Annotated in this window: 54 protein-coding genes and 4 pseudogenes (2 of these 58 cut by a window edge); 27 read left to right on the top strand and 31 right to left on the bottom strand. The window is 57.1% G+C overall.

Annotated features, from left to right (window positions below; all coding sequences use genetic code 11):
• Positions 1 to 221 carry the 5' end (the start) of a GMC family oxidoreductase gene (locus tag FHX10_RS12985; protein ID WP_127429980.1) on the bottom strand. 1,402 nt of this gene lie to the left of the window's left edge, so only the first 221 of its 1,623 coding nucleotides appear in the window; the start codon lies at positions 219 to 221; its stop codon lies off the left edge, out of view.
• 183 nt (positions 222 to 404) lie between these two features.
• Positions 405 to 1,199: an alpha/beta fold hydrolase gene (locus FHX10_RS12980; RefSeq protein WP_127429979.1), complete on the bottom strand. Its 795-nt coding sequence runs from the start codon at positions 1,197 to 1,199 to the stop codon at positions 405 to 407.
• Between the two features lie 142 nt (positions 1,200 to 1,341).
• Here FHX10_RS12980 and FHX10_RS12975 point away from each other — a divergent pair, with 142 nt between their 5' ends.
• Positions 1,342 to 1,809, top strand: coding sequence for a MarR family winged helix-turn-helix transcriptional regulator (locus FHX10_RS12975; RefSeq protein WP_097623340.1), 468 nt, complete (start codon positions 1,342 to 1,344; stop codon positions 1,807 to 1,809).
• A gap of 20 nt (positions 1,810 to 1,829) precedes the next feature.
• Here FHX10_RS12975 and FHX10_RS12970 read toward each other — a convergent pair whose 3' ends face one another.
• Both FHX10_RS12970 and FHX10_RS12965 read right to left on the bottom strand, forming a co-directional pair.
• Positions 1,830 to 2,609 (bottom strand): SDR family oxidoreductase, encoded by a 780-nt coding sequence (locus FHX10_RS12970; RefSeq protein ID WP_097623339.1) that lies wholly within the window; start codon positions 2,607 to 2,609, stop codon positions 1,830 to 1,832.
• Positions 2,606 to 2,929 carry a nuclear transport factor 2 family protein gene (locus FHX10_RS12965; protein ID WP_127429978.1) on the bottom strand — a complete coding sequence of 108 codons (324 nt, stop codon included), beginning with the start codon at positions 2,927 to 2,929 and terminating at the stop codon, positions 2,606 to 2,608. The genes FHX10_RS12970 and FHX10_RS12965 overlap by 4 nt, the downstream gene beginning before the upstream one ends.
• A 96-nt stretch (positions 2,930 to 3,025) precedes the next feature.
• Between FHX10_RS12965 and FHX10_RS12960 the strand changes: the two genes are divergently transcribed.
• The gene (locus tag FHX10_RS12960) at positions 3,026 to 3,931 is read left to right on the top strand and encodes a LysR family transcriptional regulator (RefSeq protein WP_127429977.1); all 906 of its coding nucleotides are present in this window, start codon (positions 3,026 to 3,028) and stop codon (positions 3,929 to 3,931) included.
• A 393-nt stretch (positions 3,932 to 4,324) separates the two neighbouring features.
• Here the strand turns inward: FHX10_RS12960 and FHX10_RS12955 are convergent, their stop codons facing one another.
• The 3 genes from FHX10_RS12955 to FHX10_RS12945 form a co-directional block, all read right to left on the bottom strand.
• Entirely contained in the window at positions 4,325 to 4,603 is a 279-nt protein-coding gene (locus FHX10_RS12955) for a hypothetical protein (protein WP_097623337.1), read from the bottom strand.
• A 9-nt stretch (positions 4,604 to 4,612) separates the two neighbouring features.
• Positions 4,613 to 4,912, bottom strand: a complete 300-nt coding sequence (locus FHX10_RS12950; RefSeq protein ID WP_184389472.1) for a DUF982 domain-containing protein — start codon at positions 4,910 to 4,912, stop codon at positions 4,613 to 4,615.
• A 75-nt stretch (positions 4,913 to 4,987) separates the two neighbouring features.
• Positions 4,988 to 5,464: an Hsp20 family protein gene (locus FHX10_RS12945; RefSeq protein ID WP_097623335.1), complete on the bottom strand. Its 477-nt coding sequence runs from the start codon at positions 5,462 to 5,464 to the stop codon at positions 4,988 to 4,990.
• Positions 5,465 to 5,477: 13 nt separating this feature from the next.
• On the opposite strand from FHX10_RS12945, the gene FHX10_RS35685 reads away from it, so the two are divergent.
• Entirely contained in the window at positions 5,478 to 6,161 is a 684-nt protein-coding gene (locus tag FHX10_RS35685) for a hypothetical protein (RefSeq protein WP_184389470.1), read from the top strand.
• 113 nt (positions 6,162 to 6,274) lie between these two features.
• Here the strand turns inward: FHX10_RS35685 and FHX10_RS12935 are convergent, their stop codons facing one another.
• Positions 6,275 to 7,348 carry a PAS domain S-box protein gene (locus tag FHX10_RS12935; RefSeq protein ID WP_127429976.1) on the bottom strand — a complete coding sequence of 358 codons (1,074 nt, stop codon included), beginning with the start codon at positions 7,346 to 7,348 and terminating at the stop codon, positions 6,275 to 6,277.
• A 338-nt stretch (positions 7,349 to 7,686) separates the two neighbouring features.
• Between FHX10_RS12935 and FHX10_RS35090 the strand changes: the two are divergent.
• The 4 genes and pseudogenes from FHX10_RS35090 to FHX10_RS12920 all read left to right on the top strand — a co-directional run.
• Positions 7,687 to 7,809 (top strand): annotated as a pseudogene (locus tag FHX10_RS35090) (type II toxin-antitoxin system VapC family toxin); the annotation flags it as partial.
• Between the two features lie 302 nt (positions 7,810 to 8,111).
• Positions 8,112 to 8,447, top strand: coding sequence for a helix-turn-helix domain-containing protein (locus tag FHX10_RS12930; RefSeq protein ID WP_127429975.1), 336 nt, complete (start codon positions 8,112 to 8,114; stop codon positions 8,445 to 8,447).
• Positions 8,440 to 9,687 carry a type II toxin-antitoxin system HipA family toxin gene (locus FHX10_RS12925; protein ID WP_127429974.1) on the top strand — a complete coding sequence of 416 codons (1,248 nt, stop codon included), beginning with the start codon at positions 8,440 to 8,442 and terminating at the stop codon, positions 9,685 to 9,687. The genes FHX10_RS12930 and FHX10_RS12925 overlap by 8 nt, the downstream gene beginning before the upstream one ends.
• Before the next feature lie 13 nt (positions 9,688 to 9,700).
• A complete protein-coding gene (locus tag FHX10_RS12920) occupies positions 9,701 to 9,907 on the top strand; it encodes a hypothetical protein (RefSeq protein WP_097596206.1) in 207 nt (68 codons plus the stop codon).
• Positions 9,908 to 10,158: 251 nt separating this feature from the next.
• On the opposite strand, the pseudogene FHX10_RS12915 reads toward FHX10_RS12920, so the two are convergent.
• The 8 genes and pseudogenes from FHX10_RS12915 to FHX10_RS12890 form a co-directional block, all read right to left on the bottom strand.
• Positions 10,159 to 11,076: pseudogene (locus FHX10_RS12915) on the bottom strand (KUP/HAK/KT family potassium transporter); the annotation flags it as partial.
• Positions 11,077 to 11,086: 10 nt separating this feature from the next.
• The gene (locus tag FHX10_RS12910; protein ID WP_127429973.1) at positions 11,087 to 11,395 is read right to left on the bottom strand and encodes a type II toxin-antitoxin system RelB/DinJ family antitoxin; all 309 of its coding nucleotides are present in this window, start codon (positions 11,393 to 11,395) and stop codon (positions 11,087 to 11,089) included.
• A gap of 348 nt (positions 11,396 to 11,743) precedes the next feature.
• Positions 11,744 to 11,965, bottom strand: a pseudogene (locus tag FHX10_RS35085) (IS110 family transposase); the annotation flags it as partial.
• A gap of 151 nt (positions 11,966 to 12,116) precedes the next feature.
• Positions 12,117 to 12,707, bottom strand: coding sequence for a DUF416 family protein (locus FHX10_RS12905; protein WP_184389467.1), 591 nt, complete (start codon positions 12,705 to 12,707; stop codon positions 12,117 to 12,119).
• Positions 12,691 to 13,203, bottom strand: a complete 513-nt coding sequence (locus FHX10_RS35455) for an NAD(P)-dependent oxidoreductase (protein WP_280178050.1) — start codon at positions 13,201 to 13,203, stop codon at positions 12,691 to 12,693. The genes FHX10_RS12905 and FHX10_RS35455 overlap by 17 nt, the downstream gene beginning before the upstream one ends.
• On the bottom strand, positions 13,188 to 13,607 hold the full coding sequence (locus FHX10_RS35450) for an NAD(P)-dependent oxidoreductase (RefSeq protein WP_281413908.1): 420 nt from the start codon (positions 13,605 to 13,607) through the stop codon (positions 13,188 to 13,190). Before FHX10_RS35450 ends, FHX10_RS35455 begins: the two co-directional genes overlap by 16 nt.
• A 199-nt stretch (positions 13,608 to 13,806) precedes the next feature.
• Positions 13,807 to 14,334 carry a GNAT family N-acetyltransferase gene (locus FHX10_RS12895; RefSeq protein ID WP_097596161.1) on the bottom strand — a complete coding sequence of 176 codons (528 nt, stop codon included), beginning with the start codon at positions 14,332 to 14,334 and terminating at the stop codon, positions 13,807 to 13,809.
• The gene (locus FHX10_RS12890; RefSeq protein WP_097596198.1) at positions 14,331 to 14,609 is read right to left on the bottom strand and encodes a DUF1778 domain-containing protein; all 279 of its coding nucleotides are present in this window, start codon (positions 14,607 to 14,609) and stop codon (positions 14,331 to 14,333) included. The genes FHX10_RS12895 and FHX10_RS12890 overlap by 4 nt, the downstream gene beginning before the upstream one ends.
• Before the next feature lie 698 nt (positions 14,610 to 15,307).
• On the opposite strand from FHX10_RS12890, the pseudogene FHX10_RS12885 reads away from it, so the two are divergent.
• Positions 15,308 to 15,975: pseudogene (locus tag FHX10_RS12885) on the top strand (transposase); the annotation flags it as partial.
• Between the two features lie 318 nt (positions 15,976 to 16,293).
• Here the strand turns inward: FHX10_RS12885 and FHX10_RS12880 are convergent.
• Positions 16,294 to 16,626, bottom strand: a complete 333-nt coding sequence (locus FHX10_RS12880) for a DUF6572 domain-containing protein (protein WP_127429971.1) — start codon at positions 16,624 to 16,626, stop codon at positions 16,294 to 16,296.
• A 275-nt stretch (positions 16,627 to 16,901) separates the two neighbouring features.
• Between FHX10_RS12880 and FHX10_RS35080 the strand changes: the two genes are divergently transcribed.
• The 6 genes from FHX10_RS35080 to FHX10_RS35065 all read left to right on the top strand — a co-directional run bounded on the left by FHX10_RS35080 (position 16,902) and on the right by FHX10_RS35065 (position 20,087).
• A complete protein-coding gene (locus tag FHX10_RS35080; protein WP_244653197.1) occupies positions 16,902 to 17,120 on the top strand; it encodes a hypothetical protein in 219 nt (72 codons plus the stop codon).
• A 34-nt stretch (positions 17,121 to 17,154) separates the two neighbouring features.
• On the top strand, positions 17,155 to 17,535 hold the full coding sequence (locus tag FHX10_RS35075) for an ATP-binding protein (protein ID WP_246781224.1): 381 nt from the start codon (positions 17,155 to 17,157) through the stop codon (positions 17,533 to 17,535).
• A 373-nt stretch (positions 17,536 to 17,908) separates the two neighbouring features.
• Complete coding sequence (locus FHX10_RS12870; RefSeq protein WP_132576134.1) at positions 17,909 to 18,634, top strand: DUF2726 domain-containing protein; 726 nt, start codon at positions 17,909 to 17,911, stop codon at positions 18,632 to 18,634.
• Between the two features lie 79 nt (positions 18,635 to 18,713).
• Complete coding sequence (locus tag FHX10_RS12865) at positions 18,714 to 19,586, top strand: PGN_0703 family putative restriction endonuclease (RefSeq protein WP_132576132.1); 873 nt, start codon at positions 18,714 to 18,716, stop codon at positions 19,584 to 19,586.
• 1 nt (position 19,587) lies between these two features.
• A complete protein-coding gene (locus FHX10_RS35070; RefSeq protein ID WP_246781223.1) occupies positions 19,588 to 19,833 on the top strand; it encodes a hypothetical protein in 246 nt (81 codons plus the stop codon).
• 53 nt (positions 19,834 to 19,886) lie between these two features.
• Positions 19,887 to 20,087, top strand: a complete 201-nt coding sequence (locus tag FHX10_RS35065; RefSeq protein ID WP_246781222.1) for a hypothetical protein — start codon at positions 19,887 to 19,889, stop codon at positions 20,085 to 20,087.
• Positions 20,088 to 20,984: 897 nt separating this feature from the next.
• Here FHX10_RS35065 and FHX10_RS12855 read toward each other — a convergent pair.
• From FHX10_RS12855 to FHX10_RS12845, 3 genes are all read right to left on the bottom strand, one after another.
• The gene (locus FHX10_RS12855) at positions 20,985 to 21,620 is read right to left on the bottom strand and encodes a hypothetical protein (RefSeq protein ID WP_184389466.1); all 636 of its coding nucleotides are present in this window, start codon (positions 21,618 to 21,620) and stop codon (positions 20,985 to 20,987) included.
• 246 nt (positions 21,621 to 21,866) lie between these two features.
• The gene (locus FHX10_RS12850) at positions 21,867 to 22,184 is read right to left on the bottom strand and encodes a toxin-activating lysine-acyltransferase (RefSeq protein WP_312862851.1); all 318 of its coding nucleotides are present in this window, start codon (positions 22,182 to 22,184) and stop codon (positions 21,867 to 21,869) included.
• A gap of 172 nt (positions 22,185 to 22,356) precedes the next feature.
• Complete coding sequence (locus tag FHX10_RS12845) at positions 22,357 to 23,085, bottom strand: hypothetical protein (protein ID WP_132576126.1); 729 nt, start codon at positions 23,083 to 23,085, stop codon at positions 22,357 to 22,359.
• Positions 23,086 to 23,408: 323 nt separating this feature from the next.
• On the opposite strand from FHX10_RS12845, the gene FHX10_RS12840 reads away from it, so the two are divergent.
• A complete protein-coding gene (locus FHX10_RS12840) occupies positions 23,409 to 24,620 on the top strand; it encodes an IS110 family transposase (protein WP_246781221.1) in 1,212 nt (403 codons plus the stop codon).
• 439 nt (positions 24,621 to 25,059) lie between these two features.
• Positions 25,060 to 25,542 (top strand): GNAT family N-acetyltransferase, encoded by a 483-nt coding sequence (locus FHX10_RS12835; protein WP_184389464.1) that lies wholly within the window; start codon positions 25,060 to 25,062, stop codon positions 25,540 to 25,542.
• Between the two features lie 7 nt (positions 25,543 to 25,549).
• Here FHX10_RS12835 and FHX10_RS12830 read toward each other — a convergent pair whose 3' ends face one another.
• Together FHX10_RS12830 and FHX10_RS12825 are read right to left on the bottom strand one after the other, a co-directional pair.
• Positions 25,550 to 25,981, bottom strand: a complete 432-nt coding sequence (locus FHX10_RS12830) for a hypothetical protein (RefSeq protein WP_184389462.1) — start codon at positions 25,979 to 25,981, stop codon at positions 25,550 to 25,552.
• A complete protein-coding gene (locus tag FHX10_RS12825; RefSeq protein WP_184389460.1) occupies positions 25,981 to 32,166 on the bottom strand; it encodes an RHS repeat-associated core domain-containing protein in 6,186 nt (2,061 codons plus the stop codon). The genes FHX10_RS12830 and FHX10_RS12825 overlap by 1 nt, the downstream gene beginning before the upstream one ends.
• A 314-nt stretch (positions 32,167 to 32,480) precedes the next feature.
• On the opposite strand from FHX10_RS12825, the gene FHX10_RS12820 reads away from it, so the two are divergent.
• Genes FHX10_RS12820 through FHX10_RS12780 form a run of 9 tightly spaced genes read left to right on the top strand, consistent with a single transcriptional unit; the run spans position 32,481 to position 39,808 of the window.
• Entirely contained in the window at positions 32,481 to 33,482 is a 1,002-nt protein-coding gene (locus tag FHX10_RS12820; protein WP_184389458.1) for a PilN domain-containing protein, read from the top strand.
• Positions 33,479 to 34,093, top strand: coding sequence for a type II secretion system protein GspM (gspM, locus tag FHX10_RS12815; RefSeq protein ID WP_184389456.1), 615 nt, complete (start codon positions 33,479 to 33,481; stop codon positions 34,091 to 34,093). The genes FHX10_RS12820 and gspM overlap by 4 nt, the downstream gene beginning before the upstream one ends.
• 35 nt (positions 34,094 to 34,128) lie before the next feature.
• Positions 34,129 to 34,632: a hypothetical protein gene (locus FHX10_RS12810; protein ID WP_184389454.1), complete on the top strand. Its 504-nt coding sequence runs from the start codon at positions 34,129 to 34,131 to the stop codon at positions 34,630 to 34,632.
• Complete coding sequence (locus tag FHX10_RS12805; protein ID WP_184389452.1) at positions 34,616 to 35,506, top strand: hypothetical protein; 891 nt, start codon at positions 34,616 to 34,618, stop codon at positions 35,504 to 35,506. The genes FHX10_RS12810 and FHX10_RS12805 overlap by 17 nt, the downstream gene beginning before the upstream one ends.
• A complete protein-coding gene (locus FHX10_RS12800) occupies positions 35,503 to 37,119 on the top strand; it encodes a GspE/PulE family protein (protein ID WP_184389450.1) in 1,617 nt (538 codons plus the stop codon). The genes FHX10_RS12805 and FHX10_RS12800 overlap by 4 nt, the downstream gene beginning before the upstream one ends.
• A 5-nt stretch (positions 37,120 to 37,124) precedes the next feature.
• Positions 37,125 to 38,330 (top strand): type II secretion system F family protein, encoded by a 1,206-nt coding sequence (locus tag FHX10_RS12795; RefSeq protein WP_184389448.1) that lies wholly within the window; start codon positions 37,125 to 37,127, stop codon positions 38,328 to 38,330.
• A complete protein-coding gene (locus FHX10_RS12790; RefSeq protein ID WP_184389477.1) occupies positions 38,327 to 38,797 on the top strand; it encodes a GspH/FimT family pseudopilin in 471 nt (156 codons plus the stop codon). Before FHX10_RS12795 ends, FHX10_RS12790 begins: the two co-directional genes overlap by 4 nt.
• The gene (locus tag FHX10_RS12785) at positions 38,790 to 39,179 is read left to right on the top strand and encodes a Tfp pilus assembly protein FimT/FimU (RefSeq protein WP_184389447.1); all 390 of its coding nucleotides are present in this window, start codon (positions 38,790 to 38,792) and stop codon (positions 39,177 to 39,179) included. Before FHX10_RS12790 ends, FHX10_RS12785 begins: the two co-directional genes overlap by 8 nt.
• 5 nt (positions 39,180 to 39,184) lie before the next feature.
• Positions 39,185 to 39,808 (top strand): prepilin-type N-terminal cleavage/methylation domain-containing protein, encoded by a 624-nt coding sequence (locus FHX10_RS12780; RefSeq protein WP_184389445.1) that lies wholly within the window; start codon positions 39,185 to 39,187, stop codon positions 39,806 to 39,808.
• 1 nt (position 39,809) lies between these two features.
• On the opposite strand, the gene gspG is transcribed toward FHX10_RS12780, so the two are convergent.
• The 7 genes from gspG to FHX10_RS12745 all read right to left on the bottom strand — a co-directional run bounded on the left by gspG (position 39,810) and on the right by FHX10_RS12745 (position 51,264).
• Positions 39,810 to 40,265 (bottom strand): type II secretion system major pseudopilin GspG, encoded by a 456-nt coding sequence (gene gspG, locus FHX10_RS12775; RefSeq protein ID WP_184389443.1) that lies wholly within the window; start codon positions 40,263 to 40,265, stop codon positions 39,810 to 39,812.
• On the bottom strand, positions 40,265 to 40,732 hold the full coding sequence (locus tag FHX10_RS12770) for a prepilin peptidase (RefSeq protein ID WP_281413907.1): 468 nt from the start codon (positions 40,730 to 40,732) through the stop codon (positions 40,265 to 40,267). The genes gspG and FHX10_RS12770 overlap by 1 nt, the downstream gene beginning before the upstream one ends.
• Positions 40,732 to 42,876: a type II secretion system secretin GspD gene (gspD, locus tag FHX10_RS12765; protein WP_184389439.1), complete on the bottom strand. Its 2,145-nt coding sequence runs from the start codon at positions 42,874 to 42,876 to the stop codon at positions 40,732 to 40,734. Before gspD ends, FHX10_RS12770 begins: the two co-directional genes overlap by 1 nt.
• Before the next feature lie 686 nt (positions 42,877 to 43,562).
• Positions 43,563 to 44,105, bottom strand: a complete 543-nt coding sequence (locus tag FHX10_RS12760; RefSeq protein ID WP_184389437.1) for an Imm42 family immunity protein — start codon at positions 44,103 to 44,105, stop codon at positions 43,563 to 43,565.
• A gap of 2 nt (positions 44,106 to 44,107) precedes the next feature.
• Entirely contained in the window at positions 44,108 to 44,893 is a 786-nt protein-coding gene (locus FHX10_RS12755; RefSeq protein WP_184389435.1) for a hypothetical protein, read from the bottom strand.
• A gap of 27 nt (positions 44,894 to 44,920) precedes the next feature.
• On the bottom strand, positions 44,921 to 45,865 hold the full coding sequence (locus FHX10_RS12750; RefSeq protein ID WP_184389433.1) for a transglutaminase family protein: 945 nt from the start codon (positions 45,863 to 45,865) through the stop codon (positions 44,921 to 44,923).
• On the bottom strand, positions 45,862 to 51,264 hold the full coding sequence (locus FHX10_RS12745) for a toxin TcdB middle/N-terminal domain-containing protein (RefSeq protein WP_184389431.1): 5,403 nt from the start codon (positions 51,262 to 51,264) through the stop codon (positions 45,862 to 45,864). Before FHX10_RS12745 ends, FHX10_RS12750 begins: the two co-directional genes overlap by 4 nt.
• Positions 51,265 to 51,696: 432 nt before the next feature.
• On the opposite strand from FHX10_RS12745, the gene FHX10_RS12740 reads away from it, so the two are divergent.
• A complete protein-coding gene (locus tag FHX10_RS12740) occupies positions 51,697 to 52,932 on the top strand; it encodes a hypothetical protein (RefSeq protein ID WP_184389429.1) in 1,236 nt (411 codons plus the stop codon).
• A 239-nt stretch (positions 52,933 to 53,171) separates the two neighbouring features.
• Here FHX10_RS12740 and FHX10_RS12735 read toward each other — a convergent pair whose 3' ends face one another.
• A complete protein-coding gene (locus FHX10_RS12735; RefSeq protein WP_184389427.1) occupies positions 53,172 to 54,710 on the bottom strand; it encodes a hypothetical protein in 1,539 nt (512 codons plus the stop codon).
• A 413-nt stretch (positions 54,711 to 55,123) separates the two neighbouring features.
• Here FHX10_RS12735 and FHX10_RS12730 point away from each other — a divergent pair, with 413 nt between their 5' ends.
• Complete coding sequence (locus FHX10_RS12730; RefSeq protein ID WP_246781228.1) at positions 55,124 to 55,756, top strand: ATP-binding protein; 633 nt, start codon at positions 55,124 to 55,126, stop codon at positions 55,754 to 55,756.
• 620 nt (positions 55,757 to 56,376) lie between these two features.
• Here the strand turns inward: FHX10_RS12730 and FHX10_RS12725 are convergent.
• On the bottom strand, positions 56,377 to 56,644 hold the 3' end of the coding sequence (locus tag FHX10_RS12725; protein WP_184389425.1) for a matrixin family metalloprotease. 344 nt of this gene lie beyond the right edge of the window; only the last 268 of its 612 coding nucleotides appear in the window; its start codon lies beyond the right edge, outside the window; the stop codon is at positions 56,377 to 56,379.

The raw sequence follows: 56,644 nt of genomic DNA, 5'->3' as shown, positions 1-56,644 counted from the left end.
TTGAGCGGCCACTGCGCAGGGTTTGTAACGGTCTCGGCCGCATCGTCCCCGCCTGCCTCCAGCAGCAGGACACTTGCGTTTTCATTCTCTGCCAGTCGTGCGGCAACAACGGAGCCGCTGGACCCGGCGCCGCAGACGATGAAGTCGAAAACAACATCGACCTCGCTCTGAGGAATGGGCGGATTTTCGGGTGCCTTCTTGTCATGACTATTCGGCTTCACGTGGTTACCTCCGTGAATGGATTGAGGAAAATTGCAAAAGTGTTGGGGAATCGGGCAATGGATCCTTGTCCGAGATCGTGCGGCCTTTTATGTGCTCGCTTTGCCCGACCCCGCTCGGTTCGACAGCCCTTGCTCGTCGTCATCGGGACAGTGCGGGCTGTCCCGATGAAACTGCGTCTGTCATTACTTCTTCGCTGAGACAGCCGTGGCTGCCTGAGCAATGGTATCCGCGACCACCGTCGGCTGCGTCATGAACAGGGCGTGGCTCGCTGACACCTTGGTGATCTTCGCCTTGATGCGTTCCGCCATGTGGATCAGCATGGCCTGATCGAATGCCTTATCCTCGGTAGCAATCACAGCCCAGCTGGGCTTGGTGTGCCAGGCAGCATGTTCGAGCTTCGTGCCGAACGCTGACATGTTGATCGGGACTTGCGCATCCCTCATGAACGCAACATCCGCATCGCTGACGTCATGAGCGAAACCAGCCTTGAACTTTTGCGGACTGACATATCCAAAGCCATCCTTCGTGGTCTCGATGACGAATTCCGATGCGGGAGCAAATCCTTGGTATTGTTGAGCCGTTGTCTCGCCTGCATCAGGAGAGAGAGCCGAGACGTAAACGAGGCCTGCAACCTTTGCATCAATTCCAGCTTCCGTGATGACCGTGCCGCCCCAGGAATGACCAACGAGAATGACCGGACCATCCTGCCGTTCCAGCACACGTTTGGTAGCCGCGACATCGTCTTCGAGAGATGTCAGGGGGTTCTGAACAATGCTGACGCGATATCCACGCTTGGTGAGAATGTCGTAAACACCCTTCCAGCCAGAGCCGTCGGCGAAGGCGCCGTGGACGAGCACAACGTTTTTCACGGACTGGTCTTGAGGAATGGTGTCGCCGGCGTTCGCCGGCAATGCGGCTGCGGACAGTGAGGCTGCAGCAGCAATTGCGGCTACGGTGGTCGTGGTCATGCGTGTCATGGCTGTCTCCTCGTTAATTGCGATAACTGTTATCGCGATATACATAAGCTGGCAGACTTTAGATGGCGCGTCAAGATAATTCTTATCGCGATATTTAATTTTGCTGTTGCATAGGTTATATAGAGATCCACAGGAGCTCAGAATGACCGAACGCCATAACGACCCACCCCCCCTGCACGACCAACTGTGCTACGCGATTTACACTGCCGGAATTGCAATCCAGCGCGCCTACAAACCTCTTCTCGACGAGTTGGGCCTGACGTACCCGCAGTACCTCGTGCTCAATGTGTTGTGGAGCGAAGATGGGCAGACGGTGGGTGCCATTGCCAACGCCCTTGCCCTGGAATCCAGCACGCTGACGCCGCTTCTAAAGCGCCTTGAGATATCCGGCCTGTTGCGCAGGACGAGAAACCTGAGCAACGAGCGCCAGGTGTTGATTGCTTTGACCGACGAAGGCCGGGCATTGCAGCACAAGGCTGGCTGTCTCAGCGATACCTTGCTTGCTGCCTCGACCCAGACACCGCAGGACTTGGCCGCTCTGAACCGCGACGTGCGTTATCTGCGCAACGCGATCTACTCCCAGATCGGCGGGTGGGATGCGCCGACCTGATTTGCCGTGCATGTCGGCGCCTAGGCTGTTGGCACTGTCCCTCCATCGATTGTATATTCGGTACCAGTGATCGACGCAGCGCGGTCGGAGGCGAGGAAGGCAATGAGGTTTGCGACCTCTTCCGGCTTTGCCGGCCGCCCCAGCGGAATGCCGCCCAGCCCGTCCATGATCATCTTTTTGCCTCCCTCAAGGTCAGTTCCCGCCTGCTTCGCCAGGCGCTCGGCAAGATGGACCGAAGCTTCCGTTTCGATCCAGCCTGGCGACACCCGAACGACGCGAACACCTTTTGGCGACACTTCCTTCGACATTGCCTTGCTGTAGGTGGAAAGTGCTGCCTTGGCTGCAGCGTAGGCAGTCGTCGATTCCGGAAGCGGCAGAACCCTCTGGATGGATGTCACATGCACCACCACACCGTTTCCCCGAGCGACCATGTCCGGAACCAGTTGCCGATCCAGGCGAACGGCCGGAAAGAGGTTGAGCGACAGCTCCTTATGCCAGTCGTCTTCCGACAATGCAGAAAATCCGCCTCCGGCTGCAGAAGAGCCACCCAGCATATGGACGATGACGTCGACGCCGCCATGGCGCCGCCGCGTGGCCTCTGCGACGATTGCACATCCCTCTTCGGTGGTCAGGTCGGCCTCGACGAACAATTCTTCCGGCAGGTTTTTCGGGCGGGCCCGCGCTGTCGTCAGCACCTGCGCGCCGAGTTCCCGAAACAGTCTGACGGTCGCGGCGCCTGTACCCTTGGTTCCAGCCGTAATGAGGGCACGTTTGCCCCTCAGGTTGAGAAAGTCGGTCATGAACGGATCTCCAGCCTGACGATCCTGTCGTCCTTGATGGTGAAGTCGTGGGTGAGCATCACCGGGCTACCGGGAAAGTGGCCGCTCACCCTCGCCCGGACGAGTGCCTTGTCGCCTTCAACCATGAATTCCACGGGTTCTGCACGGTATTGGGTGGCCTTCTTCGCAGCCACCCACCATCCACGGATTGCAACAATGCCATGATGACGCGCATTTTCGTCCTCGACCACCGCTTCAATTGCAAAGGTGTTCAACAGCGTATCCACGTCGCTGCGGCTGTCTGCGTCAAAGTAATTGTTCACAATATCGGGCATATCCATCCTGTTTCTCCTCATGATCTGACCCGATAGTTAGCGCTCGACCATTGCACGAATAAGTGGGATAAACCGGCATGCGATATTGAACAGATCGGGACAATGGAACAGGCCAGCCTGAAGGAACTCGAAGCGGCCGCCGCGATCGCGCGGCGCGGGACATTCCGCGCAGCCGCCATCGATCTCGGCATGTCCACGACCGCGCTGAGCCACACGATAGGCAGGCTTGAGGCGGGACTGGGTGTGCGATTGTTCAACCGCACTACGCGCAGCGTGTCGCTGACAGATGCCGGCAGGATCTTTGTGCAGCAGGTCGCGCCATCGCTCCAGGACCTCCATGCCGCTCTGGATCTGGTACGCTCGCAACGCGAGACACCTTCCGGAACGATAAGGATCAACGCCGCCCCGTTTGCCGCGCGCGCCATCATCTCACCGCTCGTGCTTGAGTTCCTGCGCCGCTATCCCGACATGAATATCGATATCGTCACCGAAGGAAAAATGGTCGATATCGTCAAGGACGGTTTCGATCTGGGTGTCAGGGTTGCAGGCCTCGTTCCCAGCGACATGATCTCCGTTTCGCTCGGCCGCCCTCAACGACACGCCGTGGTTGGTTCTCCTGAGTATTTCGAGCAGCATCGCAAGCCCGTGGTTCCTCCTGATCTTCTCAATCACAGATGCATTCGTGTTCGGTTGCCGGACGGCTCCTTGTTTAGATGGCGTTTTGAGAAGGACGGCGAGCAAGTGCAGATTGATGTGCGGGGACCGCTTGCGCTTGATGAAGCCAGCCTGACAAGGACTGCGGTGCTTGAAGGTGCCGGCGTCGGCTATATTTTTGAACAAGACATTCTTCCGGAAATCGAGGCGGGGCGCGTCATCCGTATTCTGGAAGATTGGACGCCCCCGTATCCAGGGCTTTGCCTGTATTATCCCGGGCGCCGAAACCTCTCGGCCGGAGTCAGAGCGTTCTTGGAATTAGCTCGTGAACTCTCGCGACCGGCAGCCGGGTGAACCCGTCGTCGACGGCGACGCGGTGAAATGCGATGGGCGGAACATGCGGCTGCTAGGAGAAGGCTGTCCGTTCGGGTATTGATACTGGCCGAGCGCGGCCTGAAAGCGGTGTTCAGCGGCGCGGGGACAACACACCTACGCACTTCAAGCTGTCCGTGTACTTGCTCGGCGTCTCGCTCTCGTCGCTGACCGACGAGCAGTCCAGCGCCGGGACCGAGGGGAGCCCGCAACTCGATCTCAAACTTAACAGGACCAAGGCGCCGAAAACGAAAAAGCCTGCCGCGGGGGAGGTGCGGCGAGCGCCTGGCAGGATTATTTCGGTCGGCAGGGCGTTCCCTCGAACAGGCGATCAAGCGGCTCGCCAAGAAGCAGGCCGCTTGAACGCGCAGTCCGTCAGACACCATAGCGCCGATCGAGTTCTTTCAGCGCGAACTGTACCTCATCGATCGAAATCGGCTCTGGCGTTCCCGGCACCTGCCGCAGGGCCGGCTTCGAGTCGATAGCGTAAAAGTCGGAGGCCCAGGCCGCGAGGATCGCCCGCTTATCATCGACGGAAAGAGCCGGCTCTCTCACCACATCGATTGGCCGCTGAAGCTGCATACCCTGAAGCAAGACCGCGGGTCCCATCGCCATCGCGTTGCTGGCCGCCTGCTGCAACATGTCGTACGTCATCGGACCGCCTCACTGTACGTGTGGATCCCGGTCACGCCGCAAGCGTGAGGCCGCGAACATATTGGTGTCCGGGGCCAGCAGATCGTGTTTCTCGGCGAAGGCCAAAAACAGGCCACGCGCGGTTTCTGCTTCAATCTCGCCACACAGTGCCGCACTGCAGGCTTTGAGGGCAATCGCATGCGCGCTGTCCCTGAGTGACGTCGGCCACTCGGAAAGATGCCGGTAGGCATCCATGATGTTGCGAACCTCCGCTGGGTAGCCAAGGCCAACGAGAATGGAAACAGGCCGTCTAAACATATCGGGTTTCATCGCTCTCTCCTTCCCAACCCGGAATGTTGATGGGGCGCCGACGTGGCGGCGCCCTCGTTCTGCGGTCAATGCGGGTCAAGCTGCCTTCTGCGCCTCGATCTGCGCCGGGGCGGCCGAAGGCACCAGAGCAGGCTCGGTCTGGATGGAGATCTTTCGCGGCTTCAACGCCTCCGGGATCTCGCGAACCAGATCGATCGACAGGAGACCATTGTTCAGATCCGCTCCGTTGACCCTGACATGGTCGGCGAGTTCGAACCGGTGCTCGAACGGCCGGGCGGCAATACCGCGATGCAGGTAGCCCTCGGCAGCCGCCTCCTGCTTCTTGCCGGTCACGGTCAGAAGGTTGGACTGGAAGGTGATGTCGAGATCGTCCCGGGCGAAGCCTGCCACCGCGATCGAAATCCGGTAGGTGTCGTCGCCGGTCTTGACAATGTCATAGGGCGGCCAGTCGCTGATCGACCGGGCGCGCTGGGCGTTTTCCAGAAGATTGAAAACTCGGTCGAAGCCGACGCTCGAACGGTAGAGCGGTGCATAGTCGTAAGATGTTGCCATAGCCATATCCTCCTTGAGCAACATGGATATGGAAGCGCCGAAAGCGGCGCTCCCAGCGAGGCCAGCCCTGATTCAGCAGCTGGCGGCAATCGATTTGGTTTTTGAGAATTTCGGATTCAAGAGTGGCGGCAGAAAAAAATTGCTCGTTTTCGGCTTCTGCCACCAGCTCGATCCAACTCATAAACGACTGCATTATCCTGAACTTCGCGCAAGGTGTTTTAGGATGCGTGACGCATTCGCCGTCGTCGGTCCAGCCCCGGAATTCGATCTCGACAATCAGCATCGGCTGGGCGAAGACGTGGCCGCGACGAAGCCGCAAGCAGCAGCAGCCGATGCCGCCGCGCGGCGAGCAAGACTTGGCACCAGTCGCACGCCTCTTGTCCGGCGAACCCGGATCGGCCGCTCAGTCGTATCCCCCAAGAAGCGCCTTTTCGATCGATCGGGTGTCCATCAAATGCCAAGATCAGCGCCCAGCAACGCCTCCTCGCGAATTGCGTGCGGAATGACTGTCTGCGAACGCCCATTTCATCCCTTTGTTCCTGTGACGCCGTCGGAGCCCGTGAATACAAGCCGAAGAGCTACGAAAAATCTTGAGGGGACCAACTTGACGGGCTCGATTGCCTGGAAGGACGGAAAGCCCCTGCCGCAGCTGCACCCAACCATCAGTTGGCGGTGGAGGTCGGGCGTGGTTCGATGAAGACCCATGTCAGGATCCTACCATCCCGCCTTGAACGCGTCGACGCGATCGGCGCCAACGTCCTGCAACTCGGTCCGGCCGGTTTTGACACGAGGCTGGCTGCGCTGCCTCGTTTAGTCGCTGATAACGCGGCGGGGGATGGACAGTCGAATCGAGAGTCCATCAGGCATCCACTCGCGCGAGATATCGACCCCGACGCTCTTTCCGATTATCTGCTCAAGCCGGCTTCCAAAACCGATCGAACGTGGCTCTGACGTAGGCTGTAGAGGACCACTGCTCTCCAGCCAGACGATCTCGAGGGTCTCGCCCTTCACCGCCGCTGCTATCTCCAGCTTTCCCTCTTCGACGGACAGCGCTCCATATTTCGCGGCGTTAGTCGCGAATTCATGGAACAGCAGCGCGAAGTTTGTAATTTTGGTGCCGCTGATGTCGATGTCATCTCCGATCAGCTGCCAACGATTGGCACCGTCCCGCTCATAGGGCGCGAGAATATTCGACAGAAGCTGAAAGAGGGTGGTCTCCGGAGCGCCGGTCGCCTCTTCACCGTTCAAACTCGGCAATGTCATCTCATGCGCCCGAGAGAGGGCCATCAACCTGTCCTTCATCCCCGCAGCGAGATCGGCAGTCGTCTTTGCCGTCCTTGCAGCAAGGGTGATGATGCTGCCGGTAATGGCAAACAGGTTTTTTACCCGGTGATGCATCTCGCGCATTAGAAGTTCCTGACGCTCGGCGGCGCGCTTACGCTCCGATATATCGCGGGCAATTTTCGATGCGCCGATGATCTTTCCGTTGCCATCCCGAATAGGCGAGATGGTAAGAGAAATATCGATCAGGGTACCGTCTTTACGTCGTCGTATCGTCTCGAAGTGGTCGACGCGCTCGCCGGCTTGGATGCGGGCGAGAATGGCGGGTTCCTCGTCGAGGCGATCGGGTGGAATGACGATCGTGATCGGGCTGCCGACAGCCTCGTCTGCCATATAACCGAAAAGACGCTCAGCGCCCTTGTTCCAAGTCGTGATGACTCCGCTGAGGCTCTTGCTAACGATCGCGTCGTCGGAGGATTCGACGATCGCTGCGAGGAAAGCTGCAGCATTATGTCCGTGCTGCGCAGCTTCTATGTCGGCCTCCAGCTGTCGCAAACGGAGCTGGGCCTGGGCCTCGTGTTGCTGGTGATCGGAAATCGACATTTACGCCCCGTCAATAAAACGCATTTTGAAGAAATCGAGACGGTCGCGACCGCCAATGCACCGCGACCATATTCGCTAAACACCACTAACAACAGTTAGAATAATATAAGGGTCGCAAATCCGTATGACGCCGTCCGAACGCGAGATCGCAGGCAAAATGCCTTCGCGTTGAAAAGTGCCGACCCGTTGATACCCAGCATCGAGAACACAGCCTGGAGCGTTGGCAAAGTGTCTGGCCATTACTGCGCGCCATGGAGGACGCGAAGAATACGAACCGCTGTTTCGGCAATTGCATACGCCGCGACGTACGGCGTGCCAATGACAATGATCGATCGCCACACTTGCTGGCATCAGTACTTCGCGACCGGCGCGCGGCCCTATGGACAAGAGACAAGCGCCTGAGGGCAGCGGCCGAAAAGGCGGGCGCTTGGCTATACATTTTTGTCAACAGGCCCAACTGAATGCCCAAATAGACTGCTCCTGGGGACCGGAGCAGTTTCGATCCCACGCCTTGATGAGATCAGAACCTTCGAACCCAAGCCTACTTGGCCTAAGGCGCTGATTTGCTTGAAACTCTGTGGCATAAGCCGCTATTAGGTAACATTAGCTGCTTCTGGTTCCGCATTAATGGGACCAGGATGGGCTCAACGCGCAACTTGGCGTAGGCACGACGAAGCGATCTGATCGTGCCCTGAACTTCCTCTGGAACAATTGTAAGCTTCGTGCTACATACCTAGTGCGATATGTAGTGCGAAGGTGGCAAATGCCAACACCTCATAATCCTCCGGCCGCTGTGCGGCGCGCGCTGCGCAAACTGGGTGCAGACATACATGACGCTCGCCGGCGTCGCCGCCTGCCTATGGCTGTTGTGGCCGAGCGTGCCTTTACCTCACGCTCAACGCTTCAAAAGATCGAAGCCGGGGACACCAATGTCAGCATCGGCATCTACGCAGGCGTTCTACAGGCACTCGGCTTGCTAGAGGGACTGAGCCAAGTCGCCGACATCAGTAACGACAGCGTCGGTCAGTCGCTCGCCAGTGCGCAACTCCCTAAACACGCCCACTCGAAGCGATCGCCGGGATCGTCGCGTGATGGCTGATTTCGAAGTTCATCTCGACTTACACGGCCGCACCCGTCCGATCGGGCTGGCGCGGAGTAATCGCGTGCGTGGTGCCGAGACGATCATGTTCGAGTATGACCGAGCCTGGCTTGAGGACACTGACCGCTTCTCGCTTGAGCCCGCGCTAGCCCTGACCCGGGGCGCTTTCGCGCCACCTGCCGGCCTTGCAACCTTTGGCTCCATTGGCGACTCTGCGCCCGATACCTGGGGTCGGCGCCTCATGCAACGCTCGGAGCGGCGTACGGCTGAGCGTGATGGCCGGGCCGTTCGCACACTGGCCGAAAGCGACTATCTGCTTGGCGTCGCGGACGAGACACGGCTCGGCGCGCTCCGCTTTCGCTGGGCTGGCGAGGAGCAATTCCAAGCGCCGGCCCGCGCCGGCGTCCCCGCCCTCATCGAGCTCGGCCGCCTGCTGCAGATCACCGAACGCATCCTGCGCGATGAGGAAACCGACGAAGACCTCCAACTTATCTTCGCACCTGGCTCGTCGCTTGGTGGAGCGCGGCCGAAGGCTTCTGTCATCGATCAACATGGCCATCTCTCGATCGCCAAGTTTCCTAAGGAAACCGACGATTACAGCATAGAGACATGGGAGGAGATTGCTATGCGACTGGCTGAACAAGCCGGCATAGTCACTCCCCTACACGAACTCATTGACGTCGGCGGAAAGAAGGTCATGCTCTCGCGTCGCTTCGACCGCGATTTTGGTATCCGCCTTCCATTCCTTTCCGCGATGGCGATGATGGGCGCAATGGACGGCGAGCGTGGCAGCTACCCGGAGATCGTGGACGCCCTGGCCGAGCACGGCGCACAGGGAAAAACCGATGCCCAAGCGCTCTATCGCCGCGTCGCCTTCAATGTGCTGATTTCCAACGTCGACGACCACCTGCGAAATCACGGCTTTCTGTGGCTTGGCAAAGGCGGCTGGTCGTTGTCCCCTGCCTATGACCTCAACCCGGTGCCTACAGACGTCAAAGCACGCATCCTGACGACTAACATCGACCTTGATGACGGCACCTGCTCGCTTGATCTGCTGGAAGAAGCTGCCGGATTCTTCGCGCTCACCCTCGCACAGGCACGCGCTATCATCAAGGAAGTCGCGACCTCCACCGCGACGTGGCGCGAGACCGCAAAAGCAGTCGGTGCGCGGTCGGCAGAGATCAACCGTATGGCCAGTGCGTTCGAGCACGATGATTTGCAGCGAGCGCTAGCCCTATGACGAGAAAGTGAAGATGCTCTCGCGAGCGGTCGAGCGCTGGTACCGCTACTATGAACTAGAGCACGACGATGGTGCCTCGGACGTGCTTTGCAACGCGGCGATCGCGCTCTTCAATGAAGGCTATCGTTCCGAAGGTGATATCGCGACGATGCTGATCGGGACATATGTCGGACTGGATGCGACGAAGGTCAACGCTCCAACCACAGCGACGCTTCATTGAACCGCGAGATATCAGTGATGGGAAAACCATCCAGCCATGCCAAGGCCGATAACCGCAAACTGGACTATGGCGATCACCGCAAGCGCGGCGATCGCAAGATAGAAGCGAAGGCGATCCCGGTCTGTCATCTCCCAATCCTCGGGCGGGGCGTCTACCGCAGGGCTGCGTCACGCTTCAAGTCCCGCTCTGCCGATTTCCGACGGCTAAGGATTGCCTCGAGGAAATGGTCCATATCGGGCGCTCGAGACGCATTAGATCGTCGTTTGAAGTCCGAGTTCCACGACCCGGCCGGTCGGAAGCCCAAAATAGTCCGTTGCATTGCCGGCGTTCTGAGCCAGCGTGATAAACAACCTGTCCTGCCAGAAAGGCAGGCCGCCTTTTTTGGAAGGCAGGATCGTACGGCGTGAAAGGAAGAAGGACGTCGACATGATGTCGAACTTGAGCCCGAGCTTGCGGACGAGAACGAGAGCACGGGGGATGTTCGGTGTTTCCATGTAACCGAAGGTGATAATCAGCCGGCTGAACAACGGATTGAAGCTTTCCAGAAAGATCTTCTCATTGTCCGGGACGAAGGGTTTCGTCGCGGTCACGACGCTGAGAATGACGTTTTGCTCATGCAGCACCTTATAATGCTTGAGGCTATGCAGCAGCGCGGTTGGCGCCCCCTCGACGTCGCTGGTGAGGAAGATCGCCGTTCCTGGGACTGTCGGCGGTCTCTTCTGGGCGAGCTTGTCGATGACCGCCGCCAACCGAACCTCGTCCATCTTGGTGCGGGCCGCAAGCAGGCGACGCCCAGCCATCCAGGTCTGCATGATAAGTCCCATCGTGCAGGCGACTGCGACGGGCACCCAACCGCCGTCCGCGAATTTGGCGACGTTTGCGGCGAAAAAGCCGACGTCGATGATAAAGAGCGGTGCAATCACAGCCGCTGCGACAACGGGCTTCCAGTTCCAGCCACGCAGCATGACGGCGAAGAGAAGCACGGAAGTGATCACCATCTCGCCGGTGACGGCGATGCCGTATGCGGCGGACAGGCCGCTGGAATTGCGGAAGTATAGAACGAGCGCGACGACGAAGATGAAGAGGAAGGAATTCACTTGCGGCATGAAGATCTGACCGGAATGCGTTTCCGACGTGTGTAGGATCTGAAGCCGTGGCAGCAGGCAGACCAGGTAAGCTTCACGATTTGCGCGCACCCGCGTTAAGGCGGGCTGCCGCTCGACGTTCAGCGAAATGCGCCTCGACTTCATCATCTGAGACGTCCGGTCGAATATCGTTCAGAGCTTCAAGTACCTTGGTGCGAAACCAAGCGTCGTGGGCCTCGCTGTCTGAAAGAAGCTCCAGCGGCAGCGCACCTTCGTTGGCCGTTCGGGTGAGTAAGATACGAACCGCATCAGATACGGTCAGCCCCATATTTCCAAGCACTGCGGAGGCACGATCCCGAACATCGGCATCGATACGAGTTTGTACCAGTGCATTTGCAGCCATAGCGATCTCCACTTTTTGGCGAAATGATAATGCAAATGAATGACAAACGCCATAGTGCTTTTAGGACCGCCTGCTGGATGAATAAGCAGCACGACCTAAACTGAGCAACCGAACAGTCCCGGCATTGAGCTATGTTTTTAGATCAGAACCGGGACGGACGCGCATTGCCATGCTTTAGGCGCGAGGAACCGACCCGCCCAAACGAACGGCTGTTCATGATGATGATCGCGTATGGGTGGAGGCCGAACTCAAGGACGTCGGTGATCAAGCTCTGACGCGCGGATTGGCTACCGCATTCCCGATAGTGCGTCCGGGGCTGCTCCGATCGCCTCGAATTATTTCACCCCACAGCCGCTTCTGGGGTGAGGTTGATGCATCGGATGGAATCTCTCCCTCCCGGCCGGATTCAGCGACAGCAATCGCATTCTTTAGTTTGGCAACATCGATTACGAACACTTCTCTATAGTCTGCCACGGCTCGTCCTCCTGTGATGAGGATCGGCTCGGCCTGTCCGAGCAACCCTCGGAAGACCAGTGCAGGGCGAGCCACCTCAGCTACGAAGACGGACATACGGTCTTACTGACGAGAGACAGTTGATCACAGGGATCATAAGTGGAAAATTCCAGTTCCAAGTGGCCTAATTTGACGGGGGCACGTCAAGTTCAGATCACAAGCGGTTCAAAACCCCCGGGACTCGGCCTGATGAACTTTCAGTGGCAGGTCAAAAGAACTCTCGCTCGTCTGGTTGAATTAGTTGTTCTCTGGAAGCCGCCGCGATCACGTCGGTGACTCGTCCTTGCAAGATCAATTCGTAGTCCCTTTTCTGCCGTACCAACTCACGCTGTACAATTGGATGAGCTAAAATCTCTGGCTCTTTTAGTTCATGCGCTTGCTTGCGAGAAAGATGGATAGCCGCTTGGTCCGCCGCCTCGTAGGCGCGGCGAAGCGCCCAAGTGGCTTCTTGTGCAGTTGCGTGTAGCTTTGTTCTGACCGAATAGCACAATGATGCGAAAGCATCTTCCGCAAGGGCATCTATAACCGTCCAAACGTGATCGTCCGGCGGCATCATCTCCATAATGCTTTCTAGCGCTTCCTCCCAAATGCCGCCGTGCCCATTTTCGCCGGGGGCTTCCCAAAGTTTTTCGATACATTTTGAAACCAAGGGATATCGGTCAAGACCGTACTCTTCACAATACCAAATTACATTGCCGGTCTGGCGAGAGGCGCACGCTGTCGCTAGGACGGTTAGCTCATAGGACGGGAGTTGTCCAAGTCTCTGAAGCAACTGCTGTTCATCAAATCCTTCCATCATTTCCACCACTCCGCATATCGTGAATCTGGTACCACCAAGCTGCTCGATGCGGGCGGCACAAGCCGGACAAAAATCGCGGGAAACCGACAATCGGTACGGAGACTGTCCGGTTTTCTTGGCTTGGTCCAGAGCCGTAATTTCTGCATGCGGCCACAATGTTCGTCGGTTCGCCGCGCTCGAACGCCTCGACGTTGTCGATCAGCTGATCGACAAGCGAGTGGACCGCTTCGCGGCTAGCCCACGCCACGTGCGGCGTCAGGATGAAGTTCGGCAGGTCGAGTAGGCGCATGAGAGGATGATCGTGGGCCGGAGGCTCGGTGGTGACGACGTCGAAGCCAGCGCCGCTGATCTGTCCAGTTCTCAATGCGTGTTCCAGCGCCGCCTCGTCAAATAGACCGCCGCGCGCGGTGTTGATCAAGAGCGGCCGCCTGGCCATCTGTGCGAACTCCGCGGTCGAGATCATGTTGCGGGTCGAAGGCATCAACGGCGAGTGCAAGGTGATGATGTCGCTGACCTCGAGGACCTCCTCGAAAGGCGTATGAGCGGCCCCATTCCCTTGGTGCCCTTGTAGTCGGAAAAGAGATCCTTCATCCCGAAGGCACGGCCAATGTCCGCCACCGTGCGTCCAAGCGCACCGTCACCGATGACACCGAGCGTCGAACCGGCGAGATCGTTGATCGGGAAGTCGAAGTAGCAGAACTGGTTTGCTTCCTGCCAGCGTCCGGCCTGTACCGAGTTGCGATAGGCGAGAAGACTGCGGCGAAGCGCAAGGATTAGAGCGAAGGTATGTTCGGGAATCGTATTGACCGCGTAGTTGCGGATGTTCGAGACCGTAACTTCGCGCTGTGCGCATGCGGCGACGTCGACGACGTCGGTTCCCGTGGCCGCAACGGCGACCAACTTGAGGTTGGGACAGAAGCGATCGCCGGACCTCGTACAGGAGCCTTGAAGGCCGCTTCGGCCTCTTTCCTCTCTAGACGGCTGCTGGGGCTCCCGGCTTTCCAGATGGCAATTGTGGTAGAGCTAGTCCTTAAGCTGATCGCCATGATGCAACAGTTCGCTTTCGGGGAAATCAATCGTGTCCCCGCGCCTTAGGGGATCAAAGAAGACGTTTAGCCCGCAAGTCGGCCGCGAAGGTGATGAGCGGCATCACGAGAGTCAGCGGCTTGTCCTTCAGCGGTTCGGCGCCATAGGAAGCGTACCAGTTGGCGGCGCGCTCGCCTTTGGCATCGATGATCAATAGAAGTCCCCCGCCCTCTCCTGCAAGTCGTAGGCAGCGGAGCGCTGCGGCGGCTAGGAGCTGGCCTCCCAATCCCTGTCCGGAAACCGCTCGGTCGGTAGCCAATCGCGCGAGCTTGAAGCCCGGCACATCATGGCGGGCAAGACCGCGTGTCATTGCATCAGGGACAGTTGCGTGCTCGACTGCCGAAGGCGCGATTGTATAGAACCCAAGAATGCGGTCGCGCACTGCGTCGTCGATAGCACAGAAGGTCTTCGAGGCATTCTGCTCATGGCTTTGTCGAGCAAAGCGGAGCAGGAACTCGTTCATCTGAGCGTCGCCGCAATCGAAGGCCGCCCGACCGTGAGACTTGGCGATCGGTTCCTCATGCCATGCAGGTAAAGTCATAGGCTGTCCGGCAAACCGGCAATCGCCGCGCGCAGCTTGGCGTTGGGTTTGGGCGGATTTTCCAGAAGCTCAAGAATGCGAAGATGATCGCGCTCTGACACTTTGATCGTTTCGGCTTCTTCGATCACAGCTTCTGCTTCTCGCAGTGCGGATTGGGTTACGAAATTCGTCAGATCGGTATTACGAAGTGCCGCAGCGCGCACGAGCTTAGCCTTGGCCGTGGCAGGCACCCTCAAACTCATACGCTCACTGTTCTCGTTCGCTATACTCGGCATGTCAGCCTCCATCTCTCAATGAAATATAGGCGAAACTCCTCTCGGCGTCAATGGTGTGCGCCTTCAAGGCGTACACGGCGGATGGGAGCAGTTCTATATCTTCTTGGCTTGCCTCAGGGCTTGCAGAACGTTGGGATCACCTGTCAGCTGTTCAGCGATTTTCAGACCATCGCGAACGCCCTCAGGAGCAACGGGCGTCCGATTTCGCCCGTTGACGCCCAGTACGGACGCAAAGTCTGCAGATAGTCCGAGCTGTCGGCGGCCCTGAAGTAGATCAGGCTCCATGTGAGATGCTGCTTGGCAACGCCATTCTTCGTGTCGCCAGGTTGATCAGTCTGTTCGCAGCACGGCGGCTGCGACAGTCACACTCGATGGCATTGAGCTTGATTGCGAAGATTGCAGGTGGCTCGCTCTCAAATACGGAGACCGTCTCGAAGTTCGCGAGTAACGACATCCCACTGTCATATCTGAGGTTGGCACTCCCGGCGGACGACGCGTAGAGTGTGGTGGCGAAGGAGCTTACCAACGTCGACGATCCGATGGACAGCATAGCAAGGAAATAAAACGCTGAACGCAAACGACGGGTTGCTCGCCTGCAGTATGCGCTGGCAGGCGAGTGACGTGCCCCCGTCAAATTAGGCCACTTGGAACTGGAATTTTCCACTTAAGATCCCTGTTGGGCAGAAGAGGAGAATTAGATGAAGGCCTCGAAGTTTTCGGAAGCGCAGATCGCCTTTGTTGTGAAGCAGGCAGAGGACGGGACGCCGATCGGTGAGGTCTGCCGCAAGGCAGGAATTTCGGACGCGACCTTCTACAATTGGCGCAAAAAATATGCCGGTCTGATGCCGTCAGAGATGAAGCGGTTGCGGCAGCTCGAGGAGGAGAACGCCAAGCTGAAGCGGATTGTTGCCGACCTGTCGCTGGACAAGGCGATGCTTCAGGACGTGCTGTCAAAAAAGCTCTGAAGCCTGCCCGCAAGCGCAAGCTTGTCGACACGATCAAGGCAGACTGGAAGGTTTCTATCCGGCGCGCATGTTCGGTGCTGAAGATTGACCGGTCGCTTTATGTCTACAAGTCCAGGCGCGGCGAGCAGGCCGAGTTGAAGCTGAAGATCAAAGACATCTGCCAGACACGGGTGCGTTACGGTTATCGTCGCGTTCATGTCCTGCTCAAGCGCGACGGGTGGCCCGTCAATCCGAAGCGAATCTATCGTCTTTACAAGGAGATGGACCTGCAACTCCGCAACAAGGTTCCCAAGCGTCGGGTCAAGGCGAAGCTGCGAGCCGACCGGACGGAGCCGACCCATTCCAATCACGTCTGGGCGATGGATTTTCCTTTTGCCGACGACGATGTTGGCAGGCGCATAGGCGATTGCCGTGGTCTTGCCGGTCGGGCCGTGCTCGACCGTGGTCGTGCTAGTCACCCCGTCGATCGTCGTGCTGGTGATGCCCTTGTCGCCGGCGCCGTTGTAGAAACGGGTGTAAGTCACCGTCGCATTGTCATTCTCGGCCTTGGTCAGCATGCCGGCATTGTGCGACTGGCCGGTGGCAGCCGGTTCGTCATAGGTGTTCTAGCCAGCAGCGTTGCCACCGTCGCACCCGGTTCCGTCACCTCCTTGCGGATCACCCGGCTGAGGCCGTAGGGCCGAAAATACGAGGACCTTTTCGCCGACGTGTGTTTAGAACTAACTTCCGCTAAACAGTCGGTACCGGAATTTTATTCCGGCACCTTCGACGATTTGCGCAAATTGGGCATAAAAGGCTTGGGCCTGCTCGCTCAGCTGATATTTGCCTACAATGTCTATTAAAACGGCCCTGTCTTTTGCGTTCGGGTATGTTTCTAAGATCTCACCGCTCTCAACAAAGCTCAAATAGGTATTGAGCTTTTCCTGCAGTAGGAAAAGGTGCTTACGGCCGTTTTCCGTCCAATCAAGGTGATCAGTAATCGTCAGGACTACCTCACCTGTGGAGTTATCAATCCCGATAGCATCAACTACATTCGTTTGATCAACAGACATTTCACTACCTCGTTTTACGGCCTATTAATATCGACTGTTGTGGGAGGTATTTGTGTGCCTCCAGGAAATCCTGGTTTCCCCCTGCCAACAACCACTGCACCTGACTGCTGCATTTCAGGGAAAGCCGCCGCTTGATTCTTAGTCAATGGTGCTGTTGCAGACGCTTTGCATTTCTGTGCAAGCAATATTCCCGTTTGCGTCACGCCCCATCAAGTCGATACGTGTTCTGCAAGAAAGGATACGCTGTCGGCTTTACCGCAATGATGCGGTTCTTGATGGAACGCCTTCCCAAAGAAGAACGATACATCGATGGCGTTCGGCGGATGGTGCCGCACTTTCCTGAGACCGCAATTCGCGAAGTTATCGCGAACGCACTCATCCAACAGGATTTCATGGCGACCGGTGTTGGTCCCGTGGTCGAAATCTACGACAATCGCATCGAAGTCACCAACCCCCGGCAATTCCCTGATCAGCGCCGACCGCATCCTCGATGAGCGCCGCGCAAGAAACGAGAAGCTCGCTGCAACTATGCGTTCGTTCGGACTCTGCGAAGAGCGCGGAAGGGGTCTCGACAAGTCCCTAATTGAAATCGAAGCGCAGCATCTGCCCGCTCCCGACTTTATCTCGTCAGAAAATTCGATGCGTGTCGTTCTATTCGCACCGAAAAGCTTCGCTCAGATGTCAAAGGCCGAAAAGCTGCGAGCTTGCTTCTTCCATTGTGTCCTTCGCTGGTTCACCCACGACTACATGAGTAACGCCACACTTCGTGAGCGTTTTTCACTCCCGCCGGAGGAATATCAGGCCGTTTCGGCAATCATCGCTGAATCGATCAAATTCGATCGCATTGCGCCCGCAGATCCCGATCAAGGTAGGCGCAACGCGCGGTACGTTCCATATTGGGCCGCCTAAAATCTATTGACCACAGCGACGCCTTGAAAGTATTCGAACCGTAGACCAGCCACTCGCGATAGCTACATGCTTGGCAAGCAATCGTTCTTCTATTCGCTGGCCGGAGAAGTTCCCGTCGATTACATTATGCGATCTTCCTGGCCTAAAACGTGAACGCTATGGCAACAAGCCAGTCGCTGGCCTCGAAGCGCTCGCCGTGCCAGAGACTAAAGACTTCCCGGCCGAAGCGGATGTCGAACGACCGCTACAACTGCTCCTCGGACTCAGGAAATCGATCATTGAAGGAGTTCGAGTAGCGACCTCAGTCTTTTGGATAACTTTTCGCGCATCGGACACGCGTTGTACTATCTTGGCGGGAAATCCGGAGAGGGGCATGCATTATCGCCAACGGTCGGTGCTGTTCGCGGCGCCTTGGCTGATCATCGGAGCTGCAGCAGTAGGCGCGTCAGGCGGCATAACGGTTGCAGACTTCGATAATCCAGAACTGCTGATCGCCGCGCTGTTTGTCGGCCTCGTCACCGGCATGGCCGTCGAGCAGCTCCTAGCCACGACGAGAAAACAGGCGCGACAGGAGAAAAACGGGTCACGCCGGGAGGAACGGCGCAGCAATGAGCACATCGTGCTGCGACCCTGGCGTCCGATGCCAGCTGCAGCGCCATTGAAACCCGTCGACGCCGCAGATCAGCTGCGTATCGTGATGCGCTCGGATTTCACTATTCAGCCGTTACTGAACAAGAGCGAGGCCCGCGTATTTCGCGAACTCGACAGCATCGTGATCGGCTGCAATTCATCCTGGCAGGTCATGGCGCAGGTGTCATTGGGCGAGATCCTCCGGAGCACCGATGTGGATGCCTACAGTTGCATCAACTCAAAGCGCGTCGACTTGCTGCTCGTGGACAGCAATTGCCGGCCGCGGCACGTCATCGAATACCAGGGCGGAGCACACTATCAAGGCGCCGCAGCTGCGCGCGATGCGGTCAAAAAAGAGGCGCTGCGACGCGCCGGGGTCGGCTACCACGAGGTGGTGGCTGGCCAAACGACGCCATCGGAACTCAGGCGATTGGTCGAAAAGCTGGTGGACAAACCGATTGTCAGCTAATGCGCTCCCATCACTCACGCAGCTGCTTCCATCGGAAGAAGCAATCGCCTTGTCTTGATGGAATGGAGGCGCAATCGAGATGAACTCCGATTTCCAGGCAGTTCGCGAAAATCTGTTTCCGGCTAGCCACGGAGCCATCGAGGACTGGGAGGCATTTCCTTGGCATCGTGATCGAACCAACCGAATTCAGGCCCATAAGGCACATTCGTCGCAAGCCATCGCAATTGATGTGTTCGGCACGGTCAAGATGAGCACAGATCGCGACCGCATCTTCGACGCCATCGCCGCAAGAGTCGGCGTGGCACCGGGCGGCCCATGGGAGATAGCACTCGAGTGGACAGACACCGATCGGCTTCTGGGAGAACCCAGGCCCACGCAAGTCGATGCACTTGCCGTCGGCTCGAAGGCTGCGCTTGTCATAGAGTGCAAATTCACCGAACCCGGCGGAAAATGTAGCCAAACGGTCGTGTTGCGCTCAGGCGAGCGCCAATGCAACGGAGGCTACGCCGATCAAATCAATCCGGGTAACGGCTTGCGCGGACGCTGTGCTCTTACAGGCAAGGGCATTCGTTACTGGGAATACGTGCCAAAGGTCTTCGCGCTCGATCCAGCTGTCGACCATACGCCCTGCCCTTTTAAGGCAGACGCCTATCAATGGATGCGCAACGCCGTGCTGGCAGCAGCGTTAGGCAGGCACCACAAGCTCCAAGCGGCCGCTCTCGCAGTCTTTGCCGATCATCCAAGTTTCCCGACGGCGCGGAAGGCGAAGCGGGGCCCGATGGATCCGGCTCTCGGTGGCCAAGCTGCCATCACACCCATCTCCTATCAGCAGATCATTGCGATCGCTTGTCACGTCGGCCTCGACCAAGAACTTTGGACCGGCCTTTCTGCATGGGTCGATCGAAAGGTCGCAATGGCGGCGTCGCGAAAATCGGAATTCCAAGAGGTTTGAAATGGATGCTGATATCTGGAATCCAGCCTTCTATGACGATGGCGAGTGGGTTTCCTGGTCCGACGTGGAAGAACAGCTCCGGTATCATGAGTGGCGCGCCAAATATCCCAATGCGATCAGGCATCTGATCCCGTATTTTCAGGAGCTATTGGCGCTGGCCGAAAGCTACCACCTCGAGACAGGTCGTCATCTTGATGTGTACGGTGTCATTGGTGAACTGTTCGGCGCGCCATCACTTACGGAATAAAGCTGAACAAGAACTACGCGCAGGGCGCCGACGGTCGGCTTGGCAACGATCACGTGGAAATCAAAACCATCACGCCGTTCAAATCCAAGGACGAGGTTTTCGTGAAGGTGTCAGGCAACTTTAGCAAACTCCTCGTGGTGAAGATCAACGCCGACTTCGAAGTCTCATCCCGGATGTTTGAACGCAAGAAGCTTCCCAAAACGACGAAACCTCTCCTGAAGATAAAGTGGAACGATCTGCCTCACGCCAAATGACGGCCTAGTCGGAAACGCAGGTGGAGTCATGTGGCCATTTTTCTTGGTATCGCCTCGAGTTCGGATAGTGAGCGCCTCTGTAGCGAATGATGCATATCGATATCGTGAGAATAGGTCAGGACAAGTCTGAAAGACTAAAGTAACAAGACGGCGTCACGCCTGCGTCGAGATGCAGCCATAAGGTGCATTAATGATGAATTAAAACGCAATTTGACGTGGAGCGGAATTCTGCGATGCTTCCCTTGGGCAACTGAGGGGTTATCCGTGAAAATATATCTACTCGCTCGACGCTTCGGCGCCGTGGCAATTTCCGTTGCGTTGACGAGCTGCACAACAACGCCGGCAGAGTTCAACAACAAGCCATCGGCCGTAAGCAAAGCCGCGCTTTGCAAAACGGCCTTGGAGACGCAAGACCCAGCGTTTCAGTTCCAGCTCGTGGCGGAAGTGAACCGACGTGGGATGAGCATGATGGAATGTCAGCAGATGGTCGCTCAGCAACAGCAAGCGGCCGCTGTCCTTGTTGGGCTCGCGTTGGTCGGGACGGCCGCTGCTGTCTGCGCAAACGGCAACTGCGGGGGTGGTTATGCGCCATACAGACGCTACCCCGGCAACTGCTATTCATATTATGACCGCGCTGCAGACGGGAGCTTGTGCGGAAACAGAAGTGCCATATCGCGTCCGGGAGGTTGGTAATGTGGAGAGTGATGGCCATGTTGTGTGCGAGCGCCCTGCTGGTGCCAAGTCTCTCAGGGCTGACCTTCGCGCAGAGCTTCGGCGGGAATTCATGCGTCGACAATTGCGAGGGGCATAGGGCCGGCTATGTGTGGGCGGAGGACAATGGCATTCAAAGCGAGGATGAATGTTCGGGCAACTCATCATCTTCTGTGCGTGTCTCTGTCATCGGTTGCCGTCTCCAAAGAAGTCCGCTGGTGTAATCATGTAGCTGAAAGGCAATTCCCTAAGGGGCCGCAGAACCCCTGGAGGATTGCGTGGAAAAATCTTTCTGGGCTCAACAGTGGTGTCGAGCCACGGAAGCCGTTCTCGCAGTTTATAGGTGATCCGGTCAGTTGTTATTTCTATATCTAGGCCCTTGAATTGGACCCCTGGGAAGTATCGGCTGAATTCTCCCGGCTGAAGCTCAAATATCGTTTTTGGATCGGTTTCGCTCTTTAAGGAAACGATCACAGGTAGCCTGCTCGTCTTTAGTTTGAACGGACGACGGCCGCTTGCGTCGCGCAGTGTTGCAAAGTCCGCTTCCGACAGAGACCCGATGCTATTCTTGATGCCAAAACTTGTTAATACGCCATCCTCGTAGACTTGGGTCAGGCTGTTGTTTGGATCGTGCTGGATTGGCAGGATATAGACTGTACCTTTGCCGCCAAGATCGAAGATTATCGCTTCACCATATAGGCGCGTAGCGCCACCATTTCCGATAAGGCTGTGAGTTACCTTGGAATAGGAGATTTCCATCACCGAGGAACTCTCAATCGGTCGCCCGTCCACCGTAGCCGACGCAATAACCTTGAAACGCACAGTCGCACTCTCGCCCTGGCAAGACGCAAGAGGTAGTGCGCAGCGTGAGGCCAAGAGTGCCCGGCGCTTCATTCCCAAACCTTGCTCCAATCAAGAAGTCTTTCAACACACCGGGGGGCACAGCCTTCATCCACAGAGGCAGCAACACTCACCGCTTGACTTCACGTTGCCACGAAAACCTCTAGCGTCGCCGTGAAACCTTGCGCGAATTTGCCGTTATATTTGGGATTTTGGCCGACGGTTCGATCAGTTGATGGCGCTGCCAAACTCGACGTTGCTCAGGTCCGCCGACGTGGCGTTAGCAGTCAGCTTTGCCAAGACGTCCCGATCAACCAAATGGGCGACCATGGGGTGAATCTTGATGTCTGCCCTCTTGGCAACCTGATGGAAATTCGTCAGCATCATGGTCGCCAATTCGCGCGTGGGTGCAATAACGTCGAGCAGCCAAACGGTGTCGCCACTCTTCCAATCTTCCGGTTTGAGTCGAACGGGGAACACGCCCGCCTTAGCTTGCTCTGAAATCCGGCCATCGACCTCAATACTGACGCTTGCCCATACGGCGATTTGCCGTGAATTGCGCCTATGAGGTGAATATTACACTTAGCTTACTTTTCTGCGCTAGCGCAGCCGGTCGATGCCAACAGCCGTTGCGAAGACCGGCCGCGTTCCAGCAAATGGCCCTCCAACTGACATTTCCAAAACCCCGCCTCGCGAATGCCGGGCAACGCCGCAAGATCTATTGCGTGCCGAGTCTGCCGAACTGGCCTGGCCGTCGTTTGGCCGGGGCCGGCAACTGAGCCAACTTGCAACGGCCGGAGGGCCGAGAGTCCGCACCGGGAATGAAAGCAAGGATGAGAAGGACGCCATAGAAGAAAATAACGATCCCCTGAATCGCGAGCACCGGCAAGGGGATCACGAAAAACCTCGGCAAGAAGACGGGCGCGAGCAGCAGCCAGAGCAGATATTGCGGCCAACCGATATCGCGAAGCCGACTCGATACCATGTAGAGCAGGCCTACAACGGTAATCGCTGTCATCGCGATTGCGGCAACCATGTACAGCGTTTCAAAGAAGGAACGGCGGGAGACGAGCTTGGCAGTCGCGGCATCGTTCGCTCCGACGCCTAACGTCATCTGGATTGCCCCTTTGGCGGCCATAGCACGTTGATTCTGCATATCCTCTGCCGTCGGCTTGCGGCCGGACGCTGCAATCTGCTTGGCCATCTCTTCCTGCCCTTTGAACATCAGCGGCATGTTTTTGCCGCTGACCTCTCCTCCGACGGCGGTCCCTGTGCCGGCTGTCGAGCGTGGCGCCATTAACTCACGCGCTGCCTGATCATGTTCGGCCATAATCAGGCGCTCGATCGGGTCCTTCGCAAAATCGAAGCAGAGCATGAGCAGAAGCAGCACGGCGTAGGTGATGCGCGTAAGCCGAGATTGGCCAAAAATGGTCATGAAGTTCAGCACCAGTTCGTCTTGGTGGGCGGACGATGCTCGCTGGAATTCAAGAATTCGCTAACGCAACGTGGATGATTTTACGGATGATCGAGTTTTCCTATGGCATTCGCTGCCTGGAACTCACACCCAATCGGACTTATTGGTCATATGGCCATGCGCGGAATGGCGATGTCGCGCACCCGAGAGGTGACGATTACCACCGGCTGTGGGCCGCGTCGGAAAACCTTGGTAGCGGGAGGCGGCGGAGGCGACTATCGCCCTTAACTGCAACTGCACATGCCTCGCCTTGAAGGGATCGGAACCTGCGACCGGTCATCGCAAGGTAAGACCGTATGTCCTTCTTCTTGGCTGAGGTGGCTCGCCATACACTGGTCTTCCGAGGGTTGCTCGGACAGGCCGAGCCGATCCTCATCACAGGAGGACGAGCCGTGGCAGATTATAGAGAAGTGTTCGTTGGAATCGACGTTGCCAAACTAAAGAATGCGGTCGCTGTCGCTGAATCCGGCCGGGAGGGAGAGGTTCGCTTCTGGGGTGAGGTTGATGTATCGGATGCCAACATGCGCCGCATCATCCAGCGAATAACCGCAAAGTTTGATCACGTGCATTTCTGTTACGAGGCAGGCCCAACTGGCTACGGCCTACATCGGCTAATCCGATCACTTGGCCATGAATGTGTGGTTGTGGCTCCCTCACTGATACCAAGGAAACCAGGCGACAGGGTAAAGACGAACCGTCGAGATGCGCTTGCGCTCGCCCGGCTATTGAGGGCCGGCGAGCTCACGGAAGTGTGGGTTCCCGATGAGGGCCATGAGGCGATGCGGGACCTCGTTCGTGCTCGAGCTGCCGCTGTCGAGACTTTGCGGGTTCACCGGCAACAGATAAGTGCCTTTATGCTCAAGCATGGTCGTATCTATCCACGCAAGAAAGCCTGGACGATGCGATACCTTTGCTGGCTGCAGGAGCAACAGTTCGATCATCCGGCGCATCAGATAGCCTTGCAGGAAATGGTCGAGGCGGTGCGCGTCTCGAAAGAACGCGTCGGACGTCTGGAGACGGTAATTGAGGAATTCGTCCCGAATTGGTCTCTGGCTCCGGTCATTCGAGCTCTGCAGACACTGCGAGGGGTCGATCTGATCGTCGCCGTCACATTCGCCACTGAGGTCGGCGACGTGAGCCGTTTTGAAAGTCCGCGCCAGTTGATGGGCTATCTCGGCTTGGTCCCTGGTGAGCGATCAACGGGTGAGACGGTCAGACGGGGCTCGATCTCAAAGGCAGGCAACGGTCGGGTTCGGCACATGCTGGTCGAGAGCGCGTGGACTTATCGCCACCCGCCGAAGGTCGGCGCGAGGAAGCTATACCGTCTGCAGGAAGCGCCGCCGAAAGTGCGGGAGATCGCATGGAAGGCTCAGAGCCGGTTGACGGCTCGTTATCGCATGTTGGCCGGACGAGGAAAGCGAACGACGGTGGTTTGCACTGCGATCGCCCGTGAACTGGCGGGCTTCATGTGGGCTGTTGCAAGGGAGGCGCAATCGATCAGATCGTAGATCGTCGCAACGAACTTGCACCTCGCGCATGGGCGGAGGCGGGACAACGGCAGGGGAACACCCGTCAGACGCTTTGTGGCCGGCACTGTCCGACGCCCGCAGTAAGATAGGAACAGCCCCGGACGCACAATCGGGAATGCCGTATCCAACCCGCGCATCAGAGCTTGATCACCGACGTCCTTGAGTTCCGCCTCCACCCATAGGCGATCACCCTAACAGCCGTTCGTTTGGGCGGTCGGTTCCTCATGCCCAAAGCATTGACAACGGACATCAGAGCGCTGGTTTTCTCCGCGCATTGACCCAGCGTGTTGGTGTTCCGACACTTCCCACTGTGACCGAGAGGTCTAGAATGCGCCATCAGCGTTCATCACATGAAGGCCTTGACGGGTCGTGAAATTTGATAAACGCATGGAGCATGCAAGCCGTGTGAGGATGCCCGGTGTTGAAAGTGCGACCTGCAAAATCCGAGGAAGTTCAGGAACTCGCCCGGATTGGCCTCGCGTCTTGGCGGAAAGGTATCCTACCGCTCGTTGCCGCCGACGTAGTCTCAAGGATTGAGAAGGACAACCCGTTTATTCCGTTCCTAGAGGAGCAGGGTGGAAACATTCTAGTAGCAGAGGCCGACGGGGCGCTGGCAGGGCTAGGGGCTTCTGAACATGGTGACAACCATATCAGCGACATCTGGGTCGCCCCAGAGCATGAAGGAAAAGGAGTGGGCTCAGCCCTTATTGCTGCCCTTGAAGAACAGTTTAGGGCGCGGGGCTTCGCGGAAGCGGCGATCAGCGTATCTGCTGATAACACACGAGCGCTCGGCCTGTATCGACATCTGGGTTATCACGAAACTTGGCGAGGTTTCGACCACGATCCAATCCTAGACGCCAAGCTGGAAAAGGTCTCGCTGGCCAAGGCAATAAGGCCCTAACACCAGATCACCCGCTTTGACCGCTCCGTTCGATTTCATTCAAGTACTGTCGGGCTAGCTGTCGGCTTTTCTGGCTCGCCCACTTTGAGTCTCTCGCTTCAATAAAGAGGTCTTTCAAAGAAGCTTTCTCCGTCTCAGTCAGGAACGAGACCCAGGTCATTGCGCGATCCGTCCATTGACCCGATTTTGCTTTCAATGCTGATCCAATAAGCTTGGCGAAAGGAAAGGGTATTGTTACGTTTACATTGAGAGCTATTTGATCGAAGGCAGCCTTTACATCAGGGTAAGGCCGCTCCAGCAGCAACCAAGCTCGATAGAAATCAGAGATTTCTTCTAGCTTAAACTCTCTGCCATCCGCTTTAACTATCCAATCGCCATCGTCGGCGACGGTGATGCTCAGCCCCACATCAATTTGCAGTTCGGTCACAGATTGACGCATTACATGCCCTCTTGATGGAGATGATCGAACCCTCGGGAGCGCATCATCTGGTTAAACTGCTGCCGCACCTCAGGCGTCCAATTTCTCCAGAAATGGCCGCTCGCTTCGTTCGTCAACATCGTTCCATTCGGTCCGCGGCTAAACATCCCGCCAACCACGCTACCCGTGTCGGCCTTAATCGACGCAGCGAGTGGTGAATGCGTCCATCTTCCGTTCCCGACAACCAAAGTGGAGGTGTTGGGATCGAAAATATATTCGACGCTTCCACGCTTCGGAGTGAAATTTTCAAGGGCCTTCGTAGAGGTTGTTCCTGAATTCACGCCAAATGCTCCCGGGATCGGACCCGAACCCTTCCAAGTCGGGAGGGTACTTCCTCCGAAGGTGCCGTAACCTGCACTCAATCCGCGGATTTTAACTCCATTCTCCACTTCCTCAAGTGACATGGGAGCAATAGGAATGACACGTGGCTGGGACAGGTCGTTTAGCGGATCGCCATCTGCTTTCTTCTCAAGATCCTCCTCTGCGTCTGCAAAAACTCTACTGCCGGCCGTGGTTTCAGTGCTCAAGCTGACATTCGTTGCTGATCTTAAGTCATTCACAGAACGGGGTGAGCCTCCGTTGCTCGGGTCGCTATTGCGCTGCCCCCAGCTATCTGAGTAGTTGATGGAATGTCCGTTCGGATCACTCCTATTGACGGGATCATTGTCAGCATAGGTATATCGGTTGGTACCGACGCCTTCCATGGTCGGATCCCAATCATCGGGCGAGATGAACCGTCCAAACGCCGGATCGTAGTATCTGGCATTGAGATACATCAGCCCGGTTTCGGGATCGAAGCGTTCGCCGATATAGCTCTTCTTGGTCTGGAAGGTGGTGTTGGTGGCCTCGCCATAGGCGGCATAGCCAGTCTGCTCGACGCGAGTGCCGCTTTCGTTGGTCACCTGCCGCACCGAAGCCAAATGATCGCGGTGCAGGAAGAACTTGTCTTGCGTGGTGCTGCCTGCGGTGACGACGATCTTGGCGTCCGGATGCGGATAGAGGGTGTAGATATCGGTGCCCGGCGTTGTCCGGTCGATTTCGACATTGGCGTCGGGATAGAGCGTCGTGCCGAAGGCCCAACTCTTCTTCACCCGTGCTCCGTCCGGTCCATAGGCAAGCGTCACCGTGGCGCCGTTCTGGGTGACGCTCGACAGCCGGTTGGCGCCGTCCCAGCTCAGCGTGCGGCTGCCATCCGAGACCATGTTGCCGTTGGCGTCATAATCGATGGCCGTTGCACCAATCTGGGTTGCCGCGTGCGGACGCACCGTCGTTGCTGCCGGATAGGTATAGGCACCTACCCGGGTGCGCGACAGAAGATTGTGATTGATGTCGTAGCTGTAGGTCTCGTCGAGCGTGTTGTCGCCGCCATTGTCGGCGCTGGTCAGACGAGAGAGCTCGTCATAGCCATAGGTCCAGTTGTCGTTGGCAGTCAGGCCAGTGATCGTCTTGATCCGGCCGAGCCGATCACGAGTGTACTGAGTGTCCATCAGCACCGTCGTCCCCTTCGCCGTCGTCACCCGGTCTAGCCAGCGACGTGTCGGCGAATAGTTGAAGCTGGTCGTCACGGCATTGATGTAGGTGATCGTCTTCGTCTGGCCGTCGGCTTCATAGCTGACGGAATCGATCAGCCCGGGGATTCTGGAAAGCAAATCGGCGTCATTGTAGAGCCAGGGTAAGGTCCTTTTCCCGACGACGATGTTGGCAGGCGCATAGGCGATTGCCGTGGTCTTGCCGGTCGGGCCATGCTCGACCGTGGTCGTGCTCGTCACCCCATCGATCGTCGTGCTGGTGATGCTCTTGTCGCCGGCGCCGTTATAGAAGCGGGTATAGCTGACCTTCGCATTGTCATTCTCGGCCTTAGTCAGCATGCCGGCATTGTGCGACTGGCCGGTGGCGGCTGGCTCATCATAGGTGTTCTGAGCCAGCAGCGTTGCCACCGTCGCACCCGGTTCCGTCACCTCCTTGCGGATCACCCGGCCCATCTGGTCGTAGGCCATCGCCGTCACCGCACCGCGGGCATCCGTCTGGCGGATCAGCCGGTTGGCGTCGTCATATTCATAGGACCAGTTGCCGAGATCCGGATCACTCGCCGTCAGCCGATTGCCAAGCCAGTCGTAGGTATAGGTCCATAGCGCACCCGTGGGATCGCGCACCTTCAGCAGACGGCCGAGCGGGTCGTAGGTGCGGTTTTCCGTGACCCAATTCGCGCCGAGCTGCGACTGCAGGGCAATGACATTGCCATCCTTGTCGGCATAGCTGCGATGCGCATGGTTCTCCTCGTCGGTCACTACCGCCAGGGAAACTGGAAGCCTGGTGACGTCGGTGACGAGAGCCGACTGCACCGCATATTGGTAGACCTTCTGACTATTGTCCGGATTGACCGACTTCACCACCCGATCCTGCCAGTCATAGCTGTTGACCGTCCATTGCGTGGCATCGGTGGAGAAACGGACAAGGGACGTCTGCTTCACGTTTCCACGCGCATCATAGACCGTGTCGGTGATGCGAGCCGGGCCGGTGGCGGAGGCTCCGGGCGTCTCGACCCGCCAGGGCCGTCCGAGCCCGTCATAATAGGTGCGGCTGAACACCTCGCCCGACCCGTTGGTTCTCGGCGAAGAGGTCACCACTGCCTGCGTCGTCGGGCTGCCCTCGTTCTCGTAGCGGGTGTTGACGTAATTGCCCGATCCCGCATTCACATAGCCATAGGGCCGGCAATAGGCGTCATAGGTGAAGGTTTCGACGATGCCGTTCCAGTCGGTCTTCGTGGCCGGAAGACCGCAGACCAGATCGTAGCTCGTCGTGCTGACGAAGCGGCTATCGGCAGTCAACGGACCATTGCCGAAGTAGCGGGGGCTACGCACGGCCACTGGATAGAGATGGTATGTGGCGTCGTAGTCCCATTCGCTGCGGTTACCGAGCGCGTCGGTCTCGGAGATCCGGTTGCCGTAGCCGTCGTAGCCATAGTTGATCGACGATGGCCGCGGCGCGCTGCCGGTTTTCATATAGGCCAGTTTCTGCGTCAGATTGCCCTTGGCGGGCGGCGTCGTAATCGCCGTCACGCCGTCATAGAAATATTCCTCGTAACCGCCAACCGGTGAGGCGGCATCCAGGCCGAAGCGAACACCCTTGGCAATTGGAAGCGAGACGATATAGGCGGATGTATTCGGCGCATAGGCGAAGGTCGTCCACTTCTCGTCACCCACGGTATTCGCATTCTCGGTGCCGGCGGCGTCCACCGTGTGGCCGTGATCCTTGATCCCGGTCACATTGCCATAAGCATCGAAGCTGCGGTCCGTCCGCAGGTACGCCGTCGAGCCTCCCTCCGTCAGCTGTGTCACCGTCGCAGTGTTTCGAGCCTTATAGGGCTTCGAGGCACTGGTTTCGTAGGTTTCGGCGACTGTCTTGGATGCCGTATTCGCACCGTTCCGGATCGTCGTGGTTTCTGGCAACCCGTAGCTTGCCAGATCCTGGCGGTACGTCGTTACGACGACGGGACTGGAGGTTTCGCCCGATGCGAGTGGCTTCGTGGCGGTAATAGTGCGATAACCAAGGAACTTGCGGGCTGCCGGGTCGTATAGCCCTCCCGAATACGAATAGCTCGTAACGGCAATATTTCCGCGCCCATCGTTGACCGTGAGCCTCGTCACCGGATGCATGACCTGCGGCATGAACACGTTGGAAAAGCTCGTCGACGGGGTGTAATCAACCGCAATCGTCCCACCGGTCTGCAACGTGACGCTACGCAACAGGTTGGGATTGCCCGAACCAGCATTGGATATCACGGTCTCCGTTCGCGAAGCGACGAAGTCGGGAAGCCCATCGCCGTTGAAATCGCCCGACAGACCGGAGCCGCGCTGCACGAATGGTGAAACGACCAGGCTATTGCCGGAGCCTCCGAACCACAGGCCATAGGCTCTGAGATCCTTGAAGGGATCAGTGTCCTTGCGATCCTTGGCGGCGACGACATCCACCTTGCCGTCATTGTCCATGTCGCGCAGGATCGGCGGCCCCTCGAGCGCCAGTCCACTGGCGACCTGGATGAAGCTGCTGCCGGTTCCAAGCCAGACCGCAGCCACATAGCTCGTTCCGGAGGGCGTCGCCCTAACGACATCCGTCGCGCCATCACCGTTCATGTCGGCAAGGGCGCAATAAGCGGCAGCAGAATTGCAGTCGATACCCATGCCCAGGGAGTTCCAGGAGCTACCCGTATATTTTAGGGAAAAGAGGTCTTTGCCCCTGACCACCCCTTGGCGGCCGCCGCCGAGAAAATCCGCGACACCGCGGATGTAATCACCGATGTTGAAGAGCTGATCGATCCCATCGCCGTCCGGGTCCACCGAGGCATTCTTGACCGTATTGGCACTGTCGTAGTTGGTAGGAATCGCAGCACAGACAGTGGCGTTGGATCCCGGACAAACCGAAGCTGAGACGTTCAGTGATGAATCGGTCGTGATGAGGCCATTGATTCGAGTCTTTGATACACTATCATTGCTACCGGTGCTGGTAACATTGAAGAAGAACGCAAAGTCCTTGGTCAACTTGCCCGCTGCAAAGCGGCCGGTGAAATAGTTTGGCACCGGCAAGTTGTCATAGGTAATGTTTGTCCGCGGAACCGTCGCAGTAGTCGTCGCCGCAACAGCGCCATTTCCTGCGGCAAACTTCGTTACCGTGAATTTGATCGGATCGGGCCGGTATGTGCGCAAATCCGAATCGTAGTGATAGGTCAGCAGCGATCCGTAAAACTCATCCTTACCATCGAAGTCGAGATCGCCGCTTTGCCGCGAAAGGAAGTAGGAGAGCTGCTTTGAAGCATCCCCAGACGTTGGCGCTGGGAATTGATTGTTCAGGCGCGCATAGCCGTAGTTGATGTTGTCGTAAGCCATCGAACGCAGGATCTTGTGCGTCCCGCCAACGATGTTGGTATTGGAATCGAGGACCACATCGCGGCCATAACGATCGACCCGCACCAGGCGGGAGACGTTGGAAAATGGCGCCTGGTTGTAAGACAGGGCGTAACCACCGCTGACACCAGCCTCCGCAGCCACACTATAGGCGACGGATTTGAGCCGGAAGCGGTTCCACGTAATACCAGAGCCGTTGGCTTCCGGCTGATAGTCGGGCCGCGGTTCGTAGCCGAAAGTAATATATGAGCGGCTGCTGTATTCGATCCGCGTCGGATAACACATGGGAACATCAGGGCAGGTATAGGAGTAAGTCACCCGATTGCCGTTCCGATCTACCTCCGAGGTCGGCAGATATCGTCCGAGCCAATTTGGATTATCATGTGGTGCGCTGGCGATTTCCGCCACGGACTGGAAGGTTGTCACGACCCCTTTAGTGTCGGTGACTGTCCATCTGTTTGCTGACGAGTCAAAAATGATCCGCTGGAATGACTCGTGTTCGGTGGTGTGGGTCGAGCCGGGCTGGCAACTTGACGCCGCCGAGCAGGAAACGAGGGGCTCGCCGTTCAGAGCAAAGATATCGTCGGAACCCCATCCAGGGGCGCCACCGCCTGGACTTTCCCGTTCGATGACGTCGAGGCCGTCGAGGCCCCAGCCATATCCCAGCCAACCCTGGTACAAGCCGCCCAGGCGAGACTTGCGGGCGGAATCGTAACGCAGCGTCAGTTTGGGAGCGATGTCGTGATAAGCCGGCAAGTCGAGGTTGATGAGCTGCGTAAACGACCCGTTGCTGGAGATTTGTGGAACCGATGCCTTCTCCGGCGCATTGACGGCCTGCGAATCCGGCTCAACGGCCGCGGCTGCAAGCGCCGCGGCGCTCGCCGTCGCTGCTGCTGTGTTCTTGTCGACAGGTGCTGTCGCTTCTGCATCGCCGTCAACAGGTGCCACGCTCTCCGCGGTGTCGCCGGTGAGCCCGTCGCCGAGCGCCTTGCTGCCATTGCCAAATGCGGTTCGATCAATCGCCTTGTCGGGTTCGGACGAATTGGCCGCTGGATCGACCAAAGGACTGGAGGTGCTTGGATTGGCCGAGGATCCGCTGCCAAGCGCGGAGCTTCCGCTCCCGAAACCGCCCCCGGCAGTCTGACCGGTATCCGCTGCAACGGCAACGCCCATAGCCGCATCTAGAAAAAGACCAACCGACATCGCTGCAGCCAAGGCCGCACCACACAAAGTAAAATTCCGCATGAACCCCCTCAAGCGAATCAAGACGTGATCAAAATTTCCGCATTCTAAAGTCGTAAATTACGTCACATGCAAGTGTAGTTTTGCGCGGCGAACTGCAAATTATCATGCCACCGTAGAGTAGTTCTCGGCAAAGTTTCCGCTTCGAAAATGCGCTATGAACCAAGATGCCGTGCCTCCCGATCCAACGTCTATTCGGCTTCCATGAAAGGCTGTGGATAGCGTGCCGCAAGTCTCTCAAGTCCTGCCGGACGCAACGGACAGCATTATGATAGCAAATTGCATGATTCGCTGATCCTTAAGTTGAAAAAACGACCATGATTCTCGATAAGCTTCTCGATTTCTGGGATTGGTGGTCCACCGAAATTCAGCGGATGCTGCCCTATCTGTCTTCAACGATTGAGCATCCCGTCATCCAAATCAGTCGGACGGGAACCGTCGTCCAGTGGTCGGGTGCGTCGCAGGCGGAAACGGTGGCTTTTGATGACTTGGCGAAAGTTCTTGAGCGAACCCAGATCTGCGCGCTGTTGTTTGCCGAGGACCGCTATATCCGCCGTCAAATCGCTGGTTCGGCGCTTCCATACAGCAGAGCAAAAGAAATCGCAGAGGCCGATCTCATCGCCCAAACGCCGTTTCGATCAGAAGAGGTCTATTGCGTGCCTGTCAGAGGCAGCGATGGTTTGCCGTGCGCGTATGCTATTATTAAAAGAACTTTCGTCGACCCGTATCTGTCGGCTCTGGCTGCAGCTGAGATAAAGATCAAGGCGATTTCCTTTGGAAACGCTGATGGTATCGTAGCCCGTATTCCTCAGCGAGCCGTCAAAGAGATTCTTCCGAAAGCTGCTCGGATCTCGCCCCGATCTCATATCCTCACGACCGCTCTATTTATTTTAGCTGTGACGACCGCTCTCACGGTCGGTCATGCATTTTTCCGCTATGATAGGGCGCTTGCAGCACTCGATAGCGACATTGCATTGAAACGACAGAAAGCGGTCTCGGTGCGGGCTGCCCTCAACGAGCGCGCAAAAAAGGCGTCAGCTCTGGAGACCGCGCGTCGCCGCAAGGACGAAGCGATCCCTGTCATAGCCGTCTGGGAGGAGATAAGCCGTCGATTTCCTGACGGCGCCTGGCTCACCGATCTCTCGCTTGACCGCGGAACATTGACTGTATCGGGGTTCGCCCAATCGGCTGCGGGGCTGATCGGTCCGCTGGAAGAATCGCCCCTCTTCAGCGAACCAAGCTTTACCTCGCCAATTGTCCGGGTACCTGGCCAGAGTGGCGAGCACTTTGAGATGCGTCTGAAGGTTGGGCCGGAATGACCGAGATACTGATCGGGCTCATGAATGCCCCCCGGCGGATCCAACGAGGGGTCGCCCTAAGCATGCTCGGCCTTGGGGTCCTCTCTGCGGTTTGGCTTGCGATGCTGGCGATTGGTCATCTTAGCGAGCAAGCAAACGAAATCGATGAAAAACGCTTTGAGTTCGGCCGGCTGAACGCTGTGCTGGAGCAAAATCCGGCGGACACTGGCGGAGCACTGGCCCCTGCCCCCGCGGTGACGGGTGTCTATCTCGACGGGGAGACGATGCCCGTGACAAGGGCGCGGCTTCAGGAGCGCATCAATGGCATAGCCGCACAGGCCGGAGCAGTTGTGGTGTCAATCAATAGCATTCCAGATTCCGCTCCGGATGCCGTTCCATTGATTGGTGCCGCAGTTGATATCCAGGGCAGCCTCAAGGCCATTCACGATGTTGTCTTTCAGATAGAGGCATCGGAGCCCCCTCTCCTGGTCCGAAAGGCGTTGATCAGGATGACAAGCCCTGTCCAGGAAGGGCAACTTCAGGCACCGCTTCAGCTGGCGACATCGATCGAGATCTACGGTTCAGCCGATCCGGCACTGATCGCCCCAACAAAAGCGGCTCAGCTTCGATGACATTTCCGCACATCAACTCTCCTCTAGTAGGCTACTTGAGCATCGCTGCCGCCCTTGCCATGCTCGCTCTCTTCAATCTTGCCCTGGCGCGAATCCCCGTCGACATATCGCCGATGGAAATTCCTAAAGGAGCCGGAAAGCCCCTCTCTGCGCAAAGAGGGTCCAGCGTCAAGCCGACAGACGTTGGTCTCGATCAGCAGGATACGCTGTCCCGCCCGATTTTCAGCCCCACGCGTCGTGAATTCGAGCCTGTCATTGCACCCGTCGCGCCTCAACCAGAACTCATCGCGCCACCGCCCTCTGCAGCAATTTCGATCCCGGCTTTTCATCTGGAAGGAATTCGGAAGATTGGAGCCGACGTATCGGCCCTATTGTCGGTCGGGACCGAAGACCCGCCGCATTGGCTGCCGATCGGCGGCACGCTCGAGGGATGGACACTGGAGCGTGTCGATACTCATGGCGTTGCGCTAAGATCGGGGGATCAGTTGACCGTTGTCGATCTCTACCCGCCGGAAAATCCAAATGTCCCACAAAACTAGGATGCCGACAGGGAATTATTATGGCGATGACGGCTTTGCGCTGCTTGCTGTCCTCGCCTTTCTGCTGCTCTTTGCAGCATTGCTGCTGCCGTTTTCGTCCGCTGCCCGGCTGGCGGCTCTGACATCCAGCCATGAATTCGAACACACCCGGCTCTCTTATGCCGCCGAAGCCGCCAATGCCTACGTGGCAGCAAAATTGGCATCCGATCATTCCTGGAAAAGTTCAGTCGGGCGGGACGCCGGCGCAGATGGAATGTCGTGTCGGATAAAGGATCTCACCTTGACGCTTCGCTTGATCAATCATGCCGGCTTGATTGACCTCAACGTCGCCGCAACGAGCACCATTGCTGCGGGATTGGCAGCTTTAGGGCTGGATGACCGACAAGCTGGCGCTGTCGCCAATTCCATCGTTGCATTTCGTTCGCCACAACGCGGCACGGCACTTCCGATCGGGCCAGAGCCGAGCTTCGGATTGAAGCATGCGCCATTGGAAGATGTGGTCGAATTGCTCGATTTTGCTGAGATGAGACGGTTCACACCTGAGCAGCTCAGTGAGATATTCACAGTCGATAGCCACAGTGCCTTCATTGATCGCGACCTTGCGTCAAAGCCGCTGCAGTCCATCCTGGCAAAGCTCGACGGCGCTGTACATGACGGTTTAAGCGCATTTCCCACCTACACGTTGACGACAAGAATCAGTAGGCGCGGCGAGAGTGCGATCGATGCCAGAATAGTCACGATCGGCGGTGACCGACAAATGGGCCGTCGGTCGTCAGCGCTGGCGATCTTGACGACCGCGAAGGCCGCACTCCCCAATTGCAGGGTTGTCCTCGGCACCGACATAACCGCCTGGTTTGAGGAGGCTTTCGGATGATAGATTCAATGGGGCCACTCGATCGCTTCCTTGCCCATCTTGCCACGAGTGGCATGGCAACATCCGAGGCGGTGCAGCGAACAAAATCCGCAAAGCGGCAGACTGGTCAGCCATTGGACATGGTGATCCGGGAACTTGGAATTCTTCCCGAACTTACAATTGCGACAGAGCTGGCGCGGTTCCTCGATCTGGATGTCATCGCGGACTGTGGCACCCATGATGGAATTGAATGGCTGGAAAAGCTGGGCTGGGACTACGCAACTGAGAAGGCGATTTTTCCCTTGGGGAAGAAGGATGCTCATCTCCACATCGCGATTGCTGATCCGTTCGATTATGAAACGATCGAAGCAGTTTCGTATTTCTTCGACCTGCCAGTTCAAGCCAGCATCGCACCCAGAAGTGTCATCGAAGAGCAAATCGGCCGCTTTCGACAGGAGTCCGCTTCACCTGGCGAAGAGACGATCTTGGAAGAGAACGCCTCCGATGTCGACCTGGAGCGTCTGCTTGATGTCGCGCGCGATGCGCCGGTCGTAAAATTCGTATCAAAGATCGTCCAACGGGCGATCGACGACAAGGCAACGGACATTCACCTGGAGCCACAGGTCGACACCATGCGTGTCCGGCTTCGCCGTGACGGCCTTCTGCTCGAGACGGAGATAGTGCCAAAGTCACTCCACACCGGCGTCATAAGCCGCCTGAAGATCCTGGCGCGGCTCAACATTGCCGAACGCCGGCTGCCGCAAGATGGGAGATTGCGGCTCGCCGTAAGGGGCCAGGAGGTCGATTTCCGACTTTCGGTGGTGCCCTCGGTGCAAGGAGAGACGGCGGCGTTGCGCATTCTGGACCGAGAGAACATCAGGCTGGATCTTCAGGCACTGGGCTATGACGTCGCAGCGGCCACCAGAGTCGACAATCTGACTCGGCGCTCCAACGGCCTGATCCTGGTGACCGGACCCACGGGTTCTGGGAAGACAACAACCCTCTATTCGATTCTTGCCCGACTCAATCGGCCAACCGTCAAGATCTTCACAGTGGAGGATCCGGTCGAATACCGTATCGGCGGCATCACCCAGTTACAAATCGATCCGGCGATCGGCCTGTCGTTTGCCACGGCACTCCGCTCGGTGCTGCGACAGGATCCTGATATCGTCCTCGTCGGAGAGATTCGAGATCGAGAAACGGCGGAGATTGCGATCCAAGCGGCTCTGACTGGACGCCTCGTCCTTTCGACACTGCATACGAACAGCGCGACCGGCGCGTTCAACCGTCTTCGCGACATGGGAATCGAACCCTTCCTCCTGGCGGCGACCATCAGAGGTGTGATCGGGCAGCGGCTTCTTCGCCAGTGCTGCGCAGCGTGCCGGAACCTCCCGACCAAAATCGGCTGCGCGGCTTGTGAGGGAACCGGCTTCAAGGGACGCACAGCAAGTTTCGAGATCCTCGAAGTTTCCGATCGGTTCCGCGAGGCCATGCGGGCGACCAGCGCTGAAGAGGATCTCGAAGTGGTGGCGATCGAAAATGGCATGGTCCCGTTGCGGCAGCATGGACAGGCACTCGTGGCGAGTGGATTGACGACAATGGATGAGGTCTTGCGTGTCATCGATGCGGACTAATTCAAATGGCTAAATTCGAATATTCGCTATTTGCCGGTGACGGTCGAAAACGAACGGGTACGGTTGAGGCTACGGACCTTACCGATGCACGCCGTAAGCTTCGATCTCCCGGCATCACGGTTTCCGATGTTCGACCGTTTGGGAGCGTGCGCTCGCGAGTTCTACGGCTGCCCAAAATCGGGCACCGTTTTGACCACGTCAGGTTCATCGGCAATCTGGCAGTGCTGGTGACGGCCGGTCTCACATTGGACCAGTCATTGCGCGCGCTGCGTGCTTCCGCAATCAATCAAGTCGAGCGGGACCGCCTGGATGCAATGCTTGAACGGTTGTCCGCGGGCGCTGCGGCTTCATCGACATTTGCGCTGATCGAAGGATTGCCCGACGACATCCTCGCTTTGATCGCGAGCGGGGAAAAAACGGCACGTCTCGCCGACGTTCTGTCGGTGATTGCTTCCGATCTGGAGCGCCGGAAGGCACATCGCAAACAGCTCCTGGACGCGCTGCTCTATCCAGCGTTTCTGCTGCTCATGATGCTGCTTGCTGTCGGCGTCGTGACATTTGTCTTGGTGCCGGCTCTCGAACCTATCTTTCAAAGTTCGGACCGGGAAACACCTTTTCTGATCGCATTCCTGTCCATGGCCGGCCAGCTTCTCTCAGATCCGGTATTCGCGCTCGTCGGGGGTGCGTCCTTCCTTCTCGCCGTGGTGACCTACGCTTTGAAGGCGCAAGCGTTCTCCCGATGGGGCACAGCCATTCTCATCAAGATGCCCGTCTTTGGGCCGCTGATCATCAAGATCGCCCTGGCACGTTATCTGCAGACACTTTCGCTGCTGCTCGATAACGCCGTCGTGATGCCGGAGGCCCTGGCGCTGGCGGCGAAAGCGTGCACGGTCTCGATCTATCGTCCCAGACTGTCCGCGATGCGCGAAGCGGTCATTTCGGGAAGACGCCTTGCCGAGGCTTTTTCGGAAAGCCGGCTGTTTCCCGAAGGCATTGTGTCCCTGACTGCCGTTGGTGATGAGGTAAACAAGCTCGCGGCGGTGCTGGCCAACGGCTCCAATATCATGAGGGTCGAAGCCCAGAGAACGCTCGATCGTCTTCTCTCACTTCTTACTCCCACGATCACGATCCTGCTTGGACTGCTCGTTGGCGGGCTGGTCATCTCCGTCATGACCGCGCTTCTCAGTGTGAACGAATTGGGCGCGCAATGATCGCCCGAGCGTCCGATCGTCACGTTACCACTGCCGGCTTCAGTCTGCTGGAAATGCTGGTCGTGTTGGCGATACTGGGTGCGCTCTTTGCAGTCGCGTTGCCGCAGTTTCGCCCTTCCAATTCGGTGACGACGCGCAATTTAGCATCCCGGATCGCCGAGGACGCGCGTTTTGCCCGACTGGTCGCCATCAAGAAGGGATCGCAAACGGTCCTGTCAATCGACACGACCGAGCGCGTGATCCGCTCCGGCGGCGGGCGCGAGGATATCGCAATTCCTGCATCGGTTTCGCTGACTGCGACTGTCGGCAGGAATTCCGATACGACGGTTTCCAGAGGCGACATCCGATTTTTTGCCGACGGAAGTTCGTCGGGTGGGGAAATCACACTCAATCGCGATAGCGGAAAGGATATCAGGATCCAGATCAACTGGCTGACGGGCTCGGCCAGAGTGGTTTTCGATGATTGACCACCCTCAAATGGATGATGCCGGATTCACCCTTCTGGAAATGATCGTCGCTTTCCTCATCCTGTCGGTCTCTATGGCAATTGCCTCCCATACATTGGCCATCGCCGTCCGAAGTTACCGGCTTGCGAGCGACCGGCAGGACATGTTGGCCCTCGTGCAGTCTTTGCGGGTAGACGCCCTTCCCAAGCTGGCGGTATCCGCCCTGACGCAGCAAGAAGGCGAGACGGAAGCATTTCGCTGGAGAATTCGGATGCTGGCACCGCACCCGGGCCGATCCGAACCCGGGCAACCGTCCTTTGCAATTATCTCGGCCGGCAAAAGGAACGAGACATTCCGCCAGAGTTTTCTCGTGACATTGCCTGCCAGGATCGAACCGCAATGAGGTCCATGCATCAGCTTTCGAGGCAAAGCGAAGACGGTTTTACTCTGGTCGAAATGCTGGTTACGCTGGCGCTGCTTGCCGCACTGAGTACAGTGCTTCTCGGTGCGGTGGCGCAATTCCGGCCGCTCCGAACCTTGGCACAAAGTGCAGATGGCCAAATAGAATTGACCGCAGCGGTTTCCTTTCTGCAGGCAACGATTGCGGACGCCCGAAGTGTTTACCTGATCGACGCCGGCTCCCAAAAGAGGCTCGTATTCGAGGGGTCAGAACACTCGCTGCATTTCCCGGCAGTGTTGAGAGTGGGAAGCGACCAGATTGCGCTACGCGATATATCGATCGACCGGGTGGAGACCGGCGGATCGGTCTCTATCGTATTGCGGAATACTCCACGCCGCGTCTCATCCACGGCGCCGGCATCGGAGATTTTTCCGGTCATCGAGGAAATTGTCGACGTCAACTTCCAGTTCCTGGATGGAACAAATCCGGCAAGCCCCGAACCTCAGCTATGGCTACCCCAATGGAGCCATCCGGAGCGGCTGCCTTATGCCGTTAAGATAACCCTGAAGGCAAAACGCGGCCTTGCGAGCCTTACCGCCAGCAGAATAGCGTTCCTGCAGGCCGACAGATAGTTTATTCGCTGGAAAGATCGGCATCCTCGCCATCTCCACCGACCTTCCGGTCTCGGCCGAGTGAGATGACCTGATACGGCTTCTCGTCCGCTGGACTTTTATATTCGTAGGCCGTGCCCCAGGCATCCAGGAAAGTCCCTGACTTCTTGAGATATGGCCCGTTCCAGGCACTTCCATCTGCCGGTGCGCGAGCAAGAGCCTCAAGTCCCTCGTCGGTCGAGGGATAATGGCCGACGTCAATATAATAAAGTTCGAGCGCGTTCTCGATATTCTTGATCTGGGCTTTTGTCGTATCGACCTTGGCGGATCCGAGATATTTCAACACCTGCGGCGCGACCAGTGCGGCAATCAGGCCGATAATGGCGAGCACGACCAACAGTTCGACCAGGGTAAAGCCTTCGGTCGCAAGGGTGCGGGAGTTGGTCTCGTCATCATGGTTGAAGTTGTCTTTGAGCATTATCCAGCCGCCTGACCGTAAAAAATGTTGAAATTCCATGTTGCAAACAATGCGATTGCCAGAAACGGCCCAAAGGGGACCCGAAGCGACATGATGTTGGCAGATCGCCTGGCGACGACGCAAAAATAGAGCAATGCGAGGGCAGAAGCGACGAACAGGAAAACGGGGAAGATCCCGGGATCCAGCCAGACCGCGGCGGCACCTGCCAGTTTGACATCACCGAGACCGAGACCGACGACGCCCCTGAAACGCCAATGAACGTATCTCAGCCCCCAGAACAGCAACAAGACTACGGTTCCGAAGAGCAGTGCCGCCAACGCTGTCGAGTATCCATATTGCAGCTTGAAGACGATCCCGACTGCGACAACGATGACGTTGAGCCAGTCGGGAATCACCATCCGCTGGAAATCAATATAGCCGACGACAAGCATGCATGTGGCAAGGATAACGGCGAACGGGATGAGCATCAGTACGCCAACCGTTTAAGATCCTGCTCGACGGCATTTTTTCCACCGCGTCTTTTTTGAATATCCGACCGGAAATCCAGTTGTTTGCGGAACTCGTTGGTCACATCGCGCGCTTCGCTTACGTCGCGAACGATGCGTGGTTTTATGAAAATCAGCAGTTCGGTTTTCTTGATGGTATCCGTTTTGTTCTTGAAGGCGTTCCCGAGCAGCGGAATGTCGCCGAGAAGCGGCACCTGGCTGCGGGTCACGCTGTTGCGCTGCTGAATGAGGCCGCCGAGCGCAAGGCTCTCATTGTCGTTGACCACCACGCGGGTGGAAACCTTGCGCTGTTGAATGGTCGGTGAATCGATGCCGGACGAGGTGGTCTTGACGACGTCACTCACCTCCTGCTGGATATCGAGCATGACGCGGCCGGAGCTGTTCACCCGCGGGATCACCGACAGGATAATGCCGGTATCCTTCAGTTCAATCGAGTTGATGACCGGCGAATTGCCGTTCACGCTGGCAGCTTGCTGGGTCACGATCGGAACCTGGTCACCAACCTGTAAAGTCGCCTTTTGATTGTTCAGGGCCATGAGGGTCGGCGCCGACACCACATTGACATCGGTAATGCTCGAAAGCGCATTCAGCGTCACGCGGATGTCGTTTGTCGCGTAGCTCCATCCGAAACCGGGGAAAGCGATATTGGCGGCGCCGGTTGCGAGATCGGAAAACGCGCCGCCAGTATTGCCGTTCTCGAAATACCAGCGCAGGCCGAACTTCAACTCATTGTTCAAAGTGACTTCGGCAATGACGGCTTCAAGCAGCACTTGCGTCGGAACGACGTCAAGTTGACGCAGCAGCTGTTGAATATGCTCATATTCCCGGGCGGTGGTTGAAATCAGCAACGCGTTGTTTTCGACGTCGGCGACGATCGACGTTTTGACCTTGGCCGGCTCTGCGCTGTAGCCCGCAAGTTGTCCGGACGTATCTGTCGTCTCGGACGCTTCCGAAGGCTGTGGCTGCTCTTCGGACGTGGACAAATTCGCCTGCTGTAAATTAGGCGCGACTGCGTTCGACGCTTGGCCGCCCGCATCCGAGGTCGATTGCCCGCTGACGACGGCCTGCAACACCTGCGCCAGCTCTTTCGCGGGCCGGTTCTGAATGTCGTAGACGAAAAGCTGCTCTTCGTTGGTGCTTGCAAGCCGGTCGAGCTTCTGGATCCAGCTGGACGCGCGCTTCAAATAGGCCGGCCGCGACGTGATCACTAGCACCGAGTTCAAGCGCTCGTTCGGTACGAAACGAATGATCTTGCCGCCCCCGCTGTCATTGGCAAAGATCGTGTCGAGTTCCTTTGCGACAGCTGACGGCTGAGACGCCGTGAGCGGATGAAGGGCAACCGACATGCCCTCCATCCAATCGACGTCGAAAACATTGATCGCATCCCGCATCGCCGAAAGATCGTTGTTCGTCCCCGCAAGCATGATCAGGTTGCGCGTCTGATCAACGCGAAGCACCGAACCCTGGCGACTGATCGGCTCGAGGATTCCTTTCATCTCGTCGGCCGACACATATTTGAGTTCGACCACCTGAACCTTGATGCCCGGCCCCTTCGGAGAGGCGGAGGGAACGCTGACCTGAGGTGTGGATGAAAAAGCCTCGGATGAAGGGACGATCTGATAGCTGTCGTTCCGCTTGACGACCACAGCGCCATTGACCGACAGCGCCGCCTCGAAGATATCGAGCAACGCCTCCCGCGAGACGGGGTTCGTCGTTTGCAGCGTCACCGCTCCCGAAACGCGTGGATCCACAACGTAGTTGAGACCAAGCGTATCCCCCAACACGCTTTTGGCCGCGGCAGCAACCGATGCCCCTACGAGATTGAGACTGTAGCCATCGCCGCCTTTGGCAAGCTGCCCGACCGAGACAGGCGGAGCACCATAGGAGACGAACTTCCCGCTGCCCTCATGGATGGCGCCGTTGAAGCTTTGGCCCGATGGAGATCCACCGATCACGCGCGAGGAATAACGAGAGGCCGGAAGAGGTTTGCCGGTAGAATCCAGCTCATTCAGTTTTACCGCCAGCACGTCCTCAACCGAATCCGTGGAGCTACAGGCGGCGAGCAGAAGCAAGCCGAGCATACAAACAGGCACCACAGATTTCATGAAAAAGACTCACCGGCTTCTCTTTCAATGAACTTATCCGCAGTGCGGTGATGCTGCACGTTGGTATTCTAATAGTTCGCAGGTTTCCACAATTTTTCGTAGAATTTCCTACGGGTGTGGCGCGTATATTAGCGAATTCGATGCCTATTTAAGGGTTCTGCATTTTAGCATTTGGTGGAAAGATAATAAACCGGACCCAAGTCCACCGGGTCCTATCTTTCGATTCTATCTGCGATAAGGATCCGAGACAGTAACCTTCGGCAATCCGAGCAGATTGCTAATCGGAAGGATACTCGTGCAATCACCTTGAGCCGAATCTCGTATGCCGATCACCGGGCCAATGAAACTCCAAACTCTATCCAAGGAGGCACCAGAATATCCAGACCGAAGTAATCGTCCACATATGTAAGACCCGCCATCTCGAGGTGTCTCATCGTGGTCTGGTAGGTCCCCAAATAGAGGTCCGAACGTTAGGAGATCATCATTTTCTGCAATTAGGTCAATATCTTGCATTATTTCGATAAGCGCTTAGCGGGAAAGTTTCTTTTCAACCAGCGCGGCTTTTCGAATTATAAGACCGAATTCAGACGCCACAGCAATATAACACACTTTAGCACTCCTGCCGAAATTCTCACGCCTTCAGGCACATGACTCTGTACGTTGCCACCGCCGAGTGAAAACATAGATCAATGATTTCTATCCCAGTCTTTGTAGAAGAAATCGGACCAGTCTTGCAAAATTTTGTAAAATTTGACGGCTTCAATCCGTATCTCTGAGGTATTCTTTGCCGGAATATCATTTATGAAGCCGATTATTCTTACCATTTTTCCTTCGTCTATTTGAAAAACATGACCTCCGTCATCGAATGCGGCGTCCCCATCTGGAGCCCATACAATTTTATTATCTATTATTTCTTGTAATAATTTTCCATCCTGGTGAGCAATCAAATCATCAACCCTGCTTCCTATCCCATAACTTTCATATTGAAAGATATGTATAATTTCGGCGGCACTCAGTAATTTCGAGAAACCATGTTTCCCCGTGTCTTTTATTCTGTTTTTCACCTCGTAGTACGAGCTTCCAAGTATAGAAGCATCTTCTTTTCGAACGCCGTATTGAAAGGAATTGATGTATATATTGAAAAAACCAATGGCCATTTGGTTTTTAGATTTTAGGAATTTACTGACGCCACTTTCGATCGCAAAATGTTCTTTGTTCCCGAAAATCATTCTCACCTCCTTATGCCAAGTTCGTTTTTGATTTCTTTAGGTATGTTTTGATTTCTAATTGGATCCGGTCCAGCAGTAGAGCCATTCCAATGTGTTTCTCCATTACTTGGCCTGCTGAATCTATGGATATTTCCATCTGCGTCTTTGGCCCATCGAACCCCAGTTTTGTCTGCCACTGAGTTCTTGTATAACTCTTGGACATTGTTTGGCTCCGGACTCTTCGAATTGGGGTGATGTTTGGGGTTCGAAGTTAGGTTAGCCCGCTCATCCTCCTTGGGTTTGTTGCTTTTTTCATTTTTTCCGTTTTCTCCATCATCGTTTTCCGGATCGCCGCCGGGCGCACCGCCCACAGCGACGGATGATTGTCTCGAATCGGTATCGCTCCGTTGCCCTGTTATATGAGAACCGCTCTCTCCCGGACTTTTTGTTGAGTTCAGGCCGACCGCCCCTCCAAACAGCCCGCTCAAAAAGCCGCCAAGCGACCAGCCGAAACCCGAGCTGAACCCGCCTCCACCTCCACCACGCCCCCCTTCGAGGATTCGCGAGTTACCTGTGCGATCATACAGATCGCGGCTACTCATTATGTGGCCATTCGGATCGCTCTTGTTGATGGGATCGTTGCCAGAATAAGCATATCGGTTCGTCCCGACGCCTTCCATGGTAGGATCCCAATCATCTGGCGAGATAAACCGCGCATTTGCCGCGGATCCAAATGATACCGACAGCATGCTGCAGATAAGCAGCAGACTGAGAGTGCGGGTCAGAAACCCATTGGAAAGAAATCGCATCAATAAGCCCCCGCTTAAATCTATTCGTTATTGAACCTGTCCGTCTTGCGGCCGCCAGCCGAGTGCCTCGGCTTTGGCGAAGGCCTCGCCGTTCAGCCGATACCATTCATCGGCCCTAGCCTTGAGGTCCGGCGGAATGTCTTCCATCCGGGTATATTTGCCTGCCAGCTCCCGGTGCAACAGCCCGCCATAGGCGCTGCCCGTCTTGGCAAGCAGATATGCGAAGTTCGGATAATGCTTGAGAAGCACATCGGAGATCACAACGGCGTTTTCGTAATTGCCCGCTTCCAGTGCATGCTCAACCAATGTCGAGCCGATGACCGCTACGGCCTCGTCATGCGACAGAGGCCTGAGATAGACACCGTTCGTCACAGCCTCGTCAGACATCGGCAGTTTCTGACGGTACCAGATATCACGCGTAAAACCGCCGCCGCTGGTTGCTTCGAGGTTCCAGGTCTTGCCGTCGTCATCGGTATACTTGATGAACAGATGCAGTGGCGCTTGTGCCAGTGTCATCTTCAGGCCGAGCCGCTCTCCGATGAACAACATCAACATCGGCATGGTGATACAGTTGCCGCGTCGGGTTTCGAGATAGCGCGATAGCTTGCGATTCACAGGATTTGTGCCAAGCGGATCGGCCTGATCATAGCTGAACGCCAAGCCGCTGTTCCAATCTCCGGCTTCGTAGAGATAACGCCGTAGAGCCGCGAGGGTTGCCGCGCCTCCGGCGCTTTCCGGCAGCATGGATTTTACCTCTCTCGCCATTCGATCGATCATCGCAATGCCTGCCTCGGTATTCACTGAGGCATCAATCATATGGTCGACAGAAAATTTGACATCCGCGAGATCGCGCTCGGGGGCAAATAATGCCTCAATGGTGGCGGCAGGCGGGTCAGCCGCGACCGCCTCTGCTGCCGCTCCAAACAGGCCGAGCACTGCGGCTGCGATTAGGGTAAAGCAAAGCCTTCTCATCGCGGCTCCGACGAAGCTGCAGGACCTTGCTCATCCTTGGGGACAAACCGCCCAAATGCCGGATCGTAATATCTGGCATTGAGATACATTAGCCCGGTTTCGGGATCGAAGCGCTCGCCGATATAGCCCTTCTTGGTCTGCATCGTGGTGTTGGTGGCTTCGCCATAGGCGGCATAGCCGGTCTGCTCGACGCGAGTGCCGCTTTCGGTCGTCACCTGCCGCACCGAAGCCAGATGATCGCGGTGCAGGAAGAACTTGTCTGACGTCGTGCTGCCTGATGTGATGACGATCTTGGCGTCGGGATGCGGATAGAGGGTGTAAATATCGGTACCCGGCGTCGTCCGGTCGATCTCGACATTGGCGTCGGGATAGAGCGTCGTGCCGAAACCCCAGCTCTTCTTCACCCGGGCTCCGTCCGGACCATAGGCAAGCGTCACCGTGGCGCCGTTTTGGGTGACGGTCGACAGCCGGTTCGACGCATCCCAGGTCAGCGTGCGGGTGCCGTCCGAGACCATGTTGCCGTTGGCGTCATAGTCGATCGTCTTGGCGCCGATCTGCGTTGCCGCATGTGGACGGACCGCCGTCGGTCCGGGATAGACATAAGTACCGACCTGGGTGCGCGACAACAGGTTGCCGGTCGGCGAATAGCTGTAAGTCTCGTCGAGGGTGTTGTCGCCGCCATTGTCGGCGCCGGTCAGACGAGAGAGATCGTCATAGGTGTAGGTCCAGTTGTCGTTGGCCGTCAGACCGGTGATCGTCTTGATCCGGCCGAGCCGGTCGCGGCTGTACTGATTGTCCATCAGCACCGTCGTGTCCTTCGCCGTCGTCACCCGGTCCAGCCAGCGCCTTGTCGGGGAATAGCTGAAGCTGGTCGTCACGCCATTGATGTAGGTGATCGCTTTCGTCTGGCCGTCGGCCTCGTAGCTGGCGGAATCGATCAGCCCGGGGATCCTGGAAAGCAGGTCGGCGTCATTATAGAGCCAGGGCAAGGTGCGCTTGCCGACGACGATGTTGGCAGGCGCATAGGCGATCGCTGTGGTCTTGCCGCTCGGCCCGTGCTCGACGGTCGTTGCGCTCGCCACCCCGTCGATCGTCGTGCTGGTGATACTCTTGTCCCCGGCGCCGTTATAGAAACGGGTATAGGTGACCGTCGCATTATCATTCGCCGCCTTGGTCAGCATGCCGGCATTGTGCGACTGGCCGGTGGCGGCCGGCTCGTCATAGCTGTTCTCAGCCAACAGCGTCGGCACCGTCGCACCCGGTTCGGTCACCTCCTTGCGGATCACCCGGCCCATCTGGTCGTAGGCCATCGTCGTCACCGCGCCGCGCGCATCCGTCTGGCGGATCAGCCGGCCGGCATCGTCATAGGCATAGGACCATTTGCCGAGATCCGGATCGCTTGCCGTCAGCCGGTTGCCGAGCAGGTCGTAGGTATAGGTCCAGTGGGCGCCTTCGGTGCCGTCTGAGACAAACACCAACCGGCCGAGCCCATCATAGGCGCGATACTCGGTACTTGCTCCCGAGGTCAACGGCACGATGACATCAACACGACCGTCGGAGTTGCTGTGGACGCGCCGCTGCACCTGTAGCTCGTTGGTTTCGAGGACATATTCAAACGAAACCTCCGATGTGAGCCAATATTTCGATGTGAATACGGAGTATTGATAGGTTCTTTGCGAATTGTCGGGATTGACCTGCTTGACGAGCCGATCCTGCCAATCATAGCTCCTTCTCGTCCACTGCGGAGCTTCGTCCGAGAATCGCGGGAAAGTCGTGCTCTCGATATTGCCCCGGCGGTCGTAACTCGTATTGGTGATGCGCGTCGGGCCAGTGCTGGTCGCGCCGGGCGTTACCACCTGCCAAGGCCGCCCGAGCCCGTCATAATAGGTCTGGCTGTAGACCTCACCCGATCCATTGGTCTTCGGCGTGTAGGTTGCGACCAACTGCGTCGTTGGGCTACCCTCATTCTGGTAACGGGTGTTGACGTAATTGCCCGATCCCGCATTCACATAGCCATAGGGCCGGCAGTAGGCGTCATAGGTGTAGGTCTCGACGATGCCGTTCCAGTCTGTCTTCGTGGCCGGAAGACCGCAGACTAGATCGTAGCTCGTCGTGCTGACGAAGCGGCTATCGGCAGTCAACGTACCATTGCCGAAGTAACGCGGCGCGCGTTCCGCCACCGGATAGACATGATAGGTGGCGTCGTAATCCCATTCAGTGCGGTTGCCGACGGCGTCGGTCTCGGAAGTCCGGTTGCCATATGTATCGTAGGTATAGGTGGTCGGTGATGAACGCGGCGTACCACCCCAACCCATATAGCCTACCTTCCGGGTCAGGTTGCCCTTGACCGGTGGCGTCGCAATCGTGGTCGCGCCGTCATAGAGGTATTCCTCATAGGCCCCGACCGTCGACGCCATGTCACCAATCCGGACGAGCTTGGACGTCGGCAACGAAACGATGTAGGCGGATATGTTCGGCGCGAAGGTGAATGTCGTCCTCTTCTCGTCGCCAGTGGTGGTCCCTGTGACCTCGTTGCCGGCAGCGTCCGTCGTGCGGCCGCGGTCCATGATTTCGGTTACATTGCCATAGGCATCGAAACTCCGCTCCGTCCGAAGGAAGGTTGTCAACCCTCCTTCCGTCAGCGTGGTCGCCGTCGCAGTGTTCCTGGCCACATAGGGCTTCGAACCGGTGCTAATGGCGTATTCTTCAGCAACCTGTTTGGATTCCGTGTTCGCACCGTTCCGCAAAACGGTTTTTTCCGGCAGTCCGTAACTTGCCACGTCCTGACGATAGGTCGTCATGACTACGGGAGCGGACGTTTCCCCCGCTGCGGGCGGCTTTGTCACGGTGACGGTGCGATAACCAAGGAATTTGCGGGCAGCAGGATCGTAAAGACCGCCGGAATAGGCATAATTCGTCACGCTGTTGCCGTAGCCGCGCCGGTCATCCACGGTGAGCGCCGTCACCGCATGCATGACCTGCGGCATGAAGGTGTTGGCAAAACCTGTCGACGGGGCATAATCGATGTTGATCGTTCCGCCTGTCGCCAAGGTAATGCCGCGCAGGAGATTGGGATTGCCCGAACCGGCGTTGGAGATTCGCGTTTCCGTTTGGGAGGCGACGAAATCGGGAAGGCCGTCGCCGTTAAAGTCGCCAGACAGACCCGAGCCACGCTGCAAGAAAGGTGAAACGACCAAGCTATTACCGCCGCCTCCGAACCACAGACCATAGGCTTTCAGGTCCTTGAAGGGATCGGTGTCCTTGCGATCCTTGGCGGCGACGACATCCACCTTGCCGTCATTGTCCATGTCGCGAAGGATCGGCGGCCCCTCAAGGGCCAATCCGCTTGCGACCTGCACGAAGCTGTTGCCGGTTCCGAGCCAGACCGCCGCCACATAGCCTGTTCCAGACGGCGTCGTCTTGACAACATCAGTCGCGCCATCACCGTTCATGTCCGCAAGGGCGCAGTATGCCGAAGCGGAATTGCAGTCGATGCCGATGAACTGTGAGGTCCACGAGCCGCCGACATATTTGAGGGTAAAGAGGTCTTTACCCCTGACCACCCCTTGGCGGCCACCGCCTAGAAAATCCGCGACGCCTCGGATATAATCGCCGATATTGAAAAGCTGATCGATCCCATCGCCGTCCGGATCCACCCAGGCGTTCTTGATCGTATTCGCGCTGTCGTAATTCGTCGGAATGGCGTTACAGACAGCGGAGGATGTTCCGGAGCAAAGCGAAGCTGACAAATTCAGCGAGGAATCGGTTGTAATAATACCACTGGTGCGCGACTTGGCGACATTGTCGTTGCTGCCGGTAAAGGTGGTATTGTAAGAGAACCCAAAGTCCTTGGCTTTGCCCGCCACGTAACGACCGGCGAAGTAATTCGGAACTGGCAAATCATCGTAGGTCATATTTGTCCGCGGCACCATTACCGACGTGGTCTGAGAGACCGCGCCGCTTCCTGTGCTGAAGTTCATGACCGTGAATCTGATTGGGTCCGGCCTATATGTGCCCAAGCTCGAATCATAGGTATAGGTCAGAAGAGACCCATAAAACTCATCTCTGCCGTCGAAGTTGAGGTCGCCAGTCTGCCGGGAGAGAAAGTAAGCGCGCTGCCTGTCACCATCTCCAGGCGTTGCCGCCGGGAATTGGTTGGTCAACCGCGTATAGCCGTAGTTGATATCGTCATAGACCATCGACCGCATGGTCTTGTGCGTCCCGCCAACAATGTTGGTGTTGGAATCCAGAACCAAATCACGACCATAACGATCGACTCGCACCAGGCGAGATGTGTTGGAGAACGGCGCCTGGTCGTAAGACAGGGCGTAGCCGCCGCTGATGCCAGCTTCGGCAGCCACACTATAAGCGACAGATTTGAGCCGGAAGTGGTTCCATGTGATACCGGAGCCGTTGGCCACCGGCTGATAGTCGGGCCGTGGCTCATAGCCGAAAGTAATATATGAACGGCTGTCGTATTCGATCCTCGTCGGATAACACATCGGAACATCAGGGCAGGTATAGAAGTAAGTCACCCGATTGCCGTTCGGATCCGCCACCGAGGTCGGCAGATAACGTCCAGTCCAATTTGGACCATCATGCGGTGCGTTGGCGATTTCCGCCACGGACTGGAAGGTCGTCACGATTCCTTTGTTGTCGGTGACGGTCCACCTGTTGGTGGAATTAAAATTGATTCGCTGAAACGACTCGTGTTCGGTTGTGTGCGTGGAGCCGGGCTGGCAGCTGGATGCCGCCGAACAGGGAACGAGAGGCTCACCGTTCAGTACAAAGATGTCGGAATCCCATCCCGGAACGCCGCCGCCGGGACTTTCCCGTTCGATGACGTCGAGGCCTTCGAGGCCCCAGCCGTATCCCAACCAACCTTGGTACAGGCCGCCGAGGCGGGACTTGCGGGCGGAATCGTAATGAAGTGTCAGCTTGGGCGCGATGTCGTGATAGTCTGGGGTATCAAGTTCGATGGTGTGGGTAAATGATCCGTTGCTGGAGATTTGTGGAACCGATGCTTTCTCCGGCGCATTGACTGCAGGTGAATCCGGCTCAACGGCGGCAGCTGCAAGCGCGCTGGCGCTCGCAGCTTTTGCTGCAGAGTTTTTCTCGACAGATGTTGTGGCTTCTGCCTTGTTGCCGTCGGCAGATGCGCCGCTCCCCACTGCGTCGCCGGTGAGCTCGTCCGCCGGCACCTTGCTGCCATTGCCCAGTGTGGTTCGATCAACCGCCTTGTCTGGATCGGACGAATTGGCGGCCGGATCAACGAGAGGACCGGTGGATCCATCGGAGGAAGACCTGCTGCCAAGCCCCGAGCTTCCGCTGCCGAAGCCGCTCCCATTAGCCTTGCTGGCATCCGCCGCAAAGGCAACGCCCGCAAAGGAGCGGCCCATGTCCGCATCCAGAAAAAGACCAAACGAAATCGTTGCAGCCAAAGCTGCACCAGACAAAATAAAATTCCGCATGAACCCCCTCAAGCGAATCAAGACGTAATGAAAATCTCCGCATTCTAAGGTCGTAAATTACGTCACATGCAAGTGTAGTTTTACGCGGCAAACGTGAAAACCTGCAAATTATCATGCCACGGGGAGTAGTTCCGGCCACGGCAAAGATTCCGTTTCGAAGCCGCACTATGAAGCACGATGCCGCGCCTCCCGATCCAACGTTTATTCCCTCGGATCAACCTATCGTCGGCTTCCATGAAAGCCCATGGATGGCGCGTCGTGGGTCTTGCAAGTGACGAACTAATCGTCATTGTCTGGAGAGGACCGCGACTTTAGGTGCGCGCACGCTGAATTGCAACCATTAGTAGGAATCGCATTCAAATGCCTTTACTTAAAATAGCGACTGCCATCTTCGCATTTGCTGCGTTCGGTGGTCATGCTTATGCCGATCCGGTTTGTGACGGCACCGCGACTACGCTTCCGACAACCGACGACACCGCCGCCATCCAGACCATTCTCGATGCTGGCAACATCTTCAACATCCCTCACGGCAAGCTCTGCAAGATCACGCAATCGCTTGTCATCACCCACAATGATTCCGGTTTAGTCGGTGACGGCAGCGGCGGCCTCTACATGGCTGCGGCCAACTTCAACAACACCTCGCTCGCCTTTGGCGATCGATACGGCACCCACACTGTTGGCATCTATGCTCATGGCCTCTTGGCGGCGCCGTGGACCCCACTCGTCCATCCCGTCATCAAGGGCATCCGTGTCGTATCGGAGGTCCAGCAGGGCCGATCCCTGAGTGCGGTAGTGGTGCAGAACGCGAGACAAGCCAAGGTGATTGGCAACGAAATTCAAGGCTTCCCGCTCGGTATCGGTGTCCGCATCCAAAGCTGCGTGTTGGGTTGCGAGGTGGCGGAAAACTACATCCACGACTTCGTCGACAATACGACTGGCTGGCCTGTTGCTTCGGTGCCTCAGATCACGGGTATTGAAGTCGATAACGACATCTGGAACAACGTGTCGTCGTACCACGTCATCATTCGCGACAACACGATCCGCAACATGCTGGTCGGCGCGGGTTTCCTCGCTGCTTATGGCTACCAGACCGACTGCATCAACACCCCCCGCGTGACAACCTACAATACATCAATCACGGGGAACCACCTCGACACCTGCGCCGAGGGCGTCGATAATTTTAGCATCCACGCGATTATCAACGATAACGTAGTGATGAACAGTTATAACTTCGGCATTAAAAACGTCCACGGTGCCAGCTTCGTCTCGGTCAACGACAACACCATCACCAATTATGGTCTCGCCGGCATCGTCGTCGCCGGCAGCTCGGCGGCCGGCGACAGCAATGTCGATAACATCATAGTCTCTGGAAACAACGTTTCGTTCGGCAACTACGGTGGAAACTGGGGTGGGCACGACAATGCAGCCGTTTTGGTCGGTATGAACGGCACCACCTCGATCCCGGTCAACATCTTCGTCACCGGGAACATCCTGCGGCCGGCGAACGGTGAGTATGCGCTGAACATCACGTCGAACTCCGGCGTGACCGTCAGCGGCAACCTGTCGTTCTCCGGAACGAAGGGCGTCAGCAAATAAGATCAGACCATCGCCACCTTCACATCCCCCAAGCGGCGAAGCTGCTCAAGGCGCATGAAGGTGGCTATAGCAACGTTCCGCGTGCACGGCGGGACCGACAAACTTCGGGGGCACAATTTACGACTTCCGCCGCTATGTGAGAACCCACATGTCACCGCCTCATTGAGACGCAGACCAGTTTCAGGATGTCGGTGGTCCTTGGTCAATAAAGGGAATGTTGAAGGTCACATTTTACCTTCCTACATCGTGCCGGTTTCCGCGGCGGCTCCAAAATTGTACCAGACGTTGTTGGCCGCAGATCGCTGTGAATATGTCGCGCCATCCCACTGGATACCGTAGCGATATGCCGAACCAGGAGCACCGCTGGGTCGATATCCCCAATTGCCTTGGATGCGTGCCCTGCCTTGGCCTATGCGGATAAGAGCGCCCCCCAGGGGAGCGGAGGCTCCTAGATCCGCACACTGCACCATCTCATTTGCTTCCACGAACACATTCCCGGTCGCAGCATAGACACAAGCATCATGCAGGCCGTGGAATGTGTTGTGAGCAATTCTGATGCTTTCGACAGTTCCAGACGACAGAAAGCCGATGCCGCCGCCCTGCCCGCTGAAACCGAGTATCTTCACATCGTGGATGTTCCAATCTCGGTTCGAACCGTTGGTAGCTTCAGCCTGGAAGAAGATGTCGGCTCGATCAACCTGGCCACCGGTCCACTCAGCATTTACGATACCTTTCGCATTGGACACCAAATATTTGCGGAATTGTTCGAAAAACTGACCGTATACATAAAGGCCATCCCAGTTCCAACTGGTATCTAACTGCTGCATGAAATCATGGCCACCGGACGCGTTCCAGCGATAGGCATTACCGCCGACCTGCAAGATGCCACCCGAACCCAAGAGGATAAGGGGGACTGATGATGCCGCCGACGAGTTTCCGCCGCAGTTGTCAAGCGACGTATAGACAACGTCGTTGGTCGCCGAGGCGCCCTCGCCAAGAGACCAACCGTTCCTCAGCCCGTCAACCAAGACATCCTTAAAGGTGATATCTGAGGTATTGCGAAGGTAGAAGCCACGACCGTTGTTATCCTGCGCCACCGCGGCATTGAGCGAAAGGCCCTCGAAAACGATGTCCTTGGATCGAGCCTGCGCGGCGTCACCGATGTTAAAAAAATGCTGTGAAGCCGACGTGTTCAGGAATCGCGTTTGGTTCGGGCCTTGTCCGACGATGCGGATCGGTTTCGTGCCATCTTCGTAGACCGACACCGCCGCCTCAAGAGCAATATCGCCACGCGGAAGAATGAGCTCTCCACGACCTGAGGCTTTCGCTCGATTGTAGAGCGCCTGCAAAACCGCAGCATTGGTTGCCGTCGACCCGCCGCCCGTGAATTGCAGTTCTTCAGCCAGTCGATAGCTGTCAAGCCAGCGGTCTTTGTTCGAGCGGCTCTTGTAAAGCGTGTTGTTGTCAAATGCCCAGGTCGCCTTTTCCAGGAGATCGTTGACTTGAGGGAAGGTTTTGCTTTCACGGGCTGTGCCTGTGGCGTTGTCGACGAGCATATGGTTCGCCGCGACGGCCGGGAGGTTGATCCCCGCGGTGTCGATCGTGATGACGAAGCTGAAAGGGAGATCACCCACGCGGCTCCATGAGCCGGAGCCGGACGCGCCAGACTTCACATAGACGCCGTTGGATGCCGCCGTTACATCGCCCATTACCCACGCCGTGCTATTGGCATCGTGAGCAAGATCGGCAAATAGCGCAGCGCGAGAGGTGTAAAGCATGGCATCTCCGTTAAATAGAGGTGACGGAGCGACCCGCCTCGGAAGACCGCAGCATCGGTCACCGTCAGCGGTCGGCCTCCATGTCGGTGCGTGCAGCCAAAGTATTCGCGCCTTAAGATTGCACTATCTACATTGAGCAGCAAGGCGTCGTCGACCGATTTTGAAAACACCGACGGAGATACCGCTCAAGGCGCCGGGACGCAGCCTGACGACAGTAAAGGAGAAAATGGCACAGGCGGTGAAAATGGTTGCGACCGCTGGCACCAACGTTGCGGCGATCCCACGTCTGCCAGGTCCGGGACAGGTGGCTGTGCAATTGCCGTGAAGGCGGCCGCGACAAGTCTCATTCAGATTTCGAGCAAGAGGGCAAGAAAGGATACGCTGTCGGCTTTACCGCAATGATGCGGTTCTTGATGGAACGCCTTCCCAAAGAAGAACGATACATCGATGGCGTTCGGCGGATGGTGCCGCACTTTCCTGAGACCGCAATTCGCGAAGTTATCGCGAACGCACTCATCCAACAGGATTTCATGGCGACCGGTGTTGGTCCCGTGGTCGAAATCTACGACAATCGCATCGAAGTCACCAACCCCGGCAATTCCCTGATCAGCGCCGACCGCATCCTCGATGAGCGCCGCGCAAGAAACGAGAAGCTCGCTGCAACTATGCGTTCGTTCGGACTCTGCGAAGAGCGCGGAAGGGGTCTCGACAAGTCCCTAATTGAAATCGAAGCGCAGCATCTGCCCGCTCCCGACTTTATCTCGTCAGAAAATTCGATGCGTGTCGTTCTATTCGCACCGAAAAGCTTCGCTCAGATGTCAAAGGCCGAAAAGCTGCGAGCTTGCTTCTTCCATTGTGTCCTTCGCTGGCTCACCCACGACTACATGAGTAACGCCACACTTCGTGAGCGTTTTTCACTCCCGCCGGAGGAATATCAGGCCGTTTCGGCAATCATCGCTGAATCGATCAAATTCGATCGCATTGCGCCCGCAGATCCCGATCAAGGTAGGCGCAACGCGCGGTACGTTCCATATTGGGCCGCCTAAAATCTATTGACCACAGCGACGCCTTGAAAGTATTCGAACCGTAGACCAGCCACTCGCGATAGCTACATGCTTGGCAAGCAATCGTTCTTCTATTCGCTGGCCGGAGAAGTTCCCGTCGATTACATTATGCGATAATTTTGGCCCAGAACGTGAACATTTGAGCAACCGGCCTTTGTTCCGACCCCGAGCCCCGACCGTGCATCCATCGAGCCAACTCGATCGTCTCTTGCGACATTTGGCCCGCATATAGGGAATCGGAGGGCCTCAGGCTCGTTCGCTTCACCACATTGCGAAGCGTACCGATCTTATCGATCGTAACTTCCACTACATCCCATTCCTTCAGGAAGACCGGAGGCGTTCTGCGCGATCTATCACCGGCCGGAATACTGCCCTTCATGCAACGCGCCCGGCCTCGAACTCAGCAGCTGCGTGGAGTGCGGAGAAGTCCTGCTCGAGGTCGAGCTGGACATGCAGCGTGACGGTGGCACACCTACGGGTGTGTTTCGCCGCCCTTGTGCGGCCTTCTCTAGGCGTGCCGGCGCAAGCTTGAAGTCGCCTAGAGGTCACCAGGATGAGCGCGTCTTCTATGCGGTAGCATTCATCGATCTCGACAAGCAAGGTCATGGCGATCCGTAAATGTTGTTTCTTCCGGCGATATCGTCGGGTGTCAACTGACGCAGTTGCTTACCCGCGTCGAGTTTCTCCTGCATCACGACGCCGTTGACACCCACGTGGTCCAGCCCCAGGCAATGACCGAACTCGTGGAGCGCCACACTGAACAGATCATTCTCGTCCGCGTCGGGTATACCGTTCCCAACGTACCAGAACCTGTTCTTGTTAAAATGGATGACGCACCCCGTCATCTTGTTCGTCGCCGGTACATTTTTC

It is taken from the genome of Rhizobium sp. BK591, from assembly GCF_014195045.1.
Classification (GTDB): Bacteria; Pseudomonadota; Alphaproteobacteria; order Rhizobiales; family Rhizobiaceae; genus Rhizobium; species Rhizobium anhuiense.
This window is presented reverse-complemented; position numbering and strand designations above follow the sequence as displayed.

Excerpts from the sequence above, each read along its gene's own strand:
- FHX10_RS12980 (WP_127429979.1), bottom strand. The coding sequence starts at position 1,199 with ATGACACGCATGACCACGACCACCGTAGCCGCAATTGCTGCTGCAGCC.
- FHX10_RS12975 (WP_097623340.1), top strand. The coding sequence starts at position 1,342 with ATGACCGAACGCCATAACGACCCACCCCCCCTGCACGACCAACTGTGC.
- FHX10_RS12970 (WP_097623339.1), bottom strand. The coding sequence starts at position 2,609 with ATGACCGACTTTCTCAACCTGAGGGGCAAACGTGCCCTCATTACGGCT.
- FHX10_RS12965 (WP_127429978.1), bottom strand. The coding sequence starts at position 2,929 with ATGGATATGCCCGATATTGTGAACAATTACTTTGACGCAGACAGCCGC.
- FHX10_RS12960 (WP_127429977.1), top strand. The coding sequence starts at position 3,026 with ATGGAACAGGCCAGCCTGAAGGAACTCGAAGCGGCCGCCGCGATCGCG.
- FHX10_RS12955 (WP_097623337.1), bottom strand. The coding sequence starts at position 4,603 with ATGACGTACGACATGTTGCAGCAGGCGGCCAGCAACGCGATGGCGATG.
- FHX10_RS12950 (WP_184389472.1), bottom strand. The coding sequence starts at position 4,912 with ATGAAACCCGATATGTTTAGACGGCCTGTTTCCATTCTCGTTGGCCTT.
- FHX10_RS12945 (WP_097623335.1), bottom strand. The coding sequence starts at position 5,464 with ATGGCAACATCTTACGACTATGCACCGCTCTACCGTTCGAGCGTCGGC.
- FHX10_RS12935 (WP_127429976.1), bottom strand. The coding sequence starts at position 7,348 with ATGTCGATTTCCGATCACCAGCAACACGAGGCCCAGGCCCAGCTCCGT.
- FHX10_RS12930 (WP_127429975.1), top strand. The coding sequence starts at position 8,112 with ATGCCAACACCTCATAATCCTCCGGCCGCTGTGCGGCGCGCGCTGCGC.
- FHX10_RS12925 (WP_127429974.1), top strand. The coding sequence starts at position 8,440 with ATGGCTGATTTCGAAGTTCATCTCGACTTACACGGCCGCACCCGTCCG.
- FHX10_RS12920 (WP_097596206.1), top strand. The coding sequence starts at position 9,701 with ATGCTCTCGCGAGCGGTCGAGCGCTGGTACCGCTACTATGAACTAGAG.
- FHX10_RS12910 (WP_127429973.1), bottom strand. The coding sequence starts at position 11,395 with ATGGCTGCAAATGCACTGGTACAAACTCGTATCGATGCCGATGTTCGG.
- FHX10_RS12905 (WP_184389467.1), bottom strand. The coding sequence starts at position 12,707 with ATGATGGAAGGATTTGATGAACAGCAGTTGCTTCAGAGACTTGGACAA.
- FHX10_RS12895 (WP_097596161.1), bottom strand. The coding sequence starts at position 14,334 with ATGACTTTACCTGCATGGCATGAGGAACCGATCGCCAAGTCTCACGGT.
- FHX10_RS12890 (WP_097596198.1), bottom strand. The coding sequence starts at position 14,609 with ATGCCGAGTATAGCGAACGAGAACAGTGAGCGTATGAGTTTGAGGGTG.
- FHX10_RS12880 (WP_127429971.1), bottom strand. The coding sequence starts at position 16,626 with ATGTCTGTTGATCAAACGAATGTAGTTGATGCTATCGGGATTGATAAC.
- FHX10_RS35080 (WP_244653197.1), top strand. The coding sequence starts at position 16,902 with ATGGAACGCCTTCCCAAAGAAGAACGATACATCGATGGCGTTCGGCGG.
- FHX10_RS35075 (WP_246781224.1), top strand. The coding sequence starts at position 17,155 with ATGCGTTCGTTCGGACTCTGCGAAGAGCGCGGAAGGGGTCTCGACAAG.
- FHX10_RS12870 (WP_132576134.1), top strand. The coding sequence starts at position 17,909 with ATGCATTATCGCCAACGGTCGGTGCTGTTCGCGGCGCCTTGGCTGATC.
- FHX10_RS12865 (WP_132576132.1), top strand. The coding sequence starts at position 18,714 with ATGAACTCCGATTTCCAGGCAGTTCGCGAAAATCTGTTTCCGGCTAGC.
- FHX10_RS35070 (WP_246781223.1), top strand. The coding sequence starts at position 19,588 with ATGGATGCTGATATCTGGAATCCAGCCTTCTATGACGATGGCGAGTGG.
- FHX10_RS12840 (WP_246781221.1), top strand. The coding sequence starts at position 23,409 with ATGTCCTTCTTCTTGGCTGAGGTGGCTCGCCATACACTGGTCTTCCGA.
- FHX10_RS12830 (WP_184389462.1), bottom strand. The coding sequence starts at position 25,981 with ATGCGTCAATCTGTGACCGAACTGCAAATTGATGTGGGGCTGAGCATC.
- FHX10_RS12825 (WP_184389460.1), bottom strand. The coding sequence starts at position 32,166 with ATGCGGAATTTTACTTTGTGTGGTGCGGCCTTGGCTGCAGCGATGTCG.
- FHX10_RS12820 (WP_184389458.1), top strand. The coding sequence starts at position 32,481 with ATGATTCTCGATAAGCTTCTCGATTTCTGGGATTGGTGGTCCACCGAA.
- gspM (WP_184389456.1), top strand. The coding sequence starts at position 33,479 with ATGACCGAGATACTGATCGGGCTCATGAATGCCCCCCGGCGGATCCAA.
- FHX10_RS12805 (WP_184389452.1), top strand. The coding sequence starts at position 34,616 with ATGTCCCACAAAACTAGGATGCCGACAGGGAATTATTATGGCGATGAC.
- FHX10_RS12800 (WP_184389450.1), top strand. The coding sequence starts at position 35,503 with ATGATAGATTCAATGGGGCCACTCGATCGCTTCCTTGCCCATCTTGCC.
- FHX10_RS12795 (WP_184389448.1), top strand. The coding sequence starts at position 37,125 with ATGGCTAAATTCGAATATTCGCTATTTGCCGGTGACGGTCGAAAACGA.
- FHX10_RS12790 (WP_184389477.1), top strand. The coding sequence starts at position 38,327 with ATGATCGCCCGAGCGTCCGATCGTCACGTTACCACTGCCGGCTTCAGT.
- FHX10_RS12785 (WP_184389447.1), top strand. The coding sequence starts at position 38,790 with ATGATTGACCACCCTCAAATGGATGATGCCGGATTCACCCTTCTGGAA.
- FHX10_RS12780 (WP_184389445.1), top strand. The coding sequence starts at position 39,185 with ATGCATCAGCTTTCGAGGCAAAGCGAAGACGGTTTTACTCTGGTCGAA.
- gspG (WP_184389443.1), bottom strand. The coding sequence starts at position 40,265 with ATGCTCAAAGACAACTTCAACCATGATGACGAGACCAACTCCCGCACC.
- FHX10_RS12770 (WP_281413907.1), bottom strand. The coding sequence starts at position 40,732 with ATGCTCATCCCGTTCGCCGTTATCCTTGCCACATGCATGCTTGTCGTC.
- gspD (WP_184389439.1), bottom strand. The coding sequence starts at position 42,876 with ATGAAATCTGTGGTGCCTGTTTGTATGCTCGGCTTGCTTCTGCTCGCC.
- FHX10_RS12760 (WP_184389437.1), bottom strand. The coding sequence starts at position 44,105 with ATGATTTTCGGGAACAAAGAACATTTTGCGATCGAAAGTGGCGTCAGT.
- FHX10_RS12755 (WP_184389435.1), bottom strand. The coding sequence starts at position 44,893 with ATGCGATTTCTTTCCAATGGGTTTCTGACCCGCACTCTCAGTCTGCTG.
- FHX10_RS12750 (WP_184389433.1), bottom strand. The coding sequence starts at position 45,865 with ATGAGAAGGCTTTGCTTTACCCTAATCGCAGCCGCAGTGCTCGGCCTG.
- FHX10_RS12745 (WP_184389431.1), bottom strand. The coding sequence starts at position 51,264 with ATGGGCCGCTCCTTTGCGGGCGTTGCCTTTGCGGCGGATGCCAGCAAG.
- FHX10_RS12740 (WP_184389429.1), top strand. The coding sequence starts at position 51,697 with ATGCCTTTACTTAAAATAGCGACTGCCATCTTCGCATTTGCTGCGTTC.
- FHX10_RS12735 (WP_184389427.1), bottom strand. The coding sequence starts at position 54,710 with ATGCTTTACACCTCTCGCGCTGCGCTATTTGCCGATCTTGCTCACGAT.
- FHX10_RS12730 (WP_246781228.1), top strand. The coding sequence starts at position 55,124 with ATGGAACGCCTTCCCAAAGAAGAACGATACATCGATGGCGTTCGGCGG.